The sequence below is a fragment of the Yoonia sp. 72 genome (assembly GCF_034652275.1).
Classification (GTDB): Bacteria; Pseudomonadota; Alphaproteobacteria; order Rhodobacterales; family Rhodobacteraceae; genus Yoonia.
The window spans coordinates 1,180,971-1,237,203 of the sequence record NZ_JAXIWG010000001.1; the positions used below are offsets into that span (position 1 = coordinate 1,180,971).

The 56,233-nt window shown below is 61.7% G+C and carries 55 protein-coding genes, 1 tRNA gene and 1 other RNA gene (2 of these 57 only partly in view); 35 read left to right on the plus strand and 22 right to left on the minus strand.

Annotated features, from left to right (window positions below; translation table 11 throughout):
- On the plus strand, positions 1-208 hold the 3' portion of the coding sequence (locus VCK47_RS06080; protein ID WP_322889817.1) for a D-alanyl-D-alanine carboxypeptidase family protein. Its footprint begins 1,379 nt before the window's first position; 208 of the gene's 1,587 nt are visible here — the last part of the coding sequence; its start codon lies off the left edge, out of view; the stop codon is at positions 206-208.
- Positions 209-275: 67 nt separating this feature from the next.
- On the opposite strand, the gene VCK47_RS06085 is transcribed toward VCK47_RS06080, so the two are convergent.
- The 5 genes from VCK47_RS06085 to VCK47_RS06105 all read right to left on the minus strand — a co-directional run bounded on the left by VCK47_RS06085 (position 276) and on the right by VCK47_RS06105 (position 6,726).
- Positions 276-1,880, minus strand: a complete 1,605-nt coding sequence (locus VCK47_RS06085) for an ABC transporter ATP-binding protein (protein ID WP_322889818.1) — start codon at positions 1,878-1,880, stop codon at positions 276-278.
- Complete coding sequence (locus tag VCK47_RS06090) at positions 1,877-3,049, minus strand: ABC transporter permease (protein WP_322889819.1); 1,173 nt, start codon at positions 3,047-3,049, stop codon at positions 1,877-1,879. The genes VCK47_RS06085 and VCK47_RS06090 overlap by 4 nt, the downstream gene beginning before the upstream one ends.
- Positions 3,049-4,128 carry a microcin C ABC transporter permease YejB gene (locus VCK47_RS06095; protein ID WP_322889820.1) on the minus strand — a complete coding sequence of 360 codons (1,080 nt, stop codon included), beginning with the start codon at positions 4,126-4,128 and terminating at the stop codon, positions 3,049-3,051. The genes VCK47_RS06090 and VCK47_RS06095 overlap by 1 nt, the downstream gene beginning before the upstream one ends.
- A 9-nt stretch (positions 4,129-4,137) precedes the next feature.
- Positions 4,138-6,051 (minus strand): extracellular solute-binding protein, encoded by a 1,914-nt coding sequence (locus VCK47_RS06100; RefSeq protein ID WP_322889821.1) that lies wholly within the window; start codon positions 6,049-6,051, stop codon positions 4,138-4,140.
- 162 nt (positions 6,052-6,213) lie between these two features.
- Positions 6,214-6,726: a c-type cytochrome gene (locus tag VCK47_RS06105; protein WP_322889822.1), complete on the minus strand. Its 513-nt coding sequence runs from the start codon at positions 6,724-6,726 to the stop codon at positions 6,214-6,216.
- Positions 6,727-6,847: 121 nt separating this feature from the next.
- Here VCK47_RS06105 and VCK47_RS06110 point away from each other — a divergent pair, with 121 nt between their 5' ends.
- Positions 6,848-7,696, plus strand: a complete 849-nt coding sequence (locus tag VCK47_RS06110; RefSeq protein WP_322889823.1) for a prephenate dehydratase — start codon at positions 6,848-6,850, stop codon at positions 7,694-7,696.
- On the opposite strand, the gene VCK47_RS06115 is transcribed toward VCK47_RS06110, so the two are convergent.
- Positions 7,693-8,157, minus strand: a complete 465-nt coding sequence (locus VCK47_RS06115; protein WP_322889824.1) for an SRPBCC family protein — start codon at positions 8,155-8,157, stop codon at positions 7,693-7,695. The genes VCK47_RS06110 and VCK47_RS06115 overlap by 4 nt on opposite strands.
- Complete coding sequence (gene nudC / locus VCK47_RS06120) at positions 8,147-9,115, minus strand: NAD(+) diphosphatase (protein ID WP_322889825.1); 969 nt, start codon at positions 9,113-9,115, stop codon at positions 8,147-8,149. Before nudC ends, VCK47_RS06115 begins: the two co-directional genes overlap by 11 nt.
- Before the next feature lie 107 nt (positions 9,116-9,222).
- Here nudC and VCK47_RS06125 point away from each other — a divergent pair, with 107 nt between their 5' ends.
- The 3 genes from VCK47_RS06125 (at position 9,223) to VCK47_RS06135 (ending at position 12,244) form a co-directional block, all read left to right on the plus strand.
- Positions 9,223-11,052 carry a bifunctional 2',3'-cyclic-nucleotide 2'-phosphodiesterase/3'-nucleotidase gene (locus VCK47_RS06125; RefSeq protein ID WP_322889826.1) on the plus strand — a complete coding sequence of 610 codons (1,830 nt, stop codon included), beginning with the start codon at positions 9,223-9,225 and terminating at the stop codon, positions 11,050-11,052.
- Between the two features lie 38 nt (positions 11,053-11,090).
- Positions 11,091-11,189, plus strand: an RNA gene (gene ffs / locus VCK47_RS06130) — signal recognition particle sRNA small type.
- A 107-nt stretch (positions 11,190-11,296) separates the two neighbouring features.
- Positions 11,297-12,244: a DMT family transporter gene (locus tag VCK47_RS06135; protein ID WP_322889827.1), complete on the plus strand. Its 948-nt coding sequence runs from the start codon at positions 11,297-11,299 to the stop codon at positions 12,242-12,244.
- A gap of 110 nt (positions 12,245-12,354) precedes the next feature.
- Here the strand turns inward: VCK47_RS06135 and VCK47_RS06140 are convergent.
- A tRNA-Cys gene (locus tag VCK47_RS06140) sits at positions 12,355-12,428 on the minus strand.
- A gap of 182 nt (positions 12,429-12,610) precedes the next feature.
- On the opposite strand from VCK47_RS06140, the gene neuC reads away from it, so the two are divergent.
- The 3 genes from neuC to VCK47_RS06155 are packed head-to-tail and all read left to right on the plus strand — an operon-like array spanning position 12,611 to position 16,311.
- On the plus strand, positions 12,611-13,735 hold the full coding sequence (gene neuC, locus VCK47_RS06145; protein WP_322889828.1) for a UDP-N-acetylglucosamine 2-epimerase: 1,125 nt from the start codon (positions 12,611-12,613) through the stop codon (positions 13,733-13,735).
- A complete protein-coding gene (locus VCK47_RS06150; protein WP_322889829.1) occupies positions 13,719-14,984 on the plus strand; it encodes a 3-deoxy-D-manno-octulosonic acid transferase in 1,266 nt (421 codons plus the stop codon). The genes neuC and VCK47_RS06150 overlap by 17 nt, the downstream gene beginning before the upstream one ends.
- Entirely contained in the window at positions 14,977-16,311 is a 1,335-nt protein-coding gene (locus VCK47_RS06155) for a 3-deoxy-D-manno-octulosonic acid transferase (RefSeq protein WP_322889830.1), read from the plus strand. Before VCK47_RS06150 ends, VCK47_RS06155 begins: the two co-directional genes overlap by 8 nt.
- Here VCK47_RS06155 and VCK47_RS06160 read toward each other — a convergent pair.
- Positions 16,308-17,462 (minus strand): acetoin utilization protein AcuC, encoded by a 1,155-nt coding sequence (locus tag VCK47_RS06160; RefSeq protein WP_322889831.1) that lies wholly within the window; start codon positions 17,460-17,462, stop codon positions 16,308-16,310. The genes VCK47_RS06155 and VCK47_RS06160 overlap by 4 nt on opposite strands.
- A gap of 33 nt (positions 17,463-17,495) precedes the next feature.
- Between VCK47_RS06160 and VCK47_RS06165 the strand changes: the two genes are divergently transcribed.
- The 5 genes from VCK47_RS06165 (at position 17,496) to ptsP (ending at position 22,650) form a co-directional block, all read left to right on the plus strand.
- Positions 17,496-17,966, plus strand: coding sequence for an NUDIX hydrolase (locus VCK47_RS06165; protein ID WP_322889832.1), 471 nt, complete (start codon positions 17,496-17,498; stop codon positions 17,964-17,966).
- A gap of 56 nt (positions 17,967-18,022) precedes the next feature.
- Positions 18,023-18,418, plus strand: coding sequence for a DUF1178 family protein (locus VCK47_RS06170; RefSeq protein WP_322889833.1), 396 nt, complete (start codon positions 18,023-18,025; stop codon positions 18,416-18,418).
- Positions 18,418-19,065 carry an SDR family NAD(P)-dependent oxidoreductase gene (locus tag VCK47_RS06175; protein ID WP_322889834.1) on the plus strand — a complete coding sequence of 216 codons (648 nt, stop codon included), beginning with the start codon at positions 18,418-18,420 and terminating at the stop codon, positions 19,063-19,065. The genes VCK47_RS06170 and VCK47_RS06175 overlap by 1 nt, the downstream gene beginning before the upstream one ends.
- Before the next feature lie 69 nt (positions 19,066-19,134).
- Positions 19,135-20,373: an aspartate kinase gene (locus tag VCK47_RS06180; protein ID WP_322889835.1), complete on the plus strand. Its 1,239-nt coding sequence runs from the start codon at positions 19,135-19,137 to the stop codon at positions 20,371-20,373.
- A 36-nt stretch (positions 20,374-20,409) separates the two neighbouring features.
- Positions 20,410-22,650, plus strand: coding sequence for a phosphoenolpyruvate--protein phosphotransferase (gene ptsP / locus VCK47_RS06185; protein ID WP_322889836.1), 2,241 nt, complete (start codon positions 20,410-20,412; stop codon positions 22,648-22,650).
- Here the strand turns inward: ptsP and VCK47_RS06190 are convergent.
- On the minus strand, positions 22,641-23,441 hold the full coding sequence (locus tag VCK47_RS06190; RefSeq protein ID WP_322889837.1) for an EcsC family protein: 801 nt from the start codon (positions 23,439-23,441) through the stop codon (positions 22,641-22,643). The two genes, ptsP and VCK47_RS06190, sit on opposite strands and share 10 nt — an antisense overlap.
- A gap of 15 nt (positions 23,442-23,456) precedes the next feature.
- Complete coding sequence (locus tag VCK47_RS06195) at positions 23,457-23,972, minus strand: N-acetyltransferase (RefSeq protein WP_322889838.1); 516 nt, start codon at positions 23,970-23,972, stop codon at positions 23,457-23,459.
- A gap of 71 nt (positions 23,973-24,043) precedes the next feature.
- Between VCK47_RS06195 and VCK47_RS06200 the strand changes: the two genes are divergently transcribed.
- Genes VCK47_RS06200 through VCK47_RS06210 form a run of 3 tightly spaced genes read left to right on the plus strand, consistent with a single transcriptional unit; the run spans position 24,044 to position 26,063 of the window.
- Positions 24,044-24,655 (plus strand): flavin reductase family protein, encoded by a 612-nt coding sequence (locus VCK47_RS06200; RefSeq protein WP_322889839.1) that lies wholly within the window; start codon positions 24,044-24,046, stop codon positions 24,653-24,655.
- A complete protein-coding gene (locus tag VCK47_RS06205) occupies positions 24,652-25,536 on the plus strand; it encodes an S-methyl-5'-thioadenosine phosphorylase (protein ID WP_322889840.1) in 885 nt (294 codons plus the stop codon). The genes VCK47_RS06200 and VCK47_RS06205 overlap by 4 nt, the downstream gene beginning before the upstream one ends.
- A complete protein-coding gene (locus VCK47_RS06210; protein ID WP_322889841.1) occupies positions 25,533-26,063 on the plus strand; it encodes an adenine phosphoribosyltransferase in 531 nt (176 codons plus the stop codon). The genes VCK47_RS06205 and VCK47_RS06210 overlap by 4 nt, the downstream gene beginning before the upstream one ends.
- 223 nt (positions 26,064-26,286) lie before the next feature.
- Here VCK47_RS06210 and VCK47_RS06215 read toward each other — a convergent pair whose 3' ends face one another.
- From VCK47_RS06215 to coxB, 10 genes are all read right to left on the minus strand, one after another.
- Complete coding sequence (locus tag VCK47_RS06215) at positions 26,287-27,699, minus strand: FAD-binding oxidoreductase (RefSeq protein WP_322889842.1); 1,413 nt, start codon at positions 27,697-27,699, stop codon at positions 26,287-26,289.
- Complete coding sequence (locus tag VCK47_RS06220) at positions 27,700-28,284, minus strand: GNAT family protein (protein ID WP_322889843.1); 585 nt, start codon at positions 28,282-28,284, stop codon at positions 27,700-27,702.
- The gene (locus VCK47_RS06225) at positions 28,284-29,552 is read right to left on the minus strand and encodes a pitrilysin family protein (RefSeq protein WP_322889844.1); all 1,269 of its coding nucleotides are present in this window, start codon (positions 29,550-29,552) and stop codon (positions 28,284-28,286) included. The genes VCK47_RS06220 and VCK47_RS06225 overlap by 1 nt, the downstream gene beginning before the upstream one ends.
- Positions 29,549-30,934, minus strand: a complete 1,386-nt coding sequence (thrC, locus tag VCK47_RS06230; protein ID WP_322889845.1) for a threonine synthase — start codon at positions 30,932-30,934, stop codon at positions 29,549-29,551. Before thrC ends, VCK47_RS06225 begins: the two co-directional genes overlap by 4 nt.
- Before the next feature lie 3 nt (positions 30,935-30,937).
- Entirely contained in the window at positions 30,938-31,618 is a 681-nt protein-coding gene (locus tag VCK47_RS06235) for an SURF1 family protein (protein ID WP_322889846.1), read from the minus strand.
- A gap of 77 nt (positions 31,619-31,695) precedes the next feature.
- A complete protein-coding gene (locus VCK47_RS06240) occupies positions 31,696-32,499 on the minus strand; it encodes a cytochrome c oxidase subunit 3 (RefSeq protein ID WP_322889847.1) in 804 nt (267 codons plus the stop codon).
- 25 nt (positions 32,500-32,524) lie between these two features.
- The gene (locus tag VCK47_RS06245) at positions 32,525-33,139 is read right to left on the minus strand and encodes a cytochrome c oxidase assembly protein (RefSeq protein WP_322889848.1); all 615 of its coding nucleotides are present in this window, start codon (positions 33,137-33,139) and stop codon (positions 32,525-32,527) included.
- Positions 33,136-33,339, minus strand: coding sequence for a hypothetical protein (locus tag VCK47_RS06250; RefSeq protein WP_322889849.1), 204 nt, complete (start codon positions 33,337-33,339; stop codon positions 33,136-33,138). The genes VCK47_RS06245 and VCK47_RS06250 overlap by 4 nt, the downstream gene beginning before the upstream one ends.
- Positions 33,333-34,274 carry a heme o synthase gene (cyoE, locus tag VCK47_RS06255; protein WP_322889850.1) on the minus strand — a complete coding sequence of 314 codons (942 nt, stop codon included), beginning with the start codon at positions 34,272-34,274 and terminating at the stop codon, positions 33,333-33,335. Before cyoE ends, VCK47_RS06250 begins: the two co-directional genes overlap by 7 nt.
- Before the next feature lie 79 nt (positions 34,275-34,353).
- Complete coding sequence (coxB, locus tag VCK47_RS06260; protein WP_322889851.1) at positions 34,354-35,181, minus strand: cytochrome c oxidase subunit II; 828 nt, start codon at positions 35,179-35,181, stop codon at positions 34,354-34,356.
- A gap of 180 nt (positions 35,182-35,361) precedes the next feature.
- Between coxB and tldD the strand changes: the two genes are divergently transcribed.
- From tldD to VCK47_RS06285, 5 genes are all read left to right on the plus strand, one after another.
- Positions 35,362-36,783, plus strand: coding sequence for a metalloprotease TldD (gene tldD, locus VCK47_RS06265; RefSeq protein WP_322889852.1), 1,422 nt, complete (start codon positions 35,362-35,364; stop codon positions 36,781-36,783).
- 162 nt (positions 36,784-36,945) lie between these two features.
- Complete coding sequence (gene dprA / locus VCK47_RS06270; protein WP_322889853.1) at positions 36,946-38,076, plus strand: DNA-processing protein DprA; 1,131 nt, start codon at positions 36,946-36,948, stop codon at positions 38,074-38,076.
- 133 nt (positions 38,077-38,209) lie between these two features.
- Positions 38,210-40,822, plus strand: coding sequence for a type I DNA topoisomerase (gene topA, locus VCK47_RS06275; RefSeq protein ID WP_322889854.1), 2,613 nt, complete (start codon positions 38,210-38,212; stop codon positions 40,820-40,822).
- Positions 40,823-40,895: 73 nt separating this feature from the next.
- Positions 40,896-41,600, plus strand: coding sequence for a CoA transferase subunit A (locus VCK47_RS06280; protein WP_322889855.1), 705 nt, complete (start codon positions 40,896-40,898; stop codon positions 41,598-41,600).
- The gene (locus VCK47_RS06285) at positions 41,600-42,223 is read left to right on the plus strand and encodes a 3-oxoacid CoA-transferase subunit B (RefSeq protein WP_019954752.1); all 624 of its coding nucleotides are present in this window, start codon (positions 41,600-41,602) and stop codon (positions 42,221-42,223) included. The genes VCK47_RS06280 and VCK47_RS06285 overlap by 1 nt, the downstream gene beginning before the upstream one ends.
- 64 nt (positions 42,224-42,287) lie before the next feature.
- Here VCK47_RS06285 and VCK47_RS06290 read toward each other — a convergent pair whose 3' ends face one another.
- A complete protein-coding gene (locus VCK47_RS06290) occupies positions 42,288-43,127 on the minus strand; it encodes a lytic transglycosylase domain-containing protein (protein WP_322889856.1) in 840 nt (279 codons plus the stop codon).
- Positions 43,128-43,475: 348 nt separating this feature from the next.
- On the opposite strand from VCK47_RS06290, the gene VCK47_RS06295 reads away from it, so the two are divergent.
- From VCK47_RS06295 to VCK47_RS06360, 14 genes are all read left to right on the plus strand, one after another.
- Positions 43,476-43,658, plus strand: a complete 183-nt coding sequence (locus VCK47_RS06295; protein WP_322890037.1) for a hypothetical protein — start codon at positions 43,476-43,478, stop codon at positions 43,656-43,658.
- A gap of 91 nt (positions 43,659-43,749) precedes the next feature.
- Positions 43,750-43,977 carry a hypothetical protein gene (locus VCK47_RS06300; protein WP_322889857.1) on the plus strand — a complete coding sequence of 76 codons (228 nt, stop codon included), beginning with the start codon at positions 43,750-43,752 and terminating at the stop codon, positions 43,975-43,977.
- A 268-nt stretch (positions 43,978-44,245) separates the two neighbouring features.
- Entirely contained in the window at positions 44,246-45,079 is an 834-nt protein-coding gene (cpaB, locus tag VCK47_RS06305; RefSeq protein ID WP_322889858.1) for a Flp pilus assembly protein CpaB, read from the plus strand.
- 318 nt (positions 45,080-45,397) lie between these two features.
- Positions 45,398-46,828, plus strand: a complete 1,431-nt coding sequence (locus tag VCK47_RS06310; protein ID WP_322889859.1) for a type II and III secretion system protein family protein — start codon at positions 45,398-45,400, stop codon at positions 46,826-46,828.
- Between the two features lie 15 nt (positions 46,829-46,843).
- The gene (locus VCK47_RS06315) at positions 46,844-47,503 is read left to right on the plus strand and encodes an OmpA family protein (RefSeq protein WP_322889860.1); all 660 of its coding nucleotides are present in this window, start codon (positions 46,844-46,846) and stop codon (positions 47,501-47,503) included.
- Between the two features lie 239 nt (positions 47,504-47,742).
- Entirely contained in the window at positions 47,743-48,987 is a 1,245-nt protein-coding gene (locus tag VCK47_RS06320; RefSeq protein WP_322889861.1) for an AAA family ATPase, read from the plus strand.
- 10 nt (positions 48,988-48,997) lie between these two features.
- Entirely contained in the window at positions 48,998-50,443 is a 1,446-nt protein-coding gene (locus tag VCK47_RS06325; protein WP_322889862.1) for a CpaF family protein, read from the plus strand.
- Between the two features lie 5 nt (positions 50,444-50,448).
- Positions 50,449-51,414, plus strand: a complete 966-nt coding sequence (locus tag VCK47_RS06330; RefSeq protein WP_322889863.1) for a type II secretion system F family protein — start codon at positions 50,449-50,451, stop codon at positions 51,412-51,414.
- A gap of 10 nt (positions 51,415-51,424) precedes the next feature.
- Complete coding sequence (locus VCK47_RS06335) at positions 51,425-52,384, plus strand: type II secretion system F family protein (RefSeq protein ID WP_322889864.1); 960 nt, start codon at positions 51,425-51,427, stop codon at positions 52,382-52,384.
- Positions 52,385-52,398: 14 nt separating this feature from the next.
- Complete coding sequence (locus tag VCK47_RS06340) at positions 52,399-52,959, plus strand: tetratricopeptide repeat protein (protein WP_322889865.1); 561 nt, start codon at positions 52,399-52,401, stop codon at positions 52,957-52,959.
- Positions 52,960-52,985: 26 nt separating this feature from the next.
- Positions 52,986-53,840, plus strand: a complete 855-nt coding sequence (locus VCK47_RS06345; protein ID WP_322889866.1) for a tetratricopeptide repeat protein — start codon at positions 52,986-52,988, stop codon at positions 53,838-53,840.
- A 4-nt stretch (positions 53,841-53,844) separates the two neighbouring features.
- Complete coding sequence (locus tag VCK47_RS06350; RefSeq protein ID WP_322889867.1) at positions 53,845-54,336, plus strand: prepilin peptidase; 492 nt, start codon at positions 53,845-53,847, stop codon at positions 54,334-54,336.
- A gap of 120 nt (positions 54,337-54,456) precedes the next feature.
- Positions 54,457-55,767, plus strand: coding sequence for an ATPase (locus VCK47_RS06355; protein ID WP_322889868.1), 1,311 nt, complete (start codon positions 54,457-54,459; stop codon positions 55,765-55,767).
- Between the two features lie 70 nt (positions 55,768-55,837).
- On the plus strand, positions 55,838-56,233 hold the beginning of the coding sequence (locus VCK47_RS06360; protein WP_322889869.1) for a ligase-associated DNA damage response DEXH box helicase. The gene runs 2,022 nt beyond the window's last position; 396 of the gene's 2,418 nt are visible here — the first part of the coding sequence; it begins with the start codon at positions 55,838-55,840; its stop codon lies beyond the right edge, outside the window.

Below are 56,233 nucleotides of genomic sequence, written 5' to 3' on the forward strand. Positions count from 1 at the left end.
TCCCAGCCGGTTCGATGCCGAACGCGTCCTGCTGCAGGTCGCGCTGAACGAGATGAGCACGCTGGACGGATCACTGCGCCGTGTCGTGCAGCGGGCGGGCGGGTTTGATGCGAATTTCATGGGGTTGACGCGCGAAGGTGCCGATCTGGCCTGCCGCCGGTTGCAGGCGCGCGGTACGACCTGTTTCATGATCGGGGCCGACGGGTAAAACGCGGCGCCGGAAAAGGACTTTCTGGCCTCCGGCGGGAGTATTTCTGGAAAAAAGAAGTGGGGGGTCAGGCCGGAATGGCGCGCCCTTCAAAGGCGGCGGCCATCAACTGCCGTGTATAGGGGTCTTGCGGGGCGTCGAAGATCGCATCGGCGTCGCCTGCCTCGACCACATCGCCCTGTTTCATCACCATCACCTTGTGCGACAGCGCGCGCACCACCTTGAGGTCATGGCTGATGAACAGATAGGCCAGCCGGTGTTTTTGCTGCAGTTCGCGCAGCAGATGCACGATCTGCACCTGCACCGTCATGTCGAGCGCGGAGGTGGGTTCGTCCAGCACCAGCAAGCGGGGCCGCAGGATCATTGCACGCGCGATTGCGATGCGCTGGCGCTGTCCGCCCGAAAATTCATGCGGATAGCGGTCCATCATCGCCGGATCGAGCCCGACCTCGGTCATGATCTCGGCCACCATGTCGCGCCGGTTGCGCCCGGGATCAACGCCGTGGACGCCCAGACCTTCGGCAATGATCTGTTCGACGGTCATGCGCGGGCTGAGCGAGCCGTAGGGGTCCTGAAACACGATCTGCATTTCGCTGCGCAAAGGCCGCATCTGCCGCTGGGTCAGCGTGTGGATATCGCGGCCCATGAAGCTGATCCGCCCTTGCGACCGGATCAGCCGCATCACGGCGAGTGCCAGCGTGGTCTTGCCGGACCCGCTTTCGCCGACGATGCCCAGTGTTTCGCCTTCGCGCAAAGACAGCGTGGCGCTGTTGACAGCCTTGATATGCCCCACAGTGCGTTTCAGCAGGCCCGCCGTGATCGGGAACCAGATCCGCGCGGCATCGGTTTCAAGCACGGTGGCCGCATCGGCAGGCACGGGTGCCGGCACGCCGGTCGATTCGGCGGCAAGCAGGGTTTGCGTGTAAGGGTGGCGCGGATTGGCGAAGAGGTCGGTTGTCGGCCCCTCTTCCACGATCTCGCCGTTTTTCATCACACAGACGCGGTCGGCGATCTTGCGCACGATGGTCAGGTCATGGGTGATGAACAGCATCGACATGCCGTCGCGCTCTTTGAGATCGGCCAGCAGGTCGAGGATCTGCGCCTGAATGGTCACGTCAAGCGCGGTTGTCGGTTCATCCGCGATGAGCAGTTCCGGCCCGTTGGCCAGCGCCATGGCGATCATCACGCGCTGGCGCTGCCCGCCGGACAACTGATGCGGATAGGCGCCAAGCCGGGTTTCGGGGTCGCGGATACCGACGCGGGTCAGAAGCTCGATGATCCGCGTGCGAACGGCGGGGCCACGCAGGCCCTGATGCAGTTCGATGCTTTCGGCCAGTTGCTTTTCCAGCGTGTGTAGCGGGTTCAGCGATGTCATTGGCTCCTGAAAGATGAAGCTGATGTCATTGCCACGGACACGGCGCAGGGCGGGCTCTGCCGCGCCGACCATCTCGACCCCGTTATAGGTGATCGAGCCTGCCATGACCGCGCTATCGCCCAGCAGCTGCACCGTGGACAGGGCCGTGACGGATTTGCCCGACCCGCTTTCTCCCACAATCGCCAGCGTCTCGCCGCGACTGATCTGGAAGGACACGCCGCGCACCGCATGTGTCGTGGCGCCATCCTGCCGGAAGGCGACGCGCAGGTCGCGCACATCGAGGATCGGCTTGGTCATTTCACGGGGGCCTTTTGCGCGATGGCGAGGTCTTGGGGTGCAACCACAGGCACGGACCCGTCGGCGATGAAGGTCTTGCGCGGATCAAAGGCGTCGCGGATGCCCTCGAAGATGAACACCAGCAGCGACAGCATGATCGCGAAGGTGAAGAAGGCGGTAAAGCCAAGCCACGGCGCTTGCAGGTTCTGCTTGGCCTGCAAGGTCAATTCGCCCAGCGACGGGGCCGAGGATGGCAAGCCGAAACCCAAAAAGTCGAGCGAGGCGAGCGTGCCGATCGCGCCGGTCACGATGAACGGCAGCAGGGTCAATGTAGCGACCATCGCATTGGGCAGCATGTGGCGGAACATGATCGTCCGGTCTGGCACACCCAACGCCTTGGCTGCGCGCACATATTCAAGGTTGCGCGCGCGAAGGAATTCCGCGCGCACCACGCCTACCAGCGCGGGCCAGCCGAACAGGACCGTCAGAAAGACCAACAACCAGAAACTTCGCCCTAGAATCGCGAAAACGATGATGATGACGTAAAGCGACGGCGTGCCGGTCCAGATCTCGATAAACCGCTGGAACGCCAGATCGGTCCAGCCGCCAAAATAGCCCTGTACCGCGCCCGCCGTGATCCCGATGATCGATGCGGAAATCGTGACGATCAGCGCAAAGATGATCGACAGTCTGAAGCCGTAGATCACCCGCGCCATCACATCGCGCTTGGTATCGTCGGTGCCAAGCCAGTTCATCGACGAGGGCGGCGCAGGCGCCACGCCCGGGCGGTCAACAATGGTGTTGTAGGAATAGGGGATCGGCGGCCAGATCATCCAGCCGCGCTGGAAGCCGATCCCCAGATCCTCGCCCGCGTCGACGGCGGCGACGATCCCGTCAGGGTCGTCGAAACAATCCTCCATGCCGCCGGTCTTGATCAGGCATTGGACCTCGATATCCTGATAGCGCGCCTGCGTTGGGAAATCGCCGCCGAAATCGCGTTCGGAATAGAAGGTCGCGATCGGCATGCGCCATTCGCCCTGATAGCTGACAAGGATCGGCTTGTCGTTGGCAATCAGTTCGGCAAACAGCGACAGGCCAAACAGCACGCCAAAGATGATCAGCGACCAGACCGCACGGCGGTTACGCTTGAAATTGCGCCAGCGGCGCTGGTTCAGGGGGGACAGGCGCATCAGTTCCGTGCCTCGAAATCAATGCGGGGGTCGATGAAGACATAGGTGATGTCGGTCAGGATACCGACGACCAGCCCGATCAGGGAAAAGGCGAAGAGCGTGCCAAAGACCACGGGATAATCTCGTGCGACCGCCGCCTCGAACCCCAGCCGTCCCAGACCGTCGAGAGAGAATAGCGTTTCGATGATCAGCGACCCGCCGAAAAACACGCCGATGAACAGCGCCGGAAAGCCCGAAATCACGATCAGCATCGCGTTGCGGAAGACATGGCCATAAAGCACGCGGGATTCCGACAGCCCCTTGGCCTTGGCGGTGATGACATATTGTTTCTTGATCTCGTCCAGAAAGCTGTTCTTGGTCAGCAGCGTCAGCGTGGCAAAGGCCGAAATCGTCGAGGCCAGCACCGGCAGCGTGATGTGCCAGAGGTAATCAAGAATCTTGCCGATCAGCGACAGATCCGCGAAATTCGATGACGTCAGCCCGCGCAACGGGAAGATGCGGAAATAGGACCCGCCCGCGAACAGCACGATCAGCAGGATCGCGAACAAAAAGCCGGGGATCGCATAGCCGATGATGATGGCACCACTGGTCCATGTGTCAAACGGGGTACCGTCGCGCACGGCCTTCTTGATGCCAAGCGGGATCGAGATGAGATAGGCGATCAGCGTGGACCACAGGCCCAGCGTGATCGACACTGGCATTTTTTCCAGCACCAGATCGAACACGCTGATCGACCGGAAATAGCTGTTTCCGAAATCGAACCGCATGTAGTTCCACATCATGTTGAGGAACCGTTCCAAGGGCGGTTTGTCAAAGCCGAATTCGCGTTCCAGCTGGGCAATGAATTCGGGCGGCAATCCCCGCGCGCCGACATAATCGCTGCCGCTGTCATTGCCGAAATCGGCATCGCCCCCCCCGCCAGAGAAGCTTTCGAACACGTCGCCGCGCCCTTCCAGATTGGCGAGGATCTGTTCAATCGGGCCGCCCGGCACGAATTGCACCAGTGCAAAGTTGATGATCATGATCCCGAGCAAGGTCGGAATGACCAGCAACAGCCGTCGAAGGATATAGGCGCCCATAAACCTGCCTTACCGCAAAGCGCCGGCGGCGATCAAGGCGTCGGCCTTGTCCTGATTGAACCACCAGTAGTCCAGATACCCAAGGCCGAATTCCGGCAGGTCTTCGGGATATTCATACATGTCAAAATAGGCGACCCAGTTCGCACCAAGGAACCATGTCGGCACCATGAAATATTCATGCCGCATCACGCGGTCGATGGCGCGGACACCTGCAGCCATTTCCTCGTAGTCATCCGCACTTGTCACAAACTTTGCCAGCTCATCGACAGCGGCCGAACAGAAACCCGCGGGGTTGAACACGTCGTCGCGGTCTTCGCAGCCATATTTCTGTTCGATACCGGTGCCTTCCTGCAAACCGCTGCTATAGGCACCAAAAATCATGTCGAAATCGTTGGATTGCGTGCGTGCCTGATACTGGGGCGGATCGACACGGTTATAAGTGGCATTCACGCCCAAGCGTTGGAGGTTCTCGATATAGGGCGTGATGATCCGGTCGAAGGATTGGCGCGTTTCCAGAAACTCGATGTCAAGCGTCCGGCCATTCGCATCCCGCAACTGGCCGTCATTGCCCGGCGTAAACCCTGCCTCTTCCATCAGCGCGAGCGCGCGGCGCAGGTTGTCGCGGTCAAGCGGGCGGTCGCCGCTGGTATGCGGCATAAAGGCGTCTTCGGTGAAAATCGCCTCGGGCAGCGTGGCGCGCACGGTGTCGAGCATTTCCAGCTCGCGCCCTTCGGGCAGGCCGGTCGCGCGCAGGCGGTCGTTTTCCCAGAAACTGGTGCGCTGCTGGAATAGCCCGTATTGCAGGTTGGCGTTGGTCCACGTGAAATTATACATCAGGCCCAGCGCAAGCCGGACATTGCGGTCTTGCAGCTTTTCGCGGCGCAGGTTGAACACGAAACCCGACGCGGCAGGCAAGGTGCCGTCAGCAAGCGTCTCGCGCACGACCCAGCCGTTCCGGATCGCGGGGAAATCATAGGACGTGGCCCAGTTGATCGAGGAATTCTCGCGCCGGAAGGTGAATTCACCCGCCTTGAAGGCCTCGAACGCGGCGGAACTGTCGGCGAAGTATTCCACGCGGATCGCATCGAAATTGGCGCGCCCGATGTTGATCGGGTGGGTCAGGCCCCAGTAGTCAGGATTGCGGCGATAGATGATCTGGCGGCCCGGATCGACGCTGCCGACCATATAGGGACCGGTACCGGGGGCGGTTTCCAGCCGGCTTTCATCCAGCCGCGCGCCCGTTTCCTCGAACCAGGCTTGCGGCATGACAATGGCGTTGGCCATCTGGCTGACGCGGCCACGACGCGGTGATTCCGGGTTGAAGGTGAACTTGACGGTGTGATCGTCCAGCGCCTCGGCCCCTGTCACCAGCTGCGTGATACCCGCGCGGAATGACGGCGTGCCCTGTTCGGCAAAAAGGTTATGGGTAAAGACCACGTCCTGCGCCGTCATCGGTGTGCCATCCGAAAAGGTCACGTCATCGCGCAGGTTGAAGATCACCCATGCTTGATCAGCCGGATATTCTAGCGTCGTGCAGAGCAGGCAGTAATACGACCCGACCTCGTCGTCGGTCGTTTCCATCATCCGTTCGTACATCACCGACGACAAAGACCCCGGCGTGCCCGACAGGGTCGCAAAAGGGTTCATGCTGTCGAACGATCCATCGGCGGAAATGCTGATCTCGCCGCCTTTGGGGGCGTCAGGGTTCACATAGTCCAGATGCGCGAAGTCGGCGGGGTATTTCAGGTCGCCGTACTCGTTGAACCCGTGCGAGACGATGATCTCTGGTTCGGCTTGCGCGCGCGCGTTATGCGCTGCCAACAGCGCGATTGCCGCGACCGACCCGGCGATCCACAGGCGCCTGCGCTGTGCTACGTCTTGGCGGGACCGTGCAATGGCTTGGGCCTTGGGGCGGTGGGACATCGTGAACTCCGGTTGCGACAGGAACTAGGTGTGAAATAAGGCTACGGCGCGCGAGGGCAAACATTCAAGTTGAGAATGCGTGATCACGCGGTGTTCATAAGCAATCGCCAATAAAAAAGGCCGCCCAGTGATGGACGGCCCCTTGATCAGCGCTCGGCGCGATCACTCGAACGTGGCGAGATAGGCGATCAGGTTGGCACGGTCGTTGACCGACCGCATCCCGTTGTAGCCCATTGACGTTCCGGGGGCGTAGCCACGGGGATTTTCCAGAAATGCGTTCAGCTCTTCGGGGGTCCAGACATCGGCCACGGCGATCAGCGCGCCCGAATAAGAGAAATCATCGTAAAAGTTCACCGGACGCCCCACGACACCGTGCAGCGCAGGTCCGGTCCCATGCACACCGGGTTCCAGCACATGGCAGGCACGGCAGTTGCGCCACAGCGCCTCGCCGTCAGCGGCACTGGCCGAGGCCATGATCTCTGCAAAATCGACTTCTTCGACGGCTTCCTCTTGCGCGCCACCGGCATCTTCCACAGGGATGATATAGGCCTGTTCGCCATATCCGTGCCCGCCGCCAAAATAGATCGACGATGCAAGCCACGCACCCAGCAGATAAACAAGTAATGTCGCACTCAGCGCGCCGACGGCTTTGGTGATTGTCATTGTGTCGAACATGTCGCGGTCCATCCAAAGATCAAAGTTTGCAGACGTGTATCCGCTTCCCCCCCGCAGTTGCAAGGTATAGTGGCGCGACGAAATGCCCATTTTTGGCCGTTGCCGTCCGGAGGACACAGTCATGTCGCGCAAAATCGCCTTTCAGGGGGAACTTGGAGCTTATGGCCACGAGGCCTGCGCCACCGCGCGCCCCGACCACGCGCCCCTGCCCTGCGCCACTTTCGAGGATGCGATCGAGGCCGTGCGGAGCGGCGATGCCGATCTGGGCATGATCGCGGTCGAGAATTCGACCTATGGCCGCGTTGCGGATGTGCATTCGCTTTTGCCCGAAAGCGAGCTGCATATCGTGGATGAAACCTTTGTGCGGGTGCATATCAACCTGCTGGCCCGCCCCGAGGCCACGCTGGCCGATATCAAGGTCGCGGTCGGGCATCCGGTGATCCTGCCGCAATGCGCGGGCTTTTTGCGCCAGCACGCCATCACGGGGCGCACCAGCACCGACAATGCCCGCGCCGCGCGCGAAGTGGCGCAGGGGACAGATGTGACCACGGCGGCGCTTGCGTCAGAGCTTGCGGCGAAGATCTATGGCCTGCAGGTGCTGGCCCGCCATATCGAGGATCACGACCGCAACACCACGCGGTTCCTGATCATGGCGCGCGAACCCGACACGACGCGGCGCGGCGATTTCGGCATGGTCACAAGTTTCGTGTTCCGCGTGCGCAACATTCCCGCCGCCCTTTACAAGGCGATGGGCGGGTTTGCGACCAATGGCGTGAACATGACCAAGCTGGAAAGCTACATGGTCGGCGGCCAGTTCACCGCGACGCAGTTCTATGCCGAGATCGAAGGCCACCCCGAAGACCGCAACGTCCAGCTTGCGCTGGAGGAATTGCGCTATTTCACGGACCATCTGCTGATTATGGGCACCTACCCCGCCGCCGCGCGCCGGCATGAACCGGCCAGCGCCTAACGGATTTTGCGATAATCCTCGGCGATGCGGGTCGCGTAGCCCTGCACGCGCGCGGCGATCCGCTCGGTCAGGCGGCCTTTGGCAAGCTTCAGCGATTGCACCAGAAGCCGCGCCGTCAGGGTCCGCGCCGCAAGGTCGATGGTGACCGTGACGCGCGTGCTGCTGGGCGACAACGCGACCAGATCGACCCGCGTGGTGACGGTCAACCCGTCCGATTGCGTGGTCACGACATAGCCTTCGGGGGCAGCCATATTTGTCAGGACAGCGGCAAAGCTTCGGTCGCGCCCGCGCATCGGCACCGTGATATCCCAAGCCGATCCGACCTGCACCGCACCTGCATCCTGCCGCGCCACTGTGGCCCCTTCGCGCAAGGCGCGCCGTTCGAAGCTTGCGAAATCGCTGACGCCTGCGAACACATGCTCGACGGGGGCGTCGATATCGGTGCGGGTCTCAAGCCGCATCGCACGGCCCGTCATAGCGGCGGTCGGCCAGCCAGTTCTGGATGAGGAAATGCGCGATGGCGCCTTTGCGCGCAGGCTTGATCGTGGGGTGCAATCCGGCGAAAGACAGCGCCATATCCTCGCGGCTGACCCACAGCGCATCCTCGATCTCGGTCCGGTCGATGGTCAGGTCAGTTCCCAGCGCGTCACCTGCGCACCCGAACATCAGCGATGCCGGAAACGGCCAAGGCTGGCTGGCCAGATAGCGGACGGCCCCGACACGGATGCCCGCCTCTTCGCGCACTTCACGGCGCACGGCGGCCTCGATCGTCTCGCCGGGTTCGACGAAACCCGCAAGCAGGGAATACATCCCCTCGGGCCAACCCGGAGACCGGCCCACCAGCACGGCATTGCCATGGGTGATCAGCATGATGACGACAGGGTCGGTGCGCGGGAAATGATGCGCGCCGCAGGCGGGGCAATTGCGCTGCCAGCCCGACATCGCAACGACGCTCGGCGCGCCGCAGCGCGCGCAGAACCCGTGTGTCTGGTGCCAGCCCAACACAGCCTTGGCGGTAGCGGCCAATTCTGCGTCGCGCGGCGTCAGGCGCGTCATGATGGCGCGCAATTCGGCTAGGCCTGCACCGTCGGGCATGGCGGGATGCTTTTGCTCGGACGGATCAAGGAACGTGTCCAGATGGGTGACATCCAGATCGGGCGGCGTCCAGCCGGACAGATCGGCGGCGAAAATCACACCTGCCTCGTCGCGGCCCAGCAAGATCAGGTCAAGGGCGGCATCGGCCATCACCGGATGATCCAAGGGCACCTGCACCAGCGCGTCATCCATAACCATCGGCTTGCCGCGCCACAACAGGATCGCGCGCGCGCCCGGTCCTGCCGCAGCCGCGGGGTCGCCGCGCAACTCTGCCGCACGGTCCAAGGCCGAACCACCGAATGTCACTGTCTCGCTCAACATCATCCGGCCGAAATGACATGCCGTGAGGTGAAGTTCAAACTTTTCCGGCCTCGCGCTGTGGCCATGGTCGCATTTCATTCTATGGTTGAATGATGGCACTGGGGGGATTCATGAATTCAGCAGGTGACTGTCTGGGCAGTTTGCGTGTTCTGACGACCACAGATCTGCACATGCAGATCCTGCCCTATGACTATTTCATCGACCGCCCCGAAGCTGGCGCAGGGCTGGTGCAGCTGGCCGACCAGATCAGCGCCTTGCAGGCCGATCCGTCCGCCCTGACGCTTTTGTTCGACAACGGCGACTTCCTGCAAGGCAATCCACTGGCCGATACGGTCGCCCAAGCGCCCCCGTCCAGTGCCATGCACCCCATGATCGCGGCCTTTTCGGCGTTGCGCTATGACGCGGTCGGTTTGGGCAATCACGAATTCAACTATGGGTTGCCGTTCCTGCGACGCGCCGTGCAAAAAGCACCTTTCCCCTTGGTCTGCGCCAATATCGACTGGCGGGATCAGGCACCGATTGCGCAGCCTTTTGCCATTCTCGACCGTAGCATCCGCTGCAACGACGGGTGCGACCATCCCATACGGATCGGCGTGGTCGGCTTCGTGCCGCCGCAGGTCACGCAATGGGACAAGGTCATGCTCGGGGATGCCATCGCATGTCGCGACATCGTGGAGGCAGCGCAGGACATCGTCCCGCACATCAAGGCGGCGGGTGCAGATGTTGTCATCGCGCTGTGTCACGCGGGGATCGGCGGCACCGACCATGTGCAGGGCATGGAGAATGCGGCCGTGCCGCTGGCAGCGGTGCCCGGTATCGACGTGATCCTGACAGGGCATACCCATGATATCTTTCCCGATCCTGCTGGCACCACAAGCGCGGCAGTCGATCCCGTCGCGGGACGGTTGCATGGCAAGCCTGCGGTCGGCGCGGGTTTTCACGGCCATGCACTGGGGGTCATCACGCTGGCCCTGCGGCGCAACGCGAACAGCTGGCAGATCACCGATAGCACAAGCCGGATCATCCCCGCCGATCCTGCCCCCGCCAAGGGCAAGATCGCAAGCATGATCCGTGCCGCAGCACACAGCGCCCATGACGCAACCTTGCGACGGATCAGGCAGCCCGTCGCCCGCACGGCGGTGCCGATCCACAGCTATTTCGCTTGCACCAAGCCCGACCTGCCCGGCCAGATTCTCGGAGACGCTCTGATCGCGCATGCGCGCACCGTGCTGCCGGATTGCGACCTGCCGATGGTTGCCGCTGTCTCGCCGATCCGCGCGGGGGGGCTTGCCGGTCCTGCGCATTACGTCGCCATTCCGCCCGGACCCGTCGCGCAACGCGATATCTGCGCGATCTATCCCTATGCCGATACACCTGTCGTCATGCGCCGGACCGGTGCAGAGCTGCTGGACTGGCTGGAGCAGGCGGTGTCGGGGTATCACCGGATCAAACCCGGTGTTGCAGATCAGCCTTTGCTGAATCCCGAATTTCCGGCCTATGTGTTTGACGCCTTCTGCGGCCTGACCTATGCCATCGACCTGACGCAACCGCCCCGCCACGACGCAACAGGCCGGATCATCGCACCCGAGGCGCGCCGGATCACCGACCTGTGCTGTGACGGCAGAGTCGTCCGGCCTGACGACTGGTTCGCGGTCGTCGCCACCAGCTACCGCACTTTTGGCGGCGGTGGCTTTGCCCCGGTTCCGATGCACGATGTCCTCGCAATGCCGCGCACGCCGATCCGCGATATCCTGACGGCGGCGTTTCAGGCACGACAGATCATCGACGCGCCGGTCCGGCCCAACTGGCGCTTTGCGCCGATCCCCGACACTGCTGCCCAATTCGCCTCGGCACACGAGGCTGGCGCGCATCTTACCGATGGCATGACCCAGCAAGGCGCAAGCACGGGAGGCTTTGTGCGATACAGTCTGGCGTTCTGAGACCTTGCACTCGGACGCCGCCTGTCCTAGATAGGGGTCGAGAGGTTGGCGCGGGCGAGTGCCTCGCCAACCTGGTCAGGTCCGGAAGGAAGCAGCCATAACGAGCCCCACTTGGGTCGTTGTCCAACCTCTCACCTTCTTACCCATATCGTGCGCGCGGTCCGCAATCAGGCGGGACGACACTGATGGCACCAGCCGAAGACTACGGCTGGACGGTTGTCAGACGACACTTTAAGCGTCGGTCATGACCGATATTTCCGCATCCTCGCCATCGACCGACCGCATTCTGGCGGGTGTCGCCCTGATGATCGGCTTTTGCGTGACCGCCCCGTTGCTGGATGTCGCCGCAAAGCTGGCATCGGGCAGTATCCCCGTGGGGCAGGTCACCGCCGCGCGCTTTGTCGGACAATGCGCCCTGATGGCCCCTTTCGTCTGGATGATGGGGCTGTCGTTGCGGGTCGCGCGGGCGCAATGGCCGGCGTTGATCTTGCGGGCTTTCTTTTTGCTGGTCTCGACCTTCTGCTTTATCGCCGCCATCAGCGTCATGCCGCTGGCCGACGCGCTGGCGATCGCCTTCGTGGCCCCGTTCATCGTGCTTTTGGTGGGCAAGTTCTATCTGGGCGAAGACGTGGGCCCGCGCCGTGCGGGGGCCGCGCTGGTCGGCTTTGTCGGCGTCCTGCTGGTGATCCAGCCGAGTTTCGACGCCTTCGGCTCTGTGGCGCTGTTCCCGCTCGGCACGGCGGTGGGGTTTGCGTTCTATATCCTCGTGACGCGGGGCCTGTCGCGCCGGATGCATCCGGTGGCCTTGCAATTTCATACAGGTCTGGTCGCCAGCGTGATGTGTCTGCCGGTGCTGCTGCTGGCGCAAGGAACAGGGTCCGCGATGCTTGATCCGGTCTGGCCAGAAGGCGTTGCATGGCTCTGGCTGATCGGGGTCGGGTTTTTCGCCTCGCTCAGCCATATGATGATGACCTATGCGCTGTCGCTGGCCCCATCGGCCACGCTGGCCCCGTTGCAATATCTGGAACTGCCGGTCGCGACCCTGCTTGGCTATCTGGTGTTCAGCGATTTTCCCAACGCCCTGACGCTGACCGGAATCGGTATCATCATTAGTGCCGGGCTTTACATGATCCACCGCGAAAGGGTCACTGCCCGCCAGCTGGTGACCGAACGTGCCGCACCACCCATCTGACGAGGGCGGGCTGCGACCAGAGGCTGAAGGCGTTACTTTCGGTCATGCGACCGCCGACCCGACAAAGCGTTCGGACGGCGCGAATAACCCCGATAATCATGGAATTTCTTTGGAGGCGAGTACCGGAATCGAACCGGTCTACACGGATTTGCAATCCGCTGCATAACCTACCTGCCCACTCGCCTCATGAGCTGTGTCCCTAAGGATCACAGGGCGCGCCGTCAAGCGGATAACACGGGAGCGGGCATCAAACTTGCACTCGTCCGCAGGACACCGGCTGATGCCGGTTTCCTTTCCCTATCTGCAAAGATAGTCTGCCGCAAAAGGCCGTCCGCGGCTGTTGATCAACACCCAAACGGAACCTCCATGTCCCGCTATATCCTTTTCGTGACAGGCACCCGTGCCGATTTCGGCAAGCTGGAACCACTGGCCGTGGCCGCGCGGGATGCGGGTTTTGCCGTGTCGTTCTTTGTGACCGGCATGCATATGCTGGAAAGCTACGGGTTGACCAAGCTCGAGGTGCACCGGATGGCGGGTGTTACGGTGCATGAATTCCTCAACCAGCGCCCCGGCGATCCGCAGGACATGATTTTGGCCAAAACGGTGATCGGGTTTTCCGATTTCGTGCAGGAACACCGCCCCGATCTGGTCGTCATCCACGGCGACCGGGTCGAGGCGCTGGCAACAGCACTGGTCTGTGCTACCAATTACATCCGCTGCGCCCATGTCGAAGGCGGCGAGGTCAGCGGCACCATCGACGAGATCTACCGCCACTGCAATTCCAAGCTGGCAAGCCATCATTTCGTGTCATCGGACGATGCCGCGCGGCGGGTGATGTCGCTGGGCGAACAGGCGAGCCACATCCATGCGATAGGCTCGCCCGAACTCGATTTCCATGCTGGCCCCTCCGGTGTCACGATCGCGCAGGTCAAGGACCGCTATGCCCTGCCCTTTGCCGATTACGGGATCTGCGTGTTCCATCCGGTTACGTCCGAGGCGGCGAGTATGGGCGCGCAGGCGCGTGCCTTGTTCGCCGCACTCGTGGCGTCGGGGCGAAATTTCGTCGTGATCGCCCCCAACAACGACCCCGGATCGGCCGCGATCTTTGCCGAGATCAAGGTCCTGCCCAAGGACAGGTTCCGCGTGCTGCCCTCCATGCGGTTTGCCCATTTCAGCGAGTTGATGAAAAATGCCGCCGTCATGGTCGGCAATTCCTCTGCCGGCGTGCGCGAGGCGCCGTTTCTGGGGGTGCCGTCGCTGGATATCGGCACGCGCCAGACCAACCGTGCAAAGTCGCCATCGGTGTTCTTTGCCGATGCGGGCGACAGCGCTGCGATAGCGGCCTTCCTGACCGCGCAATGGGGCAAGTCCTATCCGCGCCACGACGCTTTTGGCGGCGGCTCGGCGGCGGGCCGGTTCGCGGCGGTGCTGGCCGACCCCGGATTCTGGACGGGATCGCTGCAAAAGACCTTCCATGACCACGATGCCTAAGGCCGGATTGGCCCTGCGTGCCTATCTTGCGGCCACGCATCTGATCCCGCTGGTGGCGGGTCCTGTGCTGGCCCGCAGGCGCAAGCGCGGCAAGGAACACGAGACGCGCTGGGTTGAAAAGCAAGGGCGCGGACTGGCCGCGCGGCCCGACGGGCGGCTGATCTGGATTAATGCCGTGGGCTTGGGCGAGATCTTGTCGCTGCGCGGCCTGATCGCGCGGATGGCGGCTGCGGCGCCTGATCTGCATTTCCTTGTGACCTCGACCACCGCCGCCTCGGCGCGGGTGTTCACCGCACAGATGCCGCCCAGCACCATCCACCAGTTTCTGCCGCTGGATGCACCCGCCTATCGGCGGCGGTTTCTGGACCATGTCCGGCCTGACCTGTGCATCTGGGCCGAGCAGGACCTGTGGCCGGGGTTGGTCTTTGAGGCTGACACACGCGGCATTCCGCAGGCGATGGTCGCGGCACGGATGAATGCGGCGTCTTTTGCGCGGCACGGCAAGGCAGCGGGGCTGTACCGAGATCTCTACGCGCGGATGGCGCTGGTGACGGCGCAGGATGACGAGAGCGCCGCCCATCTGTCAGCGCTTGGTGCGGCAGCGCGGGTCAGCGGATCGTTGAAGCCTGCCGCCCCTGCGCTGGACTGCGACCCATCCGCCTTGCGCGAACTGCAGGCTGCAACGGGGACGCGTTTCGTCTGGGCCCTCGCGCCATCGCATGCGGCGGACGAGGCAGCGGCACTGGCCGCGCATCAAGCGCTGCGGATGCAGATGCCGGACGCGCTGTTGATCATCGCACCCCGCCATCCCGACAGGCGCGACGCGATCAGCGCCGCCTGCCCTGCCCCGCCGCCGTGCAAGTCGCAAGGCGCGCTGCCCGGCAAGGACGATCCGGTCTGGCTTTGCGATACTTTAGGCGATCTGGGGCTGGTCTACCGTGTGGCCAGTGCCGTGCTGATCGGCGGCACGTTTGACACGACCGAGGGCCATAACCCGTGGGAGGCGGCGCAACTGGATTGCGCAGTGCTGCACGGCCCGAGGGTTGGCAATTTCACCGCCGATTTCGCAGCCCTTGATACGGCTGGCGGCGCCGTCGCGGTGCAGGATGCCGCCGCAATCGCCAATGCGTTGCGCGATCATCTGGCGGCGGTGGCCGCCAAGGCCAAGGCCACGGCACAGGACGCAGGACGCGCGACCGATGAATTGGCCCGCGACCTGCTGGCTTTGGTGAAGGTGCGCCATGACTGACCGCTTCCCCCCCTTGCGCCTGCGGATCGCGCTTTTGGCTTACGGGCTGGCGTGGTGGGTCCTGCTGCCTGTCGCAATCGTCTATCTGCGCCTGCGCGCCCGCAAAGACCCGCTTTATGCCGCTCATCTTGCCGAACGCTTTGGCCTTCTGCGCCCACAGGTGCGCAATCCCGTCTGGGTCCATGCCGTGTCCTTGGGCGAAATGCGCTCTGCCACGCCCCTGATCCGCGCGCTGCTGGCGCAGGGTGAATGCGTGCTGACCACCCATTTCACCCCCGCCGGTCGCCGTGAGGCCATGCGCGAATTTGCCGCCGAGATTGCGGCAGGTCATGTGCAGGTCGCGTGGGTGCCGTTCGACATGGGGCTGGCTTATGCCGCCTTCCTGCGCCGCTTTGCGCCAAAATACGGGCTGGTGATGGAGATCGAGATCTGGCCACGCATGATCATGGCCTGTCGGGCGCGCGGCGTGCCGCTTTTCATGTGCAACGCGCAATATCCGCAGAAAAGTTTCGACAAGGACATGGCGGGCTGGGGGCTACGGGCGGCGCTGACGGCTGGGTTCGCGGGCGGCTTCGTGAAATCGGCCTTGCAGGCAGAACGCTTTGCCGCCGCAGGCCTGCGCAATATCCATCTCACAGGCGAGATGCGGTTCGACCAGCCGATCCCGCAAGCGCAGTTGCAGGCCGCCGCCCGCCTGCGCGAAAGGCTGGTGGCTGGCCGCCCCGCCTTTACCCTCACCAGCGTCGTGGCGGGCGAGGATGCGGTCTATATCGACATGATCCGGCAAGTGCCGGGGGCGTTCTTTGTCTATGTGCCCCGCGCGCCCGAACGCTTTGACGAGGTGGCGGGGATGCTGCGCGCTGCGGGCTTGCGCTTTGCCCGGCGGTCGGAGGTGCTGGACGCAGCCCTTGGGGCGACCGACTTGCCACAGATAGACGTTTTGCTGGGCGACAGCATGGGCGAGATGTATTTCTACCTTGCGCTCTGCGACCGCGCCATCGTCGGCGGCGGGTTTGTGACCAAAGGCGCGCATAACATCATCGAACCGCTGGCCCTGCGCAGACCTGTCATCGTCGGCCCGCATATCTGGACCATCGAATATCCCGCGCAAGAGGCGATTGCGGCAGGCGTCTGTCACCATGTGCAGACCGAGGCCGAGCTGCTGGAAGCGGTGCAAGCGCCCATGACCGTGAGCGACGACCAGATCGCGGGCTTTTATGCGGATCATGCGGGCGCGGTTGCGCGCACGCTGACTGCCCTGCCGCGGGCCTTGGCGGGTCTGCCTGCGCCTTGCGGCGCAGTTGAGGCCTCCGGCGGGGATATTTAGGCTCGGAAGATGCGGGATTTGAGTTGGGACACGCCGAAACGCACCGCGTCGTGGATCATGCCGTGGCGCGGGGTGTCGCGCAGCGTGGTCATCCAGTGGTCTTGCGGCTGCAACCTTTTGGGCGCGCCGTCCCAGCGCAGCGTGCGCAGCACACCTGCGGCATTGTCCGGCAGGCGGTCGGGGATCGCGTGATCGTTCAGCACGGCCCAGACCCCCGTCCAGAGCCGCCCGACCGACCACGGGTTATAGCCGCCACCGCCCAGCACCAGATAGCGCGGGGCGATGTCGCGCAGGGCGGCCACCACCGCCCAATGGGCGTTGTTCGACAGGCTCAGGCGCGATTGCGGGTCTTCCGTGACCGCATCGGCCCCACATTGCAGCACAATGGCATTGGGACGAAAGGCGGTCACTGCGGGCAGGATCAACTCTTGCAGGATCAGTGCCATATCGTCGTCATGCAGCCCCGCGGGCACGGGCAGGTTGAACACCTGTCCTGCCCCCTGATCGGTGATCGCGCCGGTGCGCGGCCAGCGGTTCGCCTCGTGCGTGGAGATCAACAGCGTATCGGGGTCCTGCGCAAAGGCATGTTCGACCCCGTCGGGGTGATGCGCGTCGATATCGACGTAGGCCACGCGCTGCGCCCCGTTGCGCCGCAGCGACTGGATCGCCAGCACCGGATCGTTGAGATAGCAAAAGCCGTTCGCCCGGTCGGGCAGGCCGTGATGGGTGCCGCCTGCGGGCGAATAGATGATGCCGCCGTTCCTCAGCAACTCGCCCGCCAGCAGCGACCCGCCTGCCGCCGTCGCAGGACGGCGAAACATTTCGGAAAAAACCGGATTGGACGGCGTGCCGAGGCCGTGCAGCCTGCGGACCTCTTCTGTGACGGCTTGTGCCGCCTCTGCCGCCTGAAGTGCCGCAAGATAGGCGGGGGTGTGAAAACCCGTCAGGGCCGCGACCTTGGCGCGCGGGCTGGTGATGAATTGCGCAGGCGGCAGCCAGCCCAGCGCGCGGCTGAGGTCCATCACGGTCGACACACGCGGCACCCGCAACGGATGCCACGCGCCATAGGTCGAGCCGCGATAGATTTCCGCGCCGATAAATTGCGGCGGGGGGGTTGTCCGTGCTGTTGGTGGCGTCATAACGTCTTGCATAGCCCGGATGTAACCCGGATTCAGATCGGAACCATGGCCAACTTACCCGCGCAACAAATTCCGCTGAAATTCGCGACCGGGCGCAAGACCGACGTGCGCGCGCAGTTTGCTGCGCTGTGCTGGCGGATCAAGAACGACCATGTGCAAATCTGTCTGGTGACCAGCCGCACGCGGGGCCGCTGGATCCTGCCCAAAGGCTGGCCGATGCATAAACAGACCCCCGCCGCAGCCGCCGCGATGGAAGCCTATGAAGAGGCGGGGCTGCGCGGTGACGCGCTGGATGTCTGCCTTGGCATTTACAGCTATATCAAGCCATTGGGCAATGTGAACGCGCCCATCGTCGCGATGGTCTATCCGGTCCATGTCCAGCATGTGCTAAGCGACTGGCCCGAAAAGCACCAACGCCGCCGCAAATGGTTCAGCCCTGAAAAGGCAGCCAAGAAACTGGAAGAACCCGCGCTGAAAAAGATCGTCGCGACCTTTGATCCCGCGCGTCTGCGCTGACTTGCACCGCCGAGCAAAAAGCCTAACTGTGGTGAAACCTCACGCAACAGGCCAAGATGATCCGATTTCACCTCAAATGCGACCAGAACCACCAGTTCGAAAGCTGGTTTCAGTCGGGCGCCGCCTTTGACAAGCTGGTGGCGGCCAAGTTGGTGTCCTGCACCACCTGCGGGTCGACGCTGGTTGGCAAAACGGTGATGGCGCCCGCGATTGCATCGGCGTCGGAGCCTGCGCCTGCCGAAAACCCCATTGCAGCCCTGCGCAAGAAAATCGAAAGCACCGCCGATTATGTCGGCACGGCCTTTGCCAAGGAAGCCCGGGCCATGCATGACGGCCTTGCCCCCGAACGCCCGATCTATGGCGAGGCGAACCTTGCCGAGGCGCGCAAGCTGGCCGAGGATGGCATCCCCGTTCTGCCGCTGCCATTTATTCCCGCCAAGAAAGCGAATTGATGCAGGTTTTGATTACAGGTGCCAGCCGTGGCATCGGCAAGGCTTTGGCCGACGGATATCGCGCCGCAGGTGCGGGCGTGATCGGCACGGGACGGGACGCAAGCGCGGGGCTGCACGCGCTTGACGTGACTGATCCTGCGGCGATCAAGGCGTTGGCCGCAACCGTCGGCGATCAGGCGATCGACCTGCTGGTCTGCAATGCGGGCGTCTACGCCGACAAGGGCCAGTCGCTGGAACAGGGCTATCCGGCAGATATGTGGGCGGACGGGTTTGCCACCAATGTCACGGGCGTATTCCTGACCGTGCAGGCGTTCCTGCCGCATCTGCGCCGTGCGAAGGCGGGCAAAATCGCGATTATTTCGTCACAGATGGCGTCGCATACGCGTGCGCCGGGCGGCAGCTATATCTACCGCGCGAGCAAGGCCGCAGCGCTGAACCTTGGGCGCAATCTGGCGACCGATCTGGCGCCTGAAGGGATCAGCGTCGGCATCTATCATCCGGGCTGGGTGCGTACCGATATGGGCGGCTCTGCCGCCGACATCAGTGTGGAGGACAGCGCTGCTGGTCTGATGGCGCGGTTTGCCGCCCTTGGCCCTGCGACAACAGGCTGTCTCGAAACGTGGGACGGGCGCGTGCATCCTTACTAAGCATTTGCGCTTTGCCTGCCGCCCCAGTAAACGGGCGCGGATGAAAAGCCACGCTTGCAAGGAAAATCCATGCCGACGTTAGTGATGAAATTTGGTGGCACCTCGGTGGCCAACCTCGACCGGATCGCGCGCGCGGCCAAGCGCGTCTCCCTCGAGGTTGCCAACGGCTATGACGTGATCGTCATCGTGTCGGCCATGTCCGGCAAGACCAATGAACTGGTGGGCTGGGTCAGCGAAACCTCGCCGCTGTATGATGCGCGCGAATATGATGCAATCGTGTCATCGGGCGAAAATGTCACGGCCGGGCTGATGGCCTTGCGCCTGCAAGAGATGGATATTCCCGCGCGCAGCTGGCAAGGCTGGCAGGTGCCCGTCATCACCACAGACGCGCACGCCAGCGCCCGGATCGAGGATATCCCGACCAAGAATATCAATGCCAAATTCGGCGAAGGCATGAAGGTCGCCGTCGTGGCAGGGTTTCAGGGCGTCAGCCCCGCTGGCCGGATCACCACGCTGGGGCGTGGCGGGTCTGACACCACCGCTGTCGCCTTTGCCGCGGCTTTCGGCGCGGAACGCTGCGATATCTATACCGACGTGGACGGGGTCTATACCACCGACCCGCGGATCACGTCCAAGGCGCGCAAGCTGGATAAAATCTCGTTCGAGGAAATGCTGGAACTCGCCTCGCTCGGGGCCAAGGTGCTGCAAACACGCTCAGTCGAACTGGCGATGCGCTACAAGGTGCGCCTGCGGGTGCTTTCATCATTCGAGGAACCATCGGACAGCGCCGGAACGCTGGTCTGCGATGAGGAGGAAATCATGGAATCCAATGTTGTGGCCGGTGTCGCCTATTCCCGCGACGAGGCGAAAATGACCCTGATCTCGGTTGCGGACCGCCCCGGGATCGCAGCAGCGATCTTTGGCCCGCTGTCGGATGCGGGTGTGAACGTCGATATGATCGTGCAGAACATTTCCGAGGAAGGCCGCACCGACATGACCTTTTCCTGCCCCAAGGATCAGGTGCTGCGCGCGGAAAAGGCGATGCAGGATGCTAAGGCATCGGGTGCGATCAATTTCCACGACCTGGTCGCGGACGAAGGTGTCGCCAAGGTCAGCGTCGTCGGCATCGGGATGCGCAGCCATACGGGTGTCGCCGCCAAGATGTTCAAGGTTCTCTCGGCAGAGGGGATCAACATCAAGGTCATTACAACTTCCGAGATCAAGATTTCTGTGCTGATCGACAGGAAATACATGGAACTTGCCGTGCAGGCCCTGCATGATGCCTTCGAATTGGACAAGGCCGGCTGATCCCGTCAGGATCGGTCCGCTGATATCGGGGGACCAATGCCGGAACGGTTGGAAAGCGAGAGCCGCAAGCTGCTGGGCCGTCTGCGCGAGGCTTTGGCCAGCAACAGCGAAGGTCAGGCACGGCTGAACCGTGTGGTGGACCTGATCGCGTCCTCGATGCAGGCCGAGGTCTGCTCGATCTACCTGTTCCGAGATCCCGAGACGCTGGAGCTGTGCGCGACCCAAGGCCTTGAGCAGGATTCGGTCCACCAGACACGGATGCGCCTTGGTGAAGGTCTGGTCGGGCGCGCGGCCAAGTCCGGCAATATCGTCAACACGGCCAATGCGCCCGCCGAAAAGGGGTTTCGCTACATGCCCGAGACGGGCGAGGAGCGGTACTCGTCCTTCTGCGGTGTGCCGATCCAGCGCTTGGGCGACGTGCTGGGCGTGCTGGTAGTGCAGACCAAGACCGAACGGGTGATGACCCCCGACGAGGTTTACGCCCTTGAAATCGTGGCCATGGTGATCGCCGAGATGACCGAACTCGGTGCGTTTGTGGGCGAAGGGGCGGCCTTGTCGGCGCTGCACCAGAAACCCGTACTGTTGCGCGGGTCCGTGGCGCAGGAAGGCACCAGCGCGGGCCGCGTCTATCTGCATGAACCCCGCGTGGTCGTGACCAACCCGATCTCGGACGATCCCGAAAAGGAAAAGATCCGGCTGAACGAGGCCGTCGAGACGCTGCGCAAATCGGTCGACAGCATGATGGTCGGCGCGCGGTCGGTCGACCCCGAACAGTTGCAGGTGCTCGAAGCGTACCGCATGTTCGCCAATTCCAGCAGCTGGATGCGCCGGATGCAGGACGATGTGCAAAGCGGGCTATCCGCTGAAGCCGCTGTCGAAAAGGAACAGTCGCTGGCGCGCGCGCGGCTGTCCCGCTCGCCCGATCCTTACCTGCGCGAACGGCTGCATGATCTGGACGATCTGTCGAACCGCCTGCTGCGCATCCTGACGGGTCAGGGCGAAGACCGCAGCGACATGCCCGACGATCCGATCCTTGTGGCGCGCAATATCGGGCCGGGTGAATTGCTGGAATACGGCAAGAAACTGCGCGGCATCGTTCTGGAAGAAGGCAGCGTTGGCAGCCATGCCACCATTGTCGCGCGCGCCTGGGCGATCCCGCTGGTCATCAACGCCAAGGGTGTCACGCGCGAGGCGCTGAACGGCGATATCATCCTCGTCGATGGCGATCAGGGCATCGCGCATCTGCGCCCCGACGACACCGTGCAGGCCGCGTTCCGCGACAAGATCGAGATGCAGGCGCGTGCGCAGGAACGCTACGCCTCGATCCGTGACCTGCCCGCGCAGACGCGCTGCGGGTCGGTGGTATCGTTGCAGATGAACGCAGGGCTGATTGCTGACCTGCCGTCGCTGGCGGGGTCGGGTGCCGAAGGTGTGGGCCTGTTCCGCACCGAATTGCAGTTCCTGATCCGCAACCAGATGCCGCAACGGGGTGAACTGTCGGCCCTATATGACCGCGTGCTAAATGCAGCGGGAGGCAAGCGGGTGGCGTTCCGCACGCTTGATATCGGGTCGGACAAGGTGCTGCCCTATATGAAACCACAGGACGAACCCAACCCCGCGATGGGCTGGCGTGCGATCCGCGTGGGTCTTGATAAACCGGGTGTGCTACGGATGCAGTTGCAGGCGCTGTTGCGCGGGGCGGCGGGGCGACCCCTAACGGTAATGTTCCCGTTCATCACGCAACTGGCCGAATTCCGCGCCGCCAAAGCCGAGATGGACAAGGCGCTCGACCGCGAATTGCGTCTTGGTCATCCGATCCCGTCCAAGATCGAGGTGGGCGCGATGCTGGAAACCCCATCGCTTGCCTTTGCGCCGGATGTGTTTTTTGAAGAGGCCGATTTCATCAGCATCGGCGGCAACGATCTTAAGCAGTTCTTCTTTGCCGCCGACCGCGAAAACGAACTGGTGCGGCGGCGCTACGACACGCTTGATGTCAGCTTTCTGTCGTTCCTTGAGCATGTGATCAAACGCTGCGATGCGGCGGGCACGCCGCTGTCTTTCTGCGGCGAGGATGCAGGCCGTCCCGTGGAAGCCTTGTGTTTTGCAGCCCTCGGCCTGCGCACCCTGTCGATGCGTCCCGCCTCGGTCGGTCCGGTCAAGCACCTGCTGCGCCGCGTCGATCTGAACGAGGTCAAATCCGTGATGGATGCTGCCATTGCCAACGGCGATCAATCGGTGCGGCGTGCCGTATCCGACTGGCTGGTCTATCAGGTCTGAGGCAGGCGCTGCGCTGCCAACTGGCGGTGGAATTCATCCAGCACCGCCGCATCGCCATGCTCGCGCACCAGCTGGCGCAGCCCGAAATGCACATGCGCAAGGGCCACATAGTAATCCACAAAGGCGTAGTTAGTCCCTGCCCCCGCCACAGCGCCCAGCACAGGCACTGTCTGGGATGCCAGCTTCTGCGACAGCACGGCCGCGAATTTCGGCGCGACACGGCTGATCAGCGTGTTGACCGCCGCCCCCGACAGGCTAAGCCGCGCGCCGATAAAGGCCGTATCGACCCCGTCATCGGCGCTGCCCGGCCCGCCTGATCCGAAAACCGCCAGACATTCCATGCGCGTTTCATCCGATGTCGGGTCCTCGCCGTATTCGGCGGCGACATGCAGCACCGCGCGAAAGATCAGCGTTGTGGCCACAGGCAGTTCCGCCAGCGCCGAGGGCAACCCGCCAAAGCCGCCGATAGCACCGGACACCGTGCCGATGATCCGGTGGCTCTGGTCCGATCCGAACCGCTGACCGATCCCGCCGCGCGAGCGTGCGGCAATGTCGTAACTGCGGCGGAGAGCGTTGCGCGTCACCTCGTTCAACTGGTCGCGTAGCGGCTTGGGCAGCATCTTGAGCCCGTCCTCGACCTGTCCGCCGACAAAATTGATCGCTTTCATCAGCACGCCATTGGCCTTGCGCTGGCGCAGCGCCAAGGCCGCTATACGCGCGCGCGCGTCGTCGTTCAGCGGTGCTGGCACCGAGACAGGGATGGGATCATGCGGAACGGTTTTGTTGTCCATCCCTTTCAAATGGGATCACTGCGGCAAAATGCAATCATCCGCCTTATGCACGGTCCCTTGTGTGCCATCCCATGCGTCAGGGCGCAGCGACAGCCCCAGCACGCGGTCGGGATTCGTGGGCGGCGGCATGATAACACCGGGCAGATGCTGGAACCCGAAGCGGCTATAATAGGGCAGATCGCCCACGAGCAGGATGCGCGACCAGCCCGCCTTGCGCGCCACTTGCGTCACGCGGTAGATCAGCAGCCCTGCGATCCCTTCGCCCTGTCGCGTCGGATGGACCGCAACCGGGCCAAGCAGGACAACAGGCAGATCGCCCACATAACAAGGCCAACAGCGGATCACGCCTGCCAGCACGTTGTCGGGATCACGCGCCGTCCAGCACAGATCGGCGATGGGGGAAACATCCTCGCGCAAGCGGTAGGACGACAGCGCCGTGCGGCCGGGTGAAAAGCACAGATCGTACAGCGCCTCGACTTCCCAGTAATCGGCGGCGGTCTCGATGGCCAGTGTGATGGAGGGTATTTGCATGCGTCTTTCATCTGGCCAAGATTGTCCGGCCACGCTACCCCTTGGCGGATCGCAGGAAAAGGTCTCGAGCAATGTTTTACGTCCCCAAAGACGGCCATAATCTGCCGCATAACCCCTTCAACGCGATCATCAGCCCGCGCCCCATCGGCTGGATCGCCACGCGCGGCGCGGACGGGCAGGACAACCTCGCCCCCTATTCGTTTTTCAATGCCGTGGCCTACGAGCCGCCGCAGGTCATGTTCGCCTCAACCAGCGCCAAACCCGACCGTGACGGTACGAAAGACAGCGTCGCCAACATCCGCGAAACAGGCGTTTTCGCCGTCAACATCGTGGAATACGCGATGCGCGACGCGATGAACCAGACCTCCGGCCCATGGGACCGCGCAACGGATGAATTCGCGCTGGCGGGCATCACCAAAGCCACCTGCGAAACGATTCCCTGCGCGCGCGTGGCGGATGCGCCCGCGACTCTGGAATGCAAAGTAACCCAGATCGTTACCCTGCCCGGTGCTGCCAATTTCGCCGTCTTCGGCGAGGTGACAGGCGTACATATCCGCGACAATTGCCTTGTGGACGGCATTTTCGATGTGACCACTTTTCAACCGCTGTCCCGTCTCGGCTATCGCGATTACGCTGTCGTGCGCGAGGTGTTCAGCCTGACCCGTCCGGGAGAAAAAGCATGAGAGAAACCTTCCTTGGCATCATCGGCGGTTCCGGCATCTATGACATGGCGGGGTTGCAGGACGCCGCATGGGTCACCGTCGACAGCCCGTGGGGCGCGCCGTCGGACGCGGTGCTGACAGGGCGGCTGGAAGGCGTGAAGATGGCCTTTCTGCCCCGCCACGGACGCGGCCATGTACATTCGCCCACCACCGTGCCCTACCGCGCCAATATCGACGCGCTGAAACGGCTGGGCGTGACCGATATCATCAGCGTCAGCGCCTGCGGATCGTTCCGCGAAGAAATGGCACCGGGCGATTTCGTCATCGTGGATCAGTTCATCGACCGGACCTTCGCGCGCGAAAAATCCTTCTTCGGCACGGGTTGCGTGGCCCATGTCAGCCTTGCCCACCCGACATGCCCCCGCCTGTCGGACGCATGCGCCACAGCGGCAGAAGCTGCGGGCATTACTGTACATCGCGGTGGCACGTATCTCGCGATGGAAGGCCCGCAATTCTCGTCACTGGCGGAAAGCAGGCTCTACCGCAGCTGGGGCTGCGATGTGATCGGCATGACGAACATGCCCGAGGCCAAACTCGCCCGCGAGGCCGAAATCTGCTATACTTCCGTCGCGATGATCACCGATTATGACAGCTGGCACCCCGACCACGGGGCGGTCGACATCACCGCGATCATCGCGACCCTGCAAGGCAACGGCACCAAGGCCCGCGACCTGATCGCGCGCCTGCCCGCCCTGTTGGGAGACAAGCGCGCCCCCTGCCCGCATGGCTGCGACCGCGCGCTTGAACATGCGATCATGACCGTCCCCGACAAACGTGATCCCGCGCTGATGGCGCGGCTTGATGCGATCACTGCCCGTGTCTTTGCGAAAGAAACCCTATGAAAACCGTCCGCGACTATATCCGCACTATCCCCGATTTCCCGCATGAGGGGATCATGTTCCGCGATGTGACCACGCTTTTCAGCGACGCGCGCGGCTTTCGCATGGCAATCGACCAATTGCTGCATCCCTATGCAGGCACGCCCATCGACAAGGTCGTCGGGCTGGAAGCGCGCGGCTTCATCCTTGGCGGCGCCATCGCGCATCAGTTGACGGTCGGCTTCGTGCCGATCCGCAAGAAGGGCAAACTGCCCGGCAAGACGGTCGAACAGGCCTATCAGCTCGAATATGGCGAGGCCGTGATGGAACTGCACGAGGACGCGCTGCAACCGGGCGACAAGGTCTTGCTGGTCGATGACCTGCTGGCGACAGGCGGCACCGCCGAGGCGGGCATCCGGCTTGTCGAACGCTTGGGCGCGCAGGTGATGGGTTGCGCCTTCATCATCGACCTGCCCGAATTGGGCGGTGCGCGCAAACTGGAACAGCTCGGCATGAAGGTCCATAGCCTCTGCGCCTTCGAAGGACTCTGATGCGCTCCGCGCGGGGAGTATTTGGGGAAAAAAGAAGTTGTTAAGGAAGATCCGGTAGACCGCTTCCACGGTACAGGCTGGAGAGCCGATGACCGTGAAATGAGAAGTCGCCCGATCCCGGACCCCAGAAAGGTCAGCCTGTAGCGGGCGGCGGGGTCGGGCGCGTCTGTTACGACTTCTTTTTTCCTAAAATACTCCCGCCGGAGGCGCGGCCCCACCGGACCTATCCCTGTGGCAGGATCGCGCCGGGGTTCATGATGCCTTGCGGGTCCAGCGCATCCTTGATCGCGCGCAGCATCGCAAGTTTCGCCGGATCGCCATAGCGTTGCAGATCACCGACCTTGGCCCGCCCGATTCCGTGTTCGGCGCTGACCGATCCTTCCAGTGCGGCGACTAGATCATGGACTGTCTTTTGCACGGCTGGGCGCAGCGTATCGTAGTCGCTGCGCGTCCGCCCCTTGGCAGGAAAGACGTTGTAATGCAGGTTACCGTCGCCCAGATGGCCAAAGCAGTTGATGCGCATATCCCCCAAGGCCCGCAGCGCGACCCCGGCCTTGGCGATGAACTCCGGCACCGCACTCAGCGGCAAGGCGATGTCATGCGACGCGATCGCCCCGATCCGACGGTTCGCCTCAGGGATGTTTTCGCGGATGTCCCACAGCGCCTGCCGCTGCGCCGCTGATTGCGCGACCACCCCGTCAAAGGCGAGCCCTGCGTCGAACGCATCCGCAAACAGCCGCTCGAGCGCGGCATCGGGATCGCCGCTGGCGGGCAGGCCAAGGTCGATCAGGACGCTCCATTCGGGCATGTCGGCGAACGGTTGGCGCACGTCGGGTCCGACCTCGGCCAGAAAATCGACGCCTTGCCTATGCATCAGCTCGAATGCGGACAAACCGTCGCCGATCTGTGCGCCTGCCATAGCCAGCAGGTCGAGTGCGGCCTGCAGTGACGGCACCGCCAGCAGCGCCGCCCCCAGATGCACAGGGCGCGGCACCAGCCGCAGGGCGGCGGCGGTGATGATCCCGAGCGTGCCTTCCGCCCCGATCATCAGATTGCGCAGGTCATAGCCGGTGTTGTCCTTGCGCAGCCGTGTCAGGCCATGCCAGATCGTCCCGTCCGGGCGCACGACCTCCAGCCCCAGACAGAGCGCGCGCGCATTGCCGTAGCGCAGCACATTGACGCCGCCTGCATTGGTCGCCAGCAACCCGCCGATCCGCGCCGATCCTTCGGAGGCGAGCGAGAGCGGGAACAGCCTGTCCACATCCTCGGCGGCCTGTTGCACATGGGCGAGGATCACGCCCGCCTCGCAGACCAGCACGTTTTCGGAGGGATAGACCGCGCGGATCTTGTTGAGCCGCTCCAGCGACAAAACCACCGGCGCCGGTCCATCCGCCATGACCTGCCCGCCAACCAGACCGGTGCCGCCACTATAGGGCACGATCCCCACGCGCGCCTCGGCACAGACGGCCACCACAGCGGCCATAGCGGCAGTATCGGCAGGGGCCACGACCAGCCCCTGCCCCTGCCAGCGTCCGCGCGGTTCGGTGAAATAGGGGGCGGTGTCATCCTTGAAGGCCGCAGCGTCCAAAAGCCCGCGCAAGCGGTTCTCGAACGCCGGTGTCACCGCATTCAGCATCTAGCCCACATCCGTCTTGCCGCGCCTATCATGGCGCAGGTTGGCGTAAAGCACATGGTTGCGCCAGCGCCCGTTGATCTGCAGATAGCTTTGCGCGACACCTTCGTATTTGTAGCCGCATTGTTCCAGCAACCGCCGTGACGGGGTGTTTTCAGGCAGGCAGCCCGCCTCGATCCGGCTCAGGTCCAGCACGGTAAAGGCGTGATGAACGACCGCCTGCACAGCCTCGCGCATGTAACCTTGCCGCGCGAAAGGGGCGCCGATCCAATATCCCGTGATCCCCGATTGCGCAGGACCCCGTTTGATATGGTCCAACGTAATTGCCCCTAAAAGCGCATCGTCGGACCGGCGGATCAGGAACAGGGGCAAGGCCGACCCTTGGGCAATCGACCGTTGCGCCCAATAGACACGGTTGGTGAAACCCTTGCGCGACAGATGGTCAGCGGCCCAGCTTGGTTCCCACGGCACCAGAAATTCGGCACTGGCCTGCCGCAGGGCCGCCCAAGGGCGGAAATCCGTGTGCATGGGCGCGCGCAGGGTCAGCCGTTCGGTTTCGATCCGGACCTTGCGCTTGATGCCCAGCATTATGCGGCAAGCCGTGCTTTCAACGCATCCAGCGTCGGGGCCTGATCTGCCGGACCGTATAGCGCCATGGCTGTCCCTGCCTGCCCTGCCATTTGCGCGGCAAAGGATTTCACATCACCCGTGGTCACATCGTCGATATAGGCGATGGTTTCCTCGATCCCCGGAATGCGGTCCCAGATCGACAGCAGCCGCGCCAGCCGCTCGGCGCGGTTCGACGGGCTTTCGAGCCCCATCAGCAAACCGGCCTTCATCTGGGCGCGGGCACGGGCGACCTCGGCGGCGGACATGTCGTCGGCGGCGCGTTTCATCTCGTCGATTGTCAGATGCGCAAGTTCGGCGATCTGTTCGGCGCTGGTGCCGGCATAGATCGTGGTCATGCCGGTGTCCTCATAGGCACCCGCCTGTGCAAAGATCGTGTAGCACAGCCCGCGGTTTTCGCGGATTTCCTGAAACAGCCGCGAGGACATGCCGCCGCCCAAGGCGGTTGCATAGATCTGCGCGGTATAGATCGCAGGGTCGCGGTAGGTCGGCCCTTCGAGGGCGAGCGCGAAATGCACCTGTTCCAGCGCCTTGGTCGCGCGCCGTTCGCCACCGATGAATTTGGCAGGCTGCAACAGGCCCGGCGCACGCTCGACCCGTGGCAGGTGGCCGAAAAGCGCCTCGGCCTGCCGGACGATGGCATCGTGATCGACGGCACCGGCGGCGGCGAGGATCATCTGGTTCGGCCCGTAATGTTCGCCGACAAAGCGGTCCAGATCGCCTTTGGCAAAGGTACTGACGCGCGCGGCCTCGCCCAGAATCGACCGGCCTAGGGGCTGGTCAGGATAGGCTTCTTCCTGCAACCAGTCGAAGATGATGTCGTCGGGCGTGTCGAGCGTCTGTCCGATTTCCTGCAGGATCACGCCGCGTTCGACCTCGATCTCGGCTTCCTCGAACAGCGGATTCAGCAGGATGTCGGCGATGATATCAAGGCCGAGGGCCACATCGTCCTCCAGCACACGGGCGTAATAGGCCGTCATCTCGCGGCTGGTATAGGCGTTGATATAGCCGCCCACATCCTCGATCTGTTCGGCGATTTGCAGCGCGGTGCGGGTCTTGGTGCCTTTGAAGGCCATATGTTCCAGAAAATGCGCGATGCCGTTCTGTTCGATCCGTTCGTGCCGCCCGCCTGCCAGCACCCAGATGCCGATGCTGGTGGATTTCAAGCCCGGCATCTGTTCGGTGACGATGCGCAGGCCGTTGGACAAAGTGTGTTGCTGGATGGTCAAGATATGATCCGTTCCTTGATGACGGCTTGCAGGGCCGCCAGATCTGCTGCGACTGGTGTGACCCGTTCGGGCCGGTCGTACAAGTCCGCCATGCGCGCAGGCAGCGGGGCGGATATGCCCGAGGCCGCCTTGACCGCGTCGGGGAATTTGGCGGGATGGGCGGTGGCAAGTGTCACCATCGGCACGCTGCCCAGATGCGCCTGCGCCACATGCGCGCCGACGGCCGTGTGCGGGCAAAGCAGCTCGCCGTGCTGCGCGAGGTAGGTTTTGATCGTGGCGCTGGTCTCTTCCTCTGACGCGCGGCCCGATTTGAAGGTGGCGGTCAGCATGTCATAGGCGCCTTGCGAAATGGTAAAGCCGCCGGATTTGAGGTCTTCCATCTGGCTGGCCACCGCGGCCCCGTCCTGCCCGTAGGCATAGAACAAGGCGCGCTCAAAATTGGAACTGACCTGAATATCCATCGACGGGCTGATCGTGGGCGTGACACCTTCCTTGGTGTAAGCCCCCGTCTGCAGCGTCCTGTGCAGGATGTCGTTGCGGTTCGTCGCTACCACCAGATCGGCAATCGGCAGGCCCAACTGTTTGGCGATAAAGCCCGCGAAAATGTCACCAAAATTCCCTGTCGGCACGGTGAAACTGACAGGCCGGTGCGGCGCGCCAAGGCTGACGGCGGCGGTGAAATAATAGACCACCTGCGCCAGCACGCGGCCCCAGTTGATCGAATTGACGCCCGCCAGCCGCACATCATCGCGGAAGGTAAAGTCGTTGAACATATCCTTCACCAGCGCCTGACAGTCGTCAAAATCGCCAGCCACGGCCAGCGCATGCACATTCGCCTCGACAGGTGTGGTCATCTGGCGGCGCTGCACTTCGGACACGCGGCCATGCGGGTAGAGGATGAACACATCGACCGCCTTCAGCCCGCGAAACGCTTCGATCGCCGCCGATCCGGTATCGCCGGATGTTGCCCCCACGATGGTCACACGGTCGCCCGAACGGGACAAAGCGGCCTGAAACATCTGGCCGATTAGCTGCATGGCGAAATCCTTGAACGCCAGGGTCGGGCCGTGGAACAGCTCCAGCAGGTAATGATTGCTATCGACCTGCACGAGCGGTGCGCGCGCGGCATGGCCGAAACCGGCATAGGCGCGCGCGATCAGGTCGCGGAACTGTGCATCGGTGAAGGTGTCGCCGATGAAGGGGCGCATCACGTCGAACGCGACTTCCTCGTAAGACTTGCCCGCCATCGCCGCGATCTGGGCATGCGTCAGCGTCGGGATATTCTCGGGCAGGTACAGCCCGCCGTCACGCGCCAGCCCTGTCAGCATTGCCTGCTCAAAGGTCAGCACAGGGGCCGTGCCACGGGTCGAGATATAGCGCATGGGTCAGGCGTCCTTTGGCCGAAGAGTGCGGAGGATCAGGAACAGGGACATAACGGCCCAGACGATGGCCAGCAAGAACCATGTCACAGCATAGGCGAAGTGATCGTTCTTGATATCGGCGGTCGCAACCGGCAGCGCCGTCAGACGCGGGTCGGCAGGGGTGGTGGCGGTGGCGACAACCATCAAGGGCAGCGTGTCCAGCGCTTCGGCCATCGTTTCGACGTTGCGCGCGAACCAGATGTTTTTGGGCAGGTCAGGTTCGGGCGTACCGTCGGTCTGGTCGTCAGGCCACAGCAGCGTGCCAGTCACCTGCATTGGTGCCAGCAAGGGTGCGCTCTCTTTCGCGTCCAGCGGCAGCAGACCCTGATCCAGCAGAATCGCAAGACCATCATCGGTCTCAAAGCGTGAAATGACGCGGTAGCCGGTCCCTGCGGCGGTCCCCGACACCAGCACATGCAGTTCCTGCCCTGTGGGCGTGCCAGACAGCATCACGCGGGAATACTCATCCTCTGCCTCGGTCACATCGGTGGCAAAAGGCGCTGGATCGGCAGCCAGCCGACCGTTGATTGTGGCAAGGATGTCTTCTTTCCACGCCAGCCGGTCGATCTGCCACAGGCCCAGCCAGACCAGCACACCGCATCCGGCGATGCCGAGCAGCACGGGAAAGATGATCTTGCGCAGCATGTCAGGCCTTCGATGGAAAAAACGCGCGGGGGTGCCGCGCGCTTGATTGTTTGGTGCGGGGCGGGGTGAACCCCGCCTTACGCGCCCCAGATGTAGATGGCTGCAAAAAGGAACAGCCAGACCACATCTACAAAGTGCCAGTACCAGATCGCTGCCTCGAACCCGACATGCTTTTCAGGGGTGAAATGGCCACGTTCGACACGGATCAGGCAGACCAGCAGGAAAATCGCGCCGATCACCACATGCGCGCCGTGAAAGCCCGTCGCCATGAAGAAGTTGGCATAGTGGATTTCACCGCCGAAGGTATAGCCGTCCTGCGTGACGAGGATCCAATATTCATAGGCCTGAAACGCGGTGAAGATCACCCCGAATGCGATGGCAAGGATCAGCCCCAGTTTAAGGTCCTTGCGGTTGTTTTCATGCACCAGCGCATGGTGCGCCCATGTCGCGGCACAGCCCGAGATCAGCAGCAGCAGGGTGTTGATCAGCGGCAGGCCGAACGGGTCGATCGCATAGATTTCGGGCTTGATGTATTCGGTGCCGACATAGGTTTCCATTGGATACATCTGGTGTTTGAAAAACGACCAGAACCATGCGGCGAAGAACATCACTTCGGACATGATGAACATGATGAAGCCATATCGCAGACCGATACGCACCACGGGGGTGTGATCGCCTGCCTGGCTCTCGGCGACCATATCGGCAAACCATGCATACATCACGTAAAGCACGGCGATCAGCCCCATCAGGAAGATCCACGGCCCTGATCCGTGCATCCACAAAACCGAGCCGAACAACATGACGAACGCGCCTACACTGGCGATGAAGGGCCAGACAGAAGGTGGCAGAATGTGGTAATCGTGGTTTTTCGCTTGCGCCATCTGGTGCGTTCCCTATCGGCTGTCGTTAGTAAGTCTCTATGGCGTCTTGCGGCGCCGGTGTCAAAGCTGTCGCATCGGCGGCGGCCTGAACGTAATCGCCCGGCACGTCGATTTGAAAGAACGTATAGCTTAGCGTGATCGTATGCACATATTGGCCTTCGCGGTCATCGACAATATCGGGGTGCACGAAGAAGGAAACCGGCATCAGCACCGTTTCACCGGGGGCCAGCACCTGCTGGGTAAAGCAGAAACATTCGATCTTGTCGAAGAACCCGCCCGCCTCATAGGGGGTCACATTGTAGGACGCCTGTCCCGCAATCGGCACGTCCAGCGGGTTATGCGCTTCGTAGAACACCAGCGCCGTTTCCCCGATCCGCAGCTCGACCTCGCGCTGCACGGGCTTGAAGGTCCACGGCATGTCGCGGCCAAGCGATCCGTCAAACCGGACCCTGATCGTTTCGTCAAGAATCACATCGCTGTCGCCTGCGGCAACGCTGGTTGTGCCGCCAAATCCTGTGACACGGCAGAACCAGTCGTAAAACGGCACCGACGCCCATGCCAGCGCGCCCATCACGACAACAACGGCAGAGGCCTGCGCGGCGCTGCGGTAAATACCTTTAAGACGCGGGAACAAAGTCATTCGGTCACCTCCGGAATCGGCACGAGTTGCGGACGCGGCGCATGGTCAAATGTTTCGAACTGGCGGATGTCGTCCAGTTGCAGGACCTTGACCACGGTCAATCCAAAAACGATTGCGATAAAGCCGACAAGCAGCAGACCGACACCGGCATTGCGCCCCTTGCGGCGTGTGTGCAGTTCATGTTCGACGCGGATCACCATGACCATCCTCCAAATCCGTAAAGCCGCAGGGCGGCCTCGGCCAGCAATGCGCCGAAATGCGCGAACAGATAGTAAAGCGAAACCTTGAACACCTTGATTTCGACGCGGTGCTTGTCAGCCTCGCAAGCGGCATCGTCGCGCCGCCAGATGTCATAGGCACCTTTCAGGAACCATGCGTTCATCACCACAGCGACCGCCATGTAAACAGGCCCACCAATCGAGGTCAGTCCAAGACCCAACGCGACGGGGACCAGCAACAGCGTATAGACCAGCACATGCCTGCGCGTCGCGTCGCGGCCATGCGTCTCGGTCAGCATCGGCACACCGGCGCGGCCGTAGTCCGATTTCACGAAGAGTGCGAGCGCCCAGAAATGCGGTGGCGTCCACATGAAGATCAGCGCGAACATCAAAAGCGATTCGATACTGACACCGCCCGTGGCGACCGCCCAGCCGATCATCGGAGGAAAGGCACCAGCGGCACCACCGATCACGATGTTCTGCGGTGTCGCGCGCTTGAGCCACATCGAATAGACGACCAGATAGAAAAAGATCGTAAAGGCCAGCAAACCGGCAGCCAGAAAATTCGTCGCCAGCCCCAGCAGCAGGATGGAAAAGCCTGACAGCGCGACGCCGATCCCCAGCGCCTCGCCGGGGGCGACGCGCCCTGACGGGATGGGACGGCCCACCGTGCGTTTCATTACCGCGTCGATATCGGCGTCCCACCACATGTTCAGCGCACCCGACGCCCCTGCTCCGACCGCGATGCACAGGATCGCGACAAAACCAAGGAAAGGATGCACCGGCACAGGTGCCACCAGCAGACCGACAAGGGCAGTGAACACGACAAGCGACATCACCCGTGGCTTGAGCAGGGCGAAGTAATCGCCCATGCCCGCCTCGTGGGTGGTGTGGTCGTTGGCGCTGAAATCGGTCATGGGCAGTCCGTCCTTGCAAAGTGCGGTGCAGTCACGCTGACGGATGGTCCGTCAGGTGAATGATGATCCGCCAGGGCGATCAGGACAGACCCTGTTCGTCGGCCAGCCACGCGTCATAGGTTTCCTGGCTGACGACCTTGACGGTAATGGGCATATAAGCATGCGCCTGACCGCAAAGTTCCGAACACTGGCCGAAATAGATACCTTCACGTTCGGCCGCGAACCACAGTTCGGCCAGACGGCCGGGGATGGCGTCCTGCTTCACACCAAAGGCGGGGATCGTCCAGGAATGGATCACGTCAGCGGCCGTCACCTGCATCACAACCGTTGCACCCACCGGCACAACGACGGCTGTGTCGGTCGCCAGCAGATACTGGTCCTGCGTATAGCCGAACTGTTCCAGTTCTTCGCGGGTCAGCATAAAGCTGTCAAAGCTCACGCCTTCGTCCACGTATTCATAGCCCCAATACCACTGGTAGCCCGTGACCTTGATTGTGATATCGGCTTGGGGGATTTCCTGCTGCTTGAACAAGATCGGCAGCGAGAACGCACCGATGAAAACCAGAATGACGATCGGCACGACCGTCCATGCGATTTCGAGCGGCGAGTTGTGCGTGAAACCGGCGGGGTTGGGGTTGCGCCGCGCATTGTAGCGGATGATCACATAGGCCAGCAGACCGGTCACGAAAACGGTGATGACCGTGATGATGACCAGCAGCATCGTATCGAGCCAAACGACATCGCGCGCCAGTTCGGTCGCCGAAGGCTGGAAACCCATGCCGCCCGGAACAGGCTGGCCCACGATTTCGAGGTCCTGGCCGATGTTCTGCTGCGCCGTGGCCGTGCTGCCCGCGAGAACCAGACCAAGCGTGGTCCAAACAGAGGTTGCAAAGGTGTTCAGTCGCATATTGTACCCTAACTTCATAAGACCTTGCGGCCTCTTTCCCCGGTCAGTCCGCTCGGGCTACGGGCGGAATCCCATTGTCTTGCTGCGCCCATGTCCCATATCCTGACGCACAACTCAAGAACTGCTGTTGCGGCAAACAGACGCTTTTGCCCCCGAAAACCGCCGCCAAAGGATAATGTGATGACCGCCACCCCATTTCGCCCGTTCGAGACCCATCTGGATCAGGCACGCGCGCTTGACCTGCTGCGCGAGGCGACGGCAGGGGCGGATGACGGCGAGTTGTTCATCGAACGGCGCAAGTCCGAGATGCTGTCGCTGGACGACGGGCGGATCAAGACGGCCAGTTTCGATGCCTCCGAAGGCTTCGGGCTGCGCGCCGTGCGCGGCGAGACGGCAGGCTATGCCCATGCCACTACGATCGACGAACATGCGCTGCGCCGCGCTGTTGCGACTGCGCGTCTTGCCGTGGGCGACGGCGGCGGGGTGATGGCCGATGCGCCTGCGGGCACCAACCGCAAGCTTTACAGCGACGATGACCCGATGCTGCAGGCGACATTCCCCGCCAAGATCGACGTCCTGCGCGAGATTGACGCCTTTGCCCGCGCGCTTGACGCGCGTGTGGTGCAGGTGTCGGCCAGCATCGGCGCATCCCATCAGGAGGTGGTGATCCTGCGACCCGAAGGAACGCTCGTCACCGACACGCGCCCGATGTCGCGCATCAATATCAGCGTGATCGTCGAACAGAACGGCAAGCGCGAAAGCGGTGGCATGGGGGGCGGCGGGCGTGTGGGCCTGATCGGGCTGATCGGCCGCGACCATTGGGAACCCATCGTGCGCGAGGCGTTGCGCATCGCCCTTGTAAATCTGGATGCCGAACCTGCCCCTGCTGGCGTGATGGATGTCGTGCTTGGCCCCGGCTGGCCCGGTATCCTGCTGCACGAAGCCATCGGGCATGGGCTTGAGGGCGATTTCAACCGCAAGGGATCAAGCGCTTTTGCCGGGCTGATGGGCCAGCAGATCGCGGCCAAGGGCGTCACCGTACTGGATGACGGCACGATCCCCGACCGCCGCGGCTCGATCACCGTGGACGACGAAGGCACGCCCAGCGCCCGCAACGTGCTGATCGAGGATGGCGTGCTGGTGGGCTATATGCAGGACCGCCAGAATGCCCGTCTGATGGGGGTTGCCCCCACCGGCAACGGGCGGCGCGAAAGCTTCGCCCATACACCGATGCCGCGCATGACCAACACCTATATGCTGGCAGGCGACGCCAGCCCCGAAAGCCTTGTTTCGGAATTGAAGGACGGGATTTATGCGGTGGGCTTTGGCGGCGGGCAAGTCGATATCACCAACGGCAAATTCGTGTTTTCCTGCACCGAAGCTTACCGCGTCAAAAATGGCGTCATCGGCGCGCCCGTGAAAGGGGCCACGCTGATCGGTGACGGCGCGACCGCGCTGCAAAAGATCAGGGGCATCGGCAACGATCTTGCCCTTGACCCCGGCATCGGCAATTGCGGCAAGGCGGGCCAGTGGGTGCCAGTGGGCGTCGGCCAGCCCAGCCTGCTGATCGGTGGGCTGACCGTGGGGGGCGCGGCTGCCTGAAGTCCCGATTCGCAGCGCATAGGGGTTGCGCTGCGCACGGAAGAAATCACAAATGTTTTTTGTTTGAAGGGCTTACCGCTAAGCTCGACAGATTGTCGCAGCGATTCATGGCTTGTTAACGCTGTGGGCATAAACCTTGTGAAGCAATAGGCGGAGCAAGGGATGACCAAACCGACACGATCTTCCACCACCCCCCAACTCCCCCCCACCACGGAAGAGGATGCGATCATCCACCTTCGCCTATTGCGATCCCGCCGCGTCGGGCCTGCGACCTATCGGCGGTTGCTGGCAGAATACGGCAGCGCGGCTGACGCGCTGAAGGCCCTACCCGATGTCGCCCGCGCGGCCGGTGTCGATGATTATGAAATCTGCCCCATCGGCGTGATCCGCGCCGAATTGCAGGCGGGCAAAGCCGCGGGTGCGCGGCTTTTGTCGGACCGTGACCCGCTTTATCCCGATGCCTTGCGCATGATCTCCGATGCGCCACCGATGATGTGGTGTCTGGGGCGGGCCGATTTGCTGGCGCGCCCGATGGTGGCGCTGGTCGGTGCGCGCAACGCGTCATCCTTGGGCAGCCGCATGGCGCGCAAACTCGCGGGTGATTTGGCTGATGCGGGCTATATCGTGGTCTCTGGTCTGGCACGCGGGATCGACACGGCGGCGCATCTGGGCGCACTGGCGGGCGGCACCGTGGCCGTTTTGGCGGGCGGTGTCGATGTGATCTATCCTGTGGACAACACCCAACTGGCCCATGACATCGCCAAGCAAGGGCTGCGCCTGTCGGAAATGCCGATGGGGCTGCAACCACAGGCGCGGCATTTTCCGGCGCGCAACAGGATCATCTCGGGGCTGGCACAGGCCGTTGTCGTGGTCGAGGCGGCGGCAAGATCGGGCAGCCTGATCACCGCGCGCAATGCGCTGGATCAGGCGCGTGACGTGCTGGCGGTGCCCGGCCATCCATTCGATGCGCGCGCGGCAGGGTGCAATATGCTGCTGCGCGACGGCGCGACGCTGGTGCGATCCGCCGAGGACGTGATCGAGGCGCTGGCGCCCAAAACCGTGACGGCGCCACCTGTGCCAGAGCCAGTCGCACACCCCCGCCCCGCCCTGCGCAATATCGCCGCATTGCACGCGATGATCCTGTCTCGCCTTGGCCCCGCCCCTGTCGCCGAGGACCAACTTTTGCGCGATCTGGCGGTGGCAGCCACAGATGTGGCACCTGCCCTTGTCGATCTGGAACTTGACGGCAAGATCACGCGGCAGGCGGGCGGATTGCTGGCCCGCGCCGTCTGAAGGGAAAACTTCAATGCCTCCGGCGGGGATATTTCGGCTCGAAAGATGGGCCAAATTTCGCGTCATTGACATTCGCGCCATCGTCGCCACATCTTGCGCCACTTGAACAAAGCCGCGCAGATAAAGGATTCCCATGCCCGTCGTCGTTGTCGAATCCCCCGCAAAAGCCAAGAAAATCAACGAATATCTTGGGCGCGGCTATACGGTTCTGGCGTCCTACGGCCATGTCCGCGACCTGCCACCCAAGGATGGGTCGGTCCTGCCGGATGACGATTTCGACATGAAATGGGAAATCGCGACCGACAGCAAAAAGCATATCAAGGCCATCGTGGATGCGCTGAAAGATGACAATGAACTGATCCTCGCCACCGACCCCGACCGCGAGGGCGAGGCGATTTCATGGCACCTGACCGAGGCCCTGACCGAGAAGAAAGCGATCCGCAAGGACACGCCCGTCAGCCGTGTGGTGTTCAACGCGATCACGAAAACCGCGATCCTCGAGGCGATGAAAAACCCCCGTCAGGTCGATGCGCCCCTGGTCGAGGCGTATCTGGCACGTCGTGCCTTGGATTATCTGGTGGGGTTCAACCTGTCCCCCGTTCTGTGGCGCAAACTGCCGGGGGCCAAATCTGCGGGCCGCGTACAATCGGTCTGTCTGCGCCTGATCGTCGAGCGCGAGATGGAGATCGAGGCGTTCCGCAATCAGGAATACTGGACCGTCAAGGCGCAGCTGCAATCGCCCCGCGGCCAGATGTTCGAGGCGCGGCTGACGACGCTGGCGGGCAAGAAGCTTGATAAATTCGATCTGGGCAATGCCACGCAGGCCGAAATGGCCGTGCAGGCGGTAAATTCGCGTGATCTGAAGATCACAAGCGTCGAAGCGAAACCCGCCACCCGCAACCCTAGCCCGCCTTTCATGACCTCGACCCTGCAGCAAGAGGCAAGCCGCAAATTCGGCATGGGCGCCAAGCAGACGATGAGCGTGGCGCAGCGTTTGTACGAATCGGGTCTCATTACCTATATGCGGACCGACGGGATCGACATGGCGCCCGAGGCCGTGACCGGCGCACGCGATGCAATCAAAGCGAAGTTTGGCGCGAAATACCTGCCCGATCAGCCGCGCATCTATAAAAACAAGGCCAAGAACGCGCAGGAAGCGCATGAATGTATCCGCCCCACCGATATGATGGTCGCCGCCGATCAGGCCGATATCAAGGATGCCGACCAGCGCAAACTGTACGACCTGATTTACAAGCGCACACTGGCCAGCCAGATGGCGGCGGCCCAGTTGGAACGCACGACCGTCGATGTCGCCAGCGCGGACGGGCAGGTTATCCTGCGCGCCAACGGGCAGGTCATGATCTTTGACGGCTTCATCGCGATCTACGAAGAAGGCCGCGACGATACGGCGGATGAGGACGACAAGCGCCTGCCGCAACTGGCGCAGGGCGAAAAGGTCGTCAAGCAATCGGTCGACCCCGAACAGCATTTCACCCAGCCGCCGCCGCGCTATACCGAGGCAACGCTGGTCAAGCGGATGGAAGAACTGGGCATCGGGCGACCCTCGACCTATGCGTCGATTGTCACGACGATTCAGGATCGCGGCTATGTCGAAAAGGACAAGAACCGCCTGATCCCGCAGGACAAGGGCCGTTTGGTCACCGCCTTCCTGATGAACTATTTCCAGAAATACATTGGCTATGACTTCACCGCCGATCTGGAGAACCAGCTGGACGAGGTTAGCGCGGGCGACGCCGATTATAAAAAGGTGCTGCACCGTTTCTGGCGCGATTTTTCCGCCGCCATCGCCGAAACCGCAGACCTGCGCATCGGTGAAGTCCTCGACAAGATCAACGAGGTGCTGGAACCGCATCTGTTCCCGCCGACCGCCGATGGCACCGACCCGCGCCTTTGCCCCAACTGTGGCGCAGGGCGTTTGTCGATGCGCACGGCGCGGTCGGGTGGCGCGTTCATCGGCTGTTCGAATTACCCCGAATGCCGCTATACCCGCCCCTTCGGTCCGCCCGACCCCGAGGCCGAAAAATCAGCCATCCCCCCCGATGGCAAATTGCTGGGCCATGATGCGGGCGACGAGATCCGCATTTTCAAAGGCCGGTTCGGCCCCTATGTCCAGCGCGGCGCCACGTCCGAGGCGAACCCCAAGCCCGACCGCACCGGCGTGCCCGAAGGCTGGGCACCCGAGGAGGTGGATCTCGAACAGGCGTTGCGCCTGCTGCAACTGCCGCGCCAGATCGGCCCGCACCCCGAGGATGGCGTCATGGTCTGGGCCAATATCGGGCGCTATGGGCCTTATCTCAAACACGCGGCCAGCACGTCCGACAAGGGCGGCACCAATGCCAATCTCGACGGTATCGACGAGGTCTGGACCGTGGGCATGAACCGCGCCGTGCAATTGCTGGCCGAAAAGGTCGCGTCCCGCGGCGGGCGCGGCAGGGCGGCTGCCCCGATCCGCGAATTGGGGGAACACCCGCAGGCGGGTGGTGCTGTCGCGATTTATGACGGCAAATACGGGCCTTACGTGAAATGGGATAAGATCAACGCCACGATCCCCGAAACCATCACGCCCGATGATCTGACGCTGGCGCAGGCCATCGACCTGATTGATGAACGCGCGTCCAAGGCGGGGAAAAAGAAGCCATCGGCCAAGAAACCGGCGGCGAAAAAGCCTGCTGCCAAGAAACCGGCCGCGAAAAAAGCCGCGCCAAAGAAAGCGGCCACCAAATAACGGCGCTGCACTGCGGCGATTGACTTTCGCGGGGGGCCGCGACAGTTTTGCGCAAATCGGTAAGGGGAGCGGCATGAAAAAGGTATACGGCTCGGCGCAGGAGGCTCTGGATGGGCTTTTGTTCGACGGCATGTTCATCGCGGCGGGGGGCTTTGGCCTGTGCGGGATTCCCGAATTGCTGCTGGCGGCGATCAAGGATGCAGGCACCAAGGATCTGACCTTTGCGTCCAACAACGCAGGCGTCGATGATTTCGGCATCGGCATCCTGTTGCAGACGCGACAGGTGAAAAAGATGATCTCGTCCTATGTGGGCGAGAATGCCGAATTCATGCGCCAGTATCTGAGCGGAGAGTTGGAGCTGGAATTCAACCCCCAAGGCACGCTGGCCGAACGGATGCGCGCCGGTGGCTGCGGTATCCCCGGTTTCTATACCAAAACCGGCGTCGGAACGGTCATCGCGGATGGCAAGGAACACAAGGATTTCAACGGCCAGACCTATATTCTGGAACATGGAATCTTTGCCGACCTGTCGATCGTGAAGGCATGGAAAGCGGATGAAACGGGCAACCTCGTGTTCCGCAAAACCGCGCGCAATTTTAACCCGCCCGCCGCGATGTGCGGCAAGGTCTGCGTCGTCGAGGTCGAAGAGATCGTTCCTACAGGCAGCCTTGACCCCGACACGATCCACTTGCCCGGCATCTATGTGCACCGGATCATTCAGGGCACGCATGAAAAACGGATCGAACAGCGCACAACGCGCAAGCGGGAGACAGTGTAATGCCTTGGGATCGCAATCAGATGGCCGCACGCGCCGCCGAAGAACTGCAGGACGGCTGGTACGTCAACCTTGGCATCGGCATCCCGACGCTGGTCGCCAATTACGTCGGCGACAAGGACATCACGCTGCAATCCGAAAACGGCATGCTGGGCATGGGCCCTTTCCCGTTTGAAGGTGACGAAGACCCCGATCTGATCAATGCAGGCAAGCAGACGATCACCGAACTCAAACGCACCGCCTATTTCGACAGTGCGACATCCTTTGGCATGATCCGTGGCGGCAAGATCGCAGCCGCGATCCTTGGCGCGATGGAAGTGGCCGAAAACGGCGATCTGGCGAACTGGATGATTCCCGGCAAGCTGGTCAAGGGCATGGGGGGTGCGATGGATCTGGTCGCCGGTGTGGGCCGTGTGATCGTGGTGATGGACCACACCAACAAGCATGGCGAATCGAAGGTGCTGAAATCCTGCACCCTGCCGCTGACAGGCAAAGGTGTCGTGGACCGGATCATCACCAATCTGGGTGTGCTTGATGTGGTCGAAGGCGGTTTGCGGATCGTGGAATGCGCCGAAGGCGTGACCGAGGCCGAATTGCGCGCCGCGACCGAAGCGACGATCGTCTGAAGGTCATCCAACTAATGTCAAAAAAAGCCCTGCCAGATGATCTGGCAGGGCTTTTTCTTTGGCCTCACAGACCGTTGACGTTGAACACGCAGGCGTCGGTGATCAATTCGGGCGGCGTCTGGCACAGCCCTTTGGCGACCTGCCATGCCGCAAGCACTTTGGGCACATAATCCATTGTCTCGGCGAAAGGCGGCACGCCTTCATAGCGTTGCACATTGCCTTCGCCGGCATTGTAGCCAGCCAACACCAACACAGGATCATTGCCGAAACGGTCCAGAAGCCATGCCAGATACGCCACGCCACCTTTGATGTTCTGGCCGGGGTTCATGCTGTCACTGACACCAAAGCGGGCCGCCGTCGCGGGCATCAGCTGCATCAGACCTTGGGCGCCCGCGCTGCTGACGGCCTCGGTGCGGCCCGAGCTTTCGATGGCGATGATCGCCAACACCAAGGCGGGCGACACGTTGGTGCCGACAGTTTCGCGCAGGATGTGCAGACCATGTGCAGAGGCGATATCTTGCAAGGATTGCAGGCGTGGTGCGGGGATACCCTGCCCCGCGGGGGGATTGTTGATCCGGTTGATCGCCAGTTCCAGCCGCGCAGGGCTTGAATCAGTCAATGACGACGGGACGGTTTCCCAGAACCAGCCGAACCCCGATCTGGCACGGGGCGGGGCAACTGCGGCGGCAGATACAGGTTCGGGGCGCGGTTCAGCATAGACCGGCGCGCGACGGGGCGCATTGGGATCAATCTGGACGTTGATACGCCCGGTCGTCTGGCCGGAGGCCGGCACGCCGACTCGCTTGAAAGTGAAATCGGGTTGCAGGCGTTCCACCTGCGCGGCGACAGCGGTAGCGCAAAAAAACGCGACTGCGGCCGCAAAGGCCACTTTGTTGTGATCCATGGACTGCCCTGCTCGAGGTTCTTGTTAATCCAAAGATGGCAGAATCCGTCGCTGACGCCATAGATTTGCGAACAATCCCGAATTTTTCCATTTGATTGCGGGCTTTTAGGCAACGCGTCAGCGTGAATATGAATATTTGTTCATACTTTCTTTTATTATAAATCAATAACTTAGCTCTGTTTTTCGCCGCCGGACGCTGCAAAACAGAAAAAACGCCGATCTTGTCAAATTCCCGCCCCAATTCGCCAGCAAGAAGGGGCCATCCAAGACGGAACGGGCAGCCACGGGTTGTCACAGACCCCGGCGAGGAACGGCTTGAACATCAACGATACCCTAGGAGAGATACCAATGCTTAACTTCATCAAAAATTTCCGCAACGACGAAGACGGTGCCGTCACCGTTGACTTCGTGGTTCTGACCGCAGCAATCGTTCTGCTGGGTCTGGCTGTCGGTGCAGCGATCCAGTCCGGCGCACGCGGCCTGGCGAACAACATCGAAGACGCGCTGCAGGCGGTCGAAGTTACCCCATAAGACGCTTCTGGCGCTTATGACATGATTTTGCTGCGCCATAGTCTTGGCGCAGCATCACTATATAGACAGCGATCCTGCCGGTCCTGTTTTCATGTTTGGTACGAAAGTCAGCCAGATGACATCAGTCGCACTCCGCTTTTGCAGCCAGTTGCTCTCGTTTCACGCGGATGAGCAGGGCGCGATCACAGTCGATTTCGTCGTTTTGACATCGGCCATTACACTTTTGGGCGTTGCGGTCGTGGGCGCCTTCAGCGGTGAAACAGTCCGCATCGCGAACGAGACATCAGATTTCGTGGCGAGCCAGCAGGTCGTACCCTAGACACGTCGGCGACAAGAATGGCGTGCAAACCACAGTAGCACACCGCCACCGCATATTGATTTGATACGTGCCAAGAATGCTGCCCGCAGAGGCAGCTTTTGCATGACGCACACGCAATTCGTTGATGCCACGCCCCGCGCGCCTTGTGACGCAGGTGCATCACGGTTTCCGCCAGAGGTGACAATCTGGCCGTGTTGTGATTGTATTTGGTAACCTCCTTGATCTATGGATGCGTGGAAAATCAGATAGACCAGTCGAGGAAAAGAGAATGCGCGCAGTTTTTGGTCTAGTACTTCTTGTTGGAATGGGACTGGCGGGTTTTGCCGTTTATATGGTCAACCAGTACATGGGCACGCAGACCGCACAGCTTGAACGGGCGCGTCAGATCGCGGCCTCGGCCCTCGCAACTGTCGATGTCTATGCTGCGGCGCGCCCCATCACCTACGGCGAACAGCTGACTATCGATGACGTTCGCATCATCAAATACCCGCGCGATTTCCTGCCCGCTGGCACCTTTGCCACAGAGGCAGATCTGTTTCCGCTGGGCCCGCAGGCGCCGCGCGTCGTGGTGCTGCCAATGGTGGCAAACGAGGTCGTCATTTCAAACAAGGTGTCCGAAGCGGGCGCCAGCCGTGGCCTGACCGCATTGGTCGAACCGGGCATGCGTGCTTTCCCTGTTGAAGGGCGGGTTGCGGCCGGTTTTGGCATCTTGCGGCCGGACGACCGCATCGACGTTTACTGGACCGGTCGCCTGCGCGACGGCCGCGAGGTCACGAACCTGATCAAATCCGGCGTCCAGATCATCGCCGTCCTTGGCGACGGCGAGGCGCGCGGCGGCCCGCAAAGCGTTGTGTTGCAGGTCTCGCCTGAGGATGTCGCTTTGCTGACGCAGGCACAAAACAGCGGGCGGCTGAGCCTAGCACTTGTCGGCGCTGGCGATATCACCGAGACAGGTCCGGTGACGATCGACAATTCTGCCCTGACCGGTGAGCAGGATATCGTGATCGAAGAAGCTCCCGTGGTCGAGGAAGCACGCCGTTGTTTTGTCACCCAGCGCAGCGGAACAGAGAGCGTTCAGGTCGAGATCGAATGCTCGAACTGAGCAACTGAAATCTGAGGTTGCAAGAAATATGTGCCGGCGAAGAGGCCTCTCTTCGCCGGTATTTTGTTTTCCGGGTTATCCCGCATATTGACGGAAACGTCGCAAATCATACCTCGGACGCCCATATATAGACATAAACGCTGGATTAACGAACCGCCGCGAAACCGGGGGATATTGGCAAGTGTTGCGCGATCTCCACATTCGGTTTGACCTCCAACGCATTGATTATTGCAATAAATGCTAGCGTGACGCATGGTCCCCGCATCAAGGGCATCAAGACCCATTTCAATGAGGCGTGATCGGAGAGGCAGGTCACTTATGAATTATGACAGATTTCTAAAAGCCGTACTGACGGGTCTGACGTTGTCGATGACAGCGGCAGCACCGGCTGTGGCACAGGATGGGACTTTGCGCGTTTTGCGCGGGGCCGCATCCAGCGCCCTGGAGGTCCCCATGAACCGGGCCGTCGTCGTCGAAAGCGACGTCCCTTTTACCGAGCTGTCGATCGCCAACCCTGGCATCGCTGACATCTCGTCCTTGTCCGACCGCACGATCTATGTGCTGGGCAAGGAACCGGGCCGCACCACGCTGACCCTTCTGGGTGCAGACGGGCGGCTGATCACGAACGTTGAGGTGCATGTCTCGCCTGACATGGCCGAGTTCAAGGAACGCCTGACGCAGATCCTGCCCGGCGAGAATATCGAAGTGCGTACTGCCAACGACGGGATCGTGCTGTCGGGCACGGTCAGTTCCACCGCACGTCTGGATCGCGCGCTTGATCTTGCACAGCGGTATGCCCCTGACCGGGTGTCGAACCTGATGTCGGTCGGTGGCACCCAGCAGGTCATGCTCAAGGTCCGGTTTGCAGAAATGCAGCGCTCGGTCAGCAAGGCGCTGTCGTCGTCACTGGCGCTGAGCGGCCCATCGCTCCAGAACAACCGGTCGATTCGCGGTGGCACGAACACGAGCGTCGGGAATGGCGGGATCGGTGGTGCGCTCAACAACGCCGTGCCGACGATCAACGCCAACAACGGCGCGTTCCTGTTCGGCTTTGACGCTGGCGGCGTCGAAGTCGGTCTCTTGCTGGAGGCGCTCGAATCGCGCGGTGTCGTGCGGTCCCTCGCAGAGCCGAACCTGACCGCGCTAAGCGGGCAGCAGGCGACGTTCCTTGCGGGCGGTGAATACCCCGTCCCTGTGGCCAACGACGAAGGCAGCATCACGGTCGAATTCAAACCATTCGGCGTTGAACTGAACTTTACCCCACGCGTGGTTGATGGTGACATCATCAACCTTGAACTGCTAGCGGCGGTGTCGTCGATCGACCCATCGAACAGCTTTTCGGCCAACGGTTTCGAGATCGCGGCCTTCAGCCGCCGTGAAACATCGACCACGGTGGAAATGCGCGACGGTGAAAGCTTTGCGATCGCAGGGCTTTTGTCGGATGACTTTACCGACCTGAGCGGTCAGGTGCCGTGGATCGGGGACGTGCCGATCCTGGGTGCCCTGTTCCGCAGCGCGGAATATGCCCGCCGTCAGACCGAACTGGTCATCATCGTCACCCCGCATCTGGTATCCCCGACGCGCGGTCAGGCACTTGCCCTGCCAACCGATCGGGTGCGGCCGCCGACCGAGCAGGACCTGTTCCTTTTCGGGCGGGTTGCAGCCAGCAACGCACCGACCCGCGGTGGCGCGGGTGAAGTAGCACGGCAGGACTTTGTCGGGTCCTACGGCTATGTCATGGATGAATGATTGGAGCGCGAGACAATGAAACCCTATCTGACAACTGCGCTTGTCGCAGCTACACTGTCCGCCTGCGGTCCATCCGACCCGACTTTCTCGTCCTTCTTCTCGGAAGCGGGCGCAGAGATCGATCAGGGTGATTTCGGCAATGCCACGGCAAACAATGCCGCCGTGCAGTCGGGCTCGCAGCAAGACTATACGATCAATCTGGCGCGCCGCTTCAATACGGACGTCGATGCGATGGTGAACTTTGAATTCGATTCGGCGGTGCTGGACGCGCAGGCTCAGGCCACTTTGCGCCAGCAGGCCGATTGGATCCGCCAGTTCCCCGAAGTGCGTTTCAAGGTATTCGGCCACACCGATCTTGTCGGTTCGGCCGAATACAACCGCAACCTTGGACTGCGCCGTGCGCAGGCTGTCGTTGCATACCTGACCACGCAGGGCATCAGCCGCGACCGGCTCGAAGCTGTCGTGTCTTTTGGCCAGACGCAACCGCTGATCCCGACGCCGGAACCCGAACGCCGGAACCGGCGCACGGTCACCGAAGTGTCGGGCTTTGTCGAAACGAGCCCGATGCTGCTGAACGGCAAATACGCGCAAGTCATCTTCCGCGAGTATATCGTCAGTGCCGTCCCACAAACCACCGTGGATCAAGGGGCGATTGCGACAGGCACAGGCGGGTAAGCTTGAGCGAACCAGTTTACGCCGGCTGCGCTGGCGTAAACACTCTTTCGTATTTGACAAGATCGTCGCAAAATTTCGCACAATCACGACGTTTTGGTCCAATTCTCGACATGATTTCCCCCCACATTTGTAGATAGCGATGATAAAGTCGCGACAGTCGCCCTCTCGACGGCAAGTTGCTGGGGGCGATTGATCCACGCCGTAGGGAAATCTGCCAGAAATAACCGAGGACGAACACTATGAGCACCAGCCCGGTCGTTCAACACGACCCACCACCGATCGTGGCCTGTACGATCAGTCGCGATGTGCAGATCTTCGATCTGTTGATCGAGGATATGGAATCGGCGCTTGGTGACTCGTGGGGCGACCTGAGTTTCGACGATGCCGCAGCCTTTTTGGCCCAACCCGAGGCACGCGGCCTGCAATTCGTGACAATCGCGATGGATGCGCAGGACGAAGACAATCTCGGCACCGTGTCCGAGATCATCGCTGCTGCCAAGGCCGCACGGATCAAGGTGATCCTGATCGCCGAAGACCTCACGCCCGCTGCGCTGCACAAGCTGCTGCGCGAAGGCGGCGACGAATTCGTCCCCTACCCTTTGCCAGAAAACGAACTCGCCCGCGCGATCGAACGGGTTCTGACCATCGACGATTCCGTGCAAGCGGCGGGCAACAACGCAAAGTTCAAGGCCACGGGTGACAAATCCGGCGTTGTGATTCCGATCCACGGTCTGGCCGGGGGTACGGGTGCAACCATGATGGCTGTGAACCTTGCTTGGGAGCTGGCTAACATCGACCCCAAGGACCCACCCAAGGTCTGCCTGATCGATCTGGATTTCCAGTTCGGAACGGCCTCCACCTATCTTGACCTGCCACGCCGCGAATCGGTTCTGGAGATGCTGACCGATACCGCCGCGATGGATGCGGAAAGCTTCATGCAGGCGATGCTGACCTATGGCGACAAGCTGCATGTGCTGACCTCGCCCACGGATATGATTCCGCTCGACATGATCTCGTCGGCCGACATCACCCGCGTGATCGAGATGGCACGGATGAACTTCGACTATGTCGTGATCGACATGCCATCAACGATGGTCGAATGGTCGCAGACTGTGTTGGAAGCAGCCCATGTCTATTTCGCGATGATCGAGCTGGAGATGCGCTCGGCCCAGAATACGCTGCGTCTGAAACGGGCGCTGCAATCCGAAGATCTGCCGTTCGAAAAGATCCGCTTCATTCTGAACCGCGCCCCCGGCTTTACCGACCTGAACGGCAAAAGCAGGGTCAAACGACTGGCAGAAAGTCTTGGCATCTCGATCGAGGTGCTGATGCCCGACGGCGGCAAAGTCGTCATGCAAAGCGCCGACCACGGCACACCGCTGGCCGAAAGCAATGCGAAGAATCCACTGCGCAAAGAAATCATGAAACTTGCGAAGTCGGTGCACGAGGTCAATGTGGCCGCGACCGCCGACGCCAGAGCATAAGAGGCGATCCATGTTTTCAAAGTACAAAAAGCCAACTGTTCCTCTTGCCGGTGCCGCGCCGGTCACAGGGCCACGCGCCGTCGCTACAGCCCCAAAAGCTGATGACGCCCGCCAGTCGCTGATGAAGAACATGCCGTCGCGCAGACCGGCCGAGGCCGGGCCTGCCGACAAGGACAAGCGCCGCAAGGACCGTTTGCAGGAACTCAAGCTTGATCTGCACAAGTCGCTTTTGGAAAACCTGAACCTTGCCGCGCTTGAAACCGCGACCGAACAGGAACTGCGCACCGAAATCAACGCGATCGCCAACGAAACCTTGGAAGAAATGGGCGTCGTGCTTAGCCGCGAGGAACGCCAGACACTGAGTCAGGACCTGTTTTTCGAGGTGACGGGCCTTGGCCCGCTGGAAACGCTGCTCAAGGATGACACGGTCAACGATATTCTGGTCAACGGCCCGCAGCAGATTTTCGTGGAACGCAACGGTAAGCTGGAACTGACCGAAGTCACATTCAAAGACGAACGCCACCTTTTGCGCATCATCGACAAGATCGTGTCCGCCGTGGGCCGCCGCGTCGATGAAAGTAACCCCTATGTCGACGCGCGTCTTGCCGACGGGTCGCGTTTCAACGCGATGGTGCCGCCGATTGCAGTGGACGGATCGCTGGTGTCGATTCGTAAATTCAAGAAAGACAAGCTCGGGATCGAGGATCTGGTCCGCTTTGGCGCCTTTACCGAGGAAATGGCCGCCTATCTGCAGGCCGCCGTGTCCACCCGTCTGAACATCATCGTGTCAGGCGGTACAGGTTCGGGGAAAACGACGACGCTGAACGCGCTGTCCGGCTTCATCGACGATGCCGAACGTATCCTGACGATCGAAGATACTGCCGAACTCCAGCTGCAACAGACCCACGTGGGCCGGATGGAAAGCCGCCCGCCCAACGTCGAAGGCAAAGGCGGCGTTTCGCAGCGCGACTGTCTGAAAAACGCCCTGCGGATGCGCCCTGACCGGATTATCGTCGGGGAAACCCGTGGCGAGGAAGTCATCGACATGTTGCAGGCCATGAACACCGGCCACGACGGATCGATGACGACGATCCACGCCAACTCTGCCCGCGACGGTGTCAGCCGTCTCGAGAACATGATCGCGATGGCCGGGATCGAGATGCCGATCAAGGCGATGCGCAGCCAGATCGCCTCGGCTGTGAACCTGATCGTGCAGGCATCGCGTCTGCAGGATGGTTCGCGCCGCATGACCTCGATCACGGAAATCACCGGCATGGAAGGCGATGTGATCTCGATGCAGGAAATCTTCCGCTATCAGCGTGTCGGCCTGACCCCCGACAACAAGATCATCGGCCATTTCACCGCAACAGGCGTGCGGAGCCACTTTTCCGAACGCTTCAAGCTGTGGGGCTACGATCTGCCACCAGCGATCTTTGAACCCATGGTCGCGGAGTAAGCCCGATGATTTCAGCAGAACCCGTCATCTATGTCCTGATCTTCGTTGCCGTACTGGCGCTGGTCCAAGGCGCCTATCTTGTGATTTTCGGCAAGTCGATCAGCATGGACGGGAAGGTCAATCGCCGCCTTGATATGCTTGAAAAGGGTGGCAACCGCGAACAGGTGCTCGACCAACTCCGCAAGGAGATGACGCAGCACATGAAATCGCAAAGCATCCCGATCTATTCATTGCTTGCGAACAAGGCCCAGAAAGCGAACATCGCCTTCACACCGATCCAGATCATCATGTTGATGGGTGCGGTCAGTGTCGTCGCATTCCTGATGCTGACCGTGATGACCGAAGTCGCACCGCCGGTGCGTATTCTAGTCAGTGTGCTGATGGGTGTCGGCGGGGTTTATGTCTGGATCAGCCGCAAGGCGACGCAACGGATGAACCTGATTTCCGAACAACTGCCTGACGCTGTCGAACTGATGGTGCGCTCTTTGCGCGTGGGGCATCCGTTCTCGAACGCGATCAACATCGTGGCCAAAGAGGTCCCCGATCCGCTCGGAACCGAGATGGGAATCATCGCCGATGAAACCGCATATGGGCGCGACATGGGTGAAACGCTCAAGGCGATGGCCGAACGGCTCGACAATCAGGATTTGCGCTTTCTGGCCGTCGCCGTGACGATCCAGCAATCGTCGGGCGGTAACCTTGCGGAAATCCTCGACGGTCTGGCCAAGGTGATCCGCGCGCGGTTCCGTCTGTTCCGCCGCGTCAACGCGATCACCGCAGAAGCGAAATGGTCGGGCAAGCTTTTGTCGGGTTTCCCGATCCTTGCCCTGATCGGCATCAACGTCGTGCAGCCGGACTATTTTGACGAGGTCATGGAAAGCCCGCTGTTCATCCCGGCCTGCTTTGTCGTGGCGGCCTTTCTGGTGCTGAACCTGATCGTGATGCGATCGCTGACCGATATCAAAGTCTGAGGGACGAACCATGGAAGCCATCCAAACCGCCATCGTCAATGTCCTAGGCCCCTTCGGCCCTCTTATGGTTGTGGGCCTTCTGGGGTTCATGATGATTCTTGTGACCTTGCCGGTCCTTCTCAAGCGTGAAGAAGACCCGCTTGACCGGCTCAAGGCCGCAAATCGGCAGGCGGGCAAGAAGGAAAAAGGCGAAAAGCTGCGCGCGGCGTCAAGCAAGGACAAGCTGGAAAAGTATTCCACCTTTCTGGAACCGCAGAACGCCGAAGAATATTCCGCTATCAAGCTCAAACTGCTGCAGGCCGGATACCGTGGCAAGAATGCGGTGCGGATCTACCATTTTCTGCAATTCGCCTTGGGGATTGCGGGACTGGTCGGCGGCGGCATCTACGCCTTGATTGAAATGTCCCAGCGGACAGTCGACACGCAGGGGCTGATCATGATGATCTTCCTTCCCGGCGGTATCGGCTATCTGTTCCCGAAATACTGGGTCACGCGCCGTGTCGCGATCCGCAAAGAGGCGATCGTGAACGCCTTTCCCGATTCGCTCGATCTGATGCTGGTCTGTGTCGAGGCGGGCCAGTCTCTGGACCAGTCGATCGTGCGTGTGTCGAACGAATTGCGCACCGGCTTTCCCGAACTCGCCGAGGAGTTCGAGATCGTCAGCCAGGAAGCCAAGGCAGGCAAGGACAAGACCACCGTGCTTAAGGATATGGCCGAACGTTGCGGCGTGCCGGATATTTCCAGCTTTGTGACGGTGATGGTGCAATCGGCGCAGTTCGGGACCTCGATTTCGGATGCGCTGCGTGTTTACGCCAGTGAAATGCGCGACAAACGCGTCATGCGCGCCGAAGAGGCCGCCAACAAGCTGCCGACCAAGATGACGCTGGCCACCATGATGCTGACGGTGCCGCCGCTGATGGCGATCCTGATCGGGCCTTCGATCTATGCGATCGCGACGAACCTGGGATAAGGGCTGAACGGGCTATGGGCATTCACACGGGCATCGCTGCCCTTGCGCTGATCATGCTGGCCGCCTGTGGTTCAGGCGGCCAAGGTCGTTCAGGTGACGGGACTTTCGCACCGGGTGTCGCAGGGATGAGCGATATCGACGGGCTGATCATCGGCCACCGTTTGATGGCGGCGGGCGAATACGATCTGGCCCTGCGCGCCTATAACCGCGCAGCCGCCCAACAGGGGTTAAACGTCGATACGATGTCGGCGATCGGATCGGCCAACCTCAATCTGGGCCGGCTTGGGCAGGCCGAACGCTGGCTAAGGCGCGCCGTTGAAGAGGACCCGACCTTTCCGCCCGCGTGGAATAATCTGGGCGTCATCCTGATGGAACGCGGTCAGGTCGGCGAAGCGAGCGAGGCTTTCCGTCGCGCCTATGCCGCAGATAATGGCAATTCGGATGAAATTCGCGACAATCTGCGCTTATCTCTCGCAAATCTCGTCGATTCCGGCGATAATGTGGTAGATGAAGTGCAGAACTTTAATCTGATCCGGCGCGGTACGGGCGATTTCGTGTTGATGTCGGATCTGTAGGCAGAGCAGCAAAAGGACGCAGAAACATGCGCCAACCTATTTTCCTGACGCTTTGTGCGGCGGTCATCGGCTTGTCCGCATGCAGCCAATCAGGCGATGCCGAGGTGGAACGGGCCCTACGGGATCTGAACGTCGTTGACGAAACCAACCTCAACGATGTGATGCTGACAGTCGGCGACCCGAACGAAGCCGTCAATTATTTCGCGACCGCAAGCAACAACGATCCGGGGCGGATCGACCTTCAACGCGGACTTGCCAAGTCGCTGGTGCGCGCCCGTCGCTCGACCGAGGCTGTCTCCGCTTGGCAGGCCGTTGTCGCGCATCCTGACGCCACAGATGAAGACCGCGTCGATCTGGCCGACGCGCAGATCCGGAGCAATCTCTGGGATGAAGCGGCAGCGACGCTGAACACGATCCCGCCAACGTTCGAGACATTCGAGCGTTACCGGCTCGAAGCGATGGTGGCCGACAGCCGCCAGCAATGGGACAAAGCCGACAGTTTCTATGAAACAGCCGTCGGTCTGACGACGCGGCCTGCACCAGTTTACAACAACTGGGGCTTTTCGAAACTGACGCGGGGCGATTATGCGGCGGCAGAGCGGCTATTTTCCGACGCGCTGCGGTTCAATCCGGGGATGTTCACCGCCAAGAACAATCTTGTTCTGGCCCGTGGCGCGCAACGCAATTATACGATCCCTGTTGTGACCATGACACAGGTGGAACGCGCACAACTGCTGCACACGCTTGCCCTGACCGCGATCAAGCAGAACGATGTGACGATCGGCAAATCGCTGCTGAACGACGCGATCAATACCCATCCGCAGTATTTCGAGGAAGCGGTGCGTGCGCTGGAAGCGCTCGAAAACAACGTGTTGAACTGATCCGATGGGATTGACCGCCACAGCCGCATATTGGTTTCTGCCGGCCGTCGTCCCGATTTCGGTCTATGTCGCGTGGAGCGACATGCACCGGATGAAGATCCCCAATGTCGCGGTTTACGCGCTGGTGGTCAGTTTTGCGGTACTGGGCCTGATCGCCCTGCCCTTCACGCAATATCTGTGGCACTGGACCCATCTGGTCGTCGTGCTGTTGGCGGGATTCGTGCTGAATGCGCTGCGTGTGCTTGGGGCGGGGGATGCCAAATTCATGGCAGGTGCCGCGCCTTTCATGGCGACGGATGACCTGCCGCTGATTCTGCCCCTGTTCGCGGCCTGTCTGATGGCGGGTCTTGTCACGCACCGGCTTGCGAAAATCAGCCCCTTGCGGGCAATGGTCCCGCATTGGGAAAGCTGGTCAACGGGGCGGCGGTTTCCCATGGGCTTTCCGTTGTCGATGACTTTGGTGTTTTATCTGGCACTGATCGCGATCTATCGCTGAAGCCTTGCGCAATGCCTTGGACTGGGACATCTTTGTTCACGATTTCGCCATAATACCCTGTAGAGTATGGCAAGGTCCGGATATCGTCCGGCACAGGTTTCCAGCGGATAGGCAGAACAAATGAACGTGCAAGCTTCCAGTGTGATGGCACCACCCGCACCGCGCAGTCTGGGTGCGATGTTGCTGCCCATGGCCATGATGCGCGACATCCTGATCAAGACGATGTTCCGCATGAACCTTGATCTGGTGTCACAGATCAGCCGCGCTGTCTGTCTGCCCGTCTCGGTCACGCAGGAACTGGTCGATATGGCGCGCAGCCAGCTTCTGCTGGAGGCGACAGGCACGCTGAACGCCAACAACGGCAATGAGATGGGCTATCGGCTGACCGACACAGGCCGCGCCCGCGCGCTTGATGCGCTGCACCAGTCCGAATATTACGGGCCCATGCCCGTGCCGCTGTCGGTCTATTCCGAACAGATCAAGCGCCAGTCGATCCGCAACATCCAGATCACGCGCGAACAGTTGACGACGGCGATGGGCCACCTTGTCCTGCCCGACGATCTGTTGTCCAACCTCGGCCCCGCTGTCAGCGCTGGCCGGTCGATCCTGATGTATGGCCCGCCCGGTAACGGGAAATCCTCGATCTCGAACGGGATCAGGGACGCGCTGGGGGACAAGATCTATGTGCCGCGTGCCATCGAATATTCCGGACAGGTCATCACCGTCTATGACCCCATCGTGCATTCCGCGGCCGAAGATGACGTGGACGATCCTAACAGCCTGCGTCGCACATCAGGCCGGTTCGACACGCGCTATGTGCGCTGCGAACGGCCCACGGTGATCACGGGTGGTGAATTGTCGTTGTCGATGCTCGACCTTGTCTACAACCCGACCGCGCGCACCTATCAGGCGCCGTTGCAGCTGAAATCCACCGGCGGCATCTTCATCGTGGACGACCTTGGCCGTCAGGCGGAACCGCCGCAGACGCTGGTCAACCGCTGGATTGTGCCGCTCGAAGAAAACAAGGATATTCTGGCGCTGCAGTCGGGCGAAAAGTTCGAGGTGCCTTTTGACACGCTGGTCGTGTTCTCGACCAACTTCCACCCCAACGCGATCTTCGACAAGGCGGCGCTGCGCCGGATTTTCTACAAGATCAAGATCGACGGCCCCAATCAGGAAGACTACCTCAAGATTTTCGCCATGGTCGCGCGCAAGCGCAAGATGCCGCTGGACGAAGACACGCTGGTCCATCTGCTGAACGTGCGGTATCCCGAGATCGACAATATCTATGCGAACTACCAGCCCGTGTTCCTGATCGACCAGATGATCTCGATCTGCGAATTCGAAGGCATCCCCTATCAGATGTCACCCGAACTGATTGACCGCGCATGGGCCAACATGTTCGTCAAGGAAGAAGACATCGTGCGCTGACCCGAGGCTGCTCTTTGCAATCCAAAGGCTTCCCCCTACCTAGGGGGAAGTCTTCTTGTTTCGGGACCCCATGCCAGACACCACGCGCCATCTGCCAGCGGCTTTCCACGACTGGTTCGCGCAGCGCGGCTGGTCGGTGCATCCGCATCAGCAGGCCATGCTCGACCGCGCAGGCGACCCCGCACTTTTGCTGATCGCACCCACAGGGGGCGGCAAGACGCTGGCGGGTTTTCTGCCCAGCCTTGCGGAACTCTCGGATGGCACGCATCGGGGTCTGCACACGCTCTATGTCTCGCCGCTCAAGGCGCTGGCGGCGGATATCAAACGCAACCTGCGCACCCCCGTCGATGACATGGCCTTGCCGATCCGGATCGAGGATCGCACTGGCGACACATCCTATACCCAGAAACGCCGCCAGCGCGCCGACCCGCCGCATATCCTGCTGACGACACCCGAATCGCTGGCG

What these genes read in the sequence shown, in the direction of transcription:
- VCK47_RS06085 (WP_322889818.1), bottom strand. Translation starts at nt 1,880, where the DNA reads ATGACCAAGCCGATCCTCGATGTGCGCGACCTGCGCGTCGCCTTCCGG.
- VCK47_RS06090 (WP_322889819.1), bottom strand. Translation starts at nt 3,049, where the DNA reads ATGCGCCTGTCCCCCCTGAACCAGCGCCGCTGGCGCAATTTCAAGCGT.
- VCK47_RS06095 (WP_322889820.1), bottom strand. Translation starts at nt 4,128, where the DNA reads ATGGGCGCCTATATCCTTCGACGGCTGTTGCTGGTCATTCCGACCTTG.
- VCK47_RS06100 (WP_322889821.1), bottom strand. Translation starts at nt 6,051, where the DNA reads ATGTCCCACCGCCCCAAGGCCCAAGCCATTGCACGGTCCCGCCAAGAC.
- VCK47_RS06105 (WP_322889822.1), bottom strand. Translation starts at nt 6,726, where the DNA reads ATGTTCGACACAATGACAATCACCAAAGCCGTCGGCGCGCTGAGTGCG.
- VCK47_RS06110 (WP_322889823.1), top strand. Translation starts at nt 6,848, where the DNA reads ATGTCGCGCAAAATCGCCTTTCAGGGGGAACTTGGAGCTTATGGCCAC.
- VCK47_RS06115 (WP_322889824.1), bottom strand. Translation starts at nt 8,157, where the DNA reads ATGCGGCTTGAGACCCGCACCGATATCGACGCCCCCGTCGAGCATGTG.
- nudC (WP_322889825.1), bottom strand. Translation starts at nt 9,115, where the DNA reads ATGATGTTGAGCGAGACAGTGACATTCGGTGGTTCGGCCTTGGACCGT.
- VCK47_RS06125 (WP_322889826.1), top strand. Translation starts at nt 9,223, where the DNA reads ATGAATTCAGCAGGTGACTGTCTGGGCAGTTTGCGTGTTCTGACGACC.
- VCK47_RS06135 (WP_322889827.1), top strand. Translation starts at nt 11,297, where the DNA reads ATGACCGATATTTCCGCATCCTCGCCATCGACCGACCGCATTCTGGCG.
- neuC (WP_322889828.1), top strand. Translation starts at nt 12,611, where the DNA reads ATGTCCCGCTATATCCTTTTCGTGACAGGCACCCGTGCCGATTTCGGC.
- VCK47_RS06150 (WP_322889829.1), top strand. Translation starts at nt 13,719, where the DNA reads ATGACCACGATGCCTAAGGCCGGATTGGCCCTGCGTGCCTATCTTGCG.
- VCK47_RS06155 (WP_322889830.1), top strand. Translation starts at nt 14,977, where the DNA reads ATGACTGACCGCTTCCCCCCCTTGCGCCTGCGGATCGCGCTTTTGGCT.
- VCK47_RS06160 (WP_322889831.1), bottom strand. Translation starts at nt 17,462, where the DNA reads ATGCAAGACGTTATGACGCCACCAACAGCACGGACAACCCCCCCGCCG.
- VCK47_RS06165 (WP_322889832.1), top strand. Translation starts at nt 17,496, where the DNA reads ATGGCCAACTTACCCGCGCAACAAATTCCGCTGAAATTCGCGACCGGG.
- VCK47_RS06170 (WP_322889833.1), top strand. Translation starts at nt 18,023, where the DNA reads ATGATCCGATTTCACCTCAAATGCGACCAGAACCACCAGTTCGAAAGC.
- VCK47_RS06175 (WP_322889834.1), top strand. Translation starts at nt 18,418, where the DNA reads ATGCAGGTTTTGATTACAGGTGCCAGCCGTGGCATCGGCAAGGCTTTG.
- VCK47_RS06180 (WP_322889835.1), top strand. Translation starts at nt 19,135, where the DNA reads ATGCCGACGTTAGTGATGAAATTTGGTGGCACCTCGGTGGCCAACCTC.
- ptsP (WP_322889836.1), top strand. Translation starts at nt 20,410, where the DNA reads ATGCCGGAACGGTTGGAAAGCGAGAGCCGCAAGCTGCTGGGCCGTCTG.
- VCK47_RS06190 (WP_322889837.1), bottom strand. Translation starts at nt 23,441, where the DNA reads ATGGACAACAAAACCGTTCCGCATGATCCCATCCCTGTCTCGGTGCCA.
- VCK47_RS06195 (WP_322889838.1), bottom strand. Translation starts at nt 23,972, where the DNA reads ATGCAAATACCCTCCATCACACTGGCCATCGAGACCGCCGCCGATTAC.
- VCK47_RS06200 (WP_322889839.1), top strand. Translation starts at nt 24,044, where the DNA reads ATGTTTTACGTCCCCAAAGACGGCCATAATCTGCCGCATAACCCCTTC.
- VCK47_RS06205 (WP_322889840.1), top strand. Translation starts at nt 24,652, where the DNA reads ATGAGAGAAACCTTCCTTGGCATCATCGGCGGTTCCGGCATCTATGAC.
- VCK47_RS06210 (WP_322889841.1), top strand. Translation starts at nt 25,533, where the DNA reads ATGAAAACCGTCCGCGACTATATCCGCACTATCCCCGATTTCCCGCAT.
- VCK47_RS06215 (WP_322889842.1), bottom strand. Translation starts at nt 27,699, where the DNA reads ATGCTGAATGCGGTGACACCGGCGTTCGAGAACCGCTTGCGCGGGCTT.
- VCK47_RS06220 (WP_322889843.1), bottom strand. Translation starts at nt 28,284, where the DNA reads ATGCTGGGCATCAAGCGCAAGGTCCGGATCGAAACCGAACGGCTGACC.
- thrC (WP_322889845.1), bottom strand. Translation starts at nt 30,934, where the DNA reads ATGCGCTATATCTCGACCCGTGGCACGGCCCCTGTGCTGACCTTTGAG.
- VCK47_RS06235 (WP_322889846.1), bottom strand. Translation starts at nt 31,618, where the DNA reads ATGCTGCGCAAGATCATCTTTCCCGTGCTGCTCGGCATCGCCGGATGC.
- VCK47_RS06240 (WP_322889847.1), bottom strand. Translation starts at nt 32,499, where the DNA reads ATGGCGCAAGCGAAAAACCACGATTACCACATTCTGCCACCTTCTGTC.
- VCK47_RS06245 (WP_322889848.1), bottom strand. Translation starts at nt 33,139, where the DNA reads ATGACTTTGTTCCCGCGTCTTAAAGGTATTTACCGCAGCGCCGCGCAG.
- VCK47_RS06250 (WP_322889849.1), bottom strand. Translation starts at nt 33,339, where the DNA reads ATGGTGATCCGCGTCGAACATGAACTGCACACACGCCGCAAGGGGCGC.
- cyoE (WP_322889850.1), bottom strand. Translation starts at nt 34,274, where the DNA reads ATGACCGATTTCAGCGCCAACGACCACACCACCCACGAGGCGGGCATG.
- coxB (WP_322889851.1), bottom strand. Translation starts at nt 35,181, where the DNA reads ATGCGACTGAACACCTTTGCAACCTCTGTTTGGACCACGCTTGGTCTG.
- tldD (WP_322889852.1), top strand. Translation starts at nt 35,362, where the DNA reads ATGACCGCCACCCCATTTCGCCCGTTCGAGACCCATCTGGATCAGGCA.
- dprA (WP_322889853.1), top strand. Translation starts at nt 36,946, where the DNA reads ATGACCAAACCGACACGATCTTCCACCACCCCCCAACTCCCCCCCACC.
- topA (WP_322889854.1), top strand. Translation starts at nt 38,210, where the DNA reads ATGCCCGTCGTCGTTGTCGAATCCCCCGCAAAAGCCAAGAAAATCAAC.
- VCK47_RS06280 (WP_322889855.1), top strand. Translation starts at nt 40,896, where the DNA reads ATGAAAAAGGTATACGGCTCGGCGCAGGAGGCTCTGGATGGGCTTTTG.
- VCK47_RS06285 (WP_019954752.1), top strand. Translation starts at nt 41,600, where the DNA reads ATGCCTTGGGATCGCAATCAGATGGCCGCACGCGCCGCCGAAGAACTG.
- VCK47_RS06290 (WP_322889856.1), bottom strand. Translation starts at nt 43,127, where the DNA reads ATGGATCACAACAAAGTGGCCTTTGCGGCCGCAGTCGCGTTTTTTTGC.
- VCK47_RS06295 (WP_322890037.1), top strand. Translation starts at nt 43,476, where the DNA reads ATGCTTAACTTCATCAAAAATTTCCGCAACGACGAAGACGGTGCCGTC.
- VCK47_RS06300 (WP_322889857.1), top strand. Translation starts at nt 43,750, where the DNA reads ATGTTTGGTACGAAAGTCAGCCAGATGACATCAGTCGCACTCCGCTTT.
- cpaB (WP_322889858.1), top strand. Translation starts at nt 44,246, where the DNA reads ATGCGCGCAGTTTTTGGTCTAGTACTTCTTGTTGGAATGGGACTGGCG.
- VCK47_RS06310 (WP_322889859.1), top strand. Translation starts at nt 45,398, where the DNA reads ATGAATTATGACAGATTTCTAAAAGCCGTACTGACGGGTCTGACGTTG.
- VCK47_RS06315 (WP_322889860.1), top strand. Translation starts at nt 46,844, where the DNA reads ATGAAACCCTATCTGACAACTGCGCTTGTCGCAGCTACACTGTCCGCC.
- VCK47_RS06320 (WP_322889861.1), top strand. Translation starts at nt 47,743, where the DNA reads ATGAGCACCAGCCCGGTCGTTCAACACGACCCACCACCGATCGTGGCC.
- VCK47_RS06325 (WP_322889862.1), top strand. Translation starts at nt 48,998, where the DNA reads ATGTTTTCAAAGTACAAAAAGCCAACTGTTCCTCTTGCCGGTGCCGCG.
- VCK47_RS06330 (WP_322889863.1), top strand. Translation starts at nt 50,449, where the DNA reads ATGATTTCAGCAGAACCCGTCATCTATGTCCTGATCTTCGTTGCCGTA.
- VCK47_RS06335 (WP_322889864.1), top strand. Translation starts at nt 51,425, where the DNA reads ATGGAAGCCATCCAAACCGCCATCGTCAATGTCCTAGGCCCCTTCGGC.
- VCK47_RS06340 (WP_322889865.1), top strand. Translation starts at nt 52,399, where the DNA reads ATGGGCATTCACACGGGCATCGCTGCCCTTGCGCTGATCATGCTGGCC.
- VCK47_RS06345 (WP_322889866.1), top strand. Translation starts at nt 52,986, where the DNA reads ATGCGCCAACCTATTTTCCTGACGCTTTGTGCGGCGGTCATCGGCTTG.
- VCK47_RS06350 (WP_322889867.1), top strand. Translation starts at nt 53,845, where the DNA reads ATGGGATTGACCGCCACAGCCGCATATTGGTTTCTGCCGGCCGTCGTC.
- VCK47_RS06355 (WP_322889868.1), top strand. Translation starts at nt 54,457, where the DNA reads ATGAACGTGCAAGCTTCCAGTGTGATGGCACCACCCGCACCGCGCAGT.